The organism is Caballeronia sp. GAFFF1, from assembly GCF_023630705.1.
GTDB lineage: Bacteria > Pseudomonadota > Gammaproteobacteria > Burkholderiales > Burkholderiaceae > Caballeronia.
The window spans coordinates 229,297-285,552 of sequence record NZ_JALQEM010000005.1 but is presented as its reverse complement, the minus strand read 5'-3'; the positions used below and the strand labels follow the sequence as shown (position 1 = coordinate 285,552).

At 64.6% G+C, this 56,256-nt stretch carries 52 protein-coding genes and 5 tRNA genes (2 of these 57 cut by a window edge); 31 read left to right on the top strand and 26 right to left on the bottom strand.

Features of this window, described 5'->3' with window-relative positions:
- From pepN to NCR37_RS03630, 5 genes are all read left to right on the top strand, one after another.
- Positions 1-1,507 carry the 3' portion of an aminopeptidase N gene (gene pepN, locus NCR37_RS03650; RefSeq protein ID WP_250471737.1) on the top strand. It extends 1,220 nt beyond the left edge of the window, so the window shows 1,507 of its 2,727 coding nt (coding positions 1,221-2,727); its start codon lies beyond the left edge, outside the window; it ends in the stop codon at positions 1,505-1,507.
- A gap of 150 nt (positions 1,508-1,657) precedes the next feature.
- Complete coding sequence (locus NCR37_RS03645) at positions 1,658-2,677, top strand: class 1 fructose-bisphosphatase (RefSeq protein WP_250471728.1); 1,020 nt, start codon at positions 1,658-1,660, stop codon at positions 2,675-2,677.
- Positions 2,678-2,730: 53 nt separating this feature from the next.
- Positions 2,731-2,806: transfer RNA gene (locus tag NCR37_RS03640), tRNA-Thr, on the top strand.
- A gap of 610 nt (positions 2,807-3,416) precedes the next feature.
- Positions 3,417-3,566 carry a hypothetical protein gene (locus NCR37_RS03635; protein ID WP_175939762.1) on the top strand — a complete coding sequence of 50 codons (150 nt, stop codon included), beginning with the start codon at positions 3,417-3,419 and terminating at the stop codon, positions 3,564-3,566.
- Between the two features lie 220 nt (positions 3,567-3,786).
- Entirely contained in the window at positions 3,787-4,389 is a 603-nt protein-coding gene (locus NCR37_RS03630) for a chorismate mutase (protein ID WP_250471726.1), read from the top strand.
- A gap of 2 nt (positions 4,390-4,391) precedes the next feature.
- On the opposite strand, the gene NCR37_RS03625 is transcribed toward NCR37_RS03630, so the two are convergent.
- Positions 4,392-5,540, bottom strand: a complete 1,149-nt coding sequence (locus tag NCR37_RS03625) for an exonuclease domain-containing protein (RefSeq protein ID WP_250471853.1) — start codon at positions 5,538-5,540, stop codon at positions 4,392-4,394.
- A 666-nt stretch (positions 5,541-6,206) separates the two neighbouring features.
- Here NCR37_RS03625 and NCR37_RS03620 point away from each other — a divergent pair.
- Both NCR37_RS03620 and NCR37_RS03615 read left to right on the top strand, forming a co-directional pair.
- Positions 6,207-6,446: a hypothetical protein gene (locus tag NCR37_RS03620; protein WP_250471718.1), complete on the top strand. Its 240-nt coding sequence runs from the start codon at positions 6,207-6,209 to the stop codon at positions 6,444-6,446.
- 528 nt (positions 6,447-6,974) lie between these two features.
- Positions 6,975-8,126, top strand: coding sequence for a porin (locus NCR37_RS03615; protein WP_250471716.1), 1,152 nt, complete (start codon positions 6,975-6,977; stop codon positions 8,124-8,126).
- A gap of 81 nt (positions 8,127-8,207) precedes the next feature.
- Here NCR37_RS03615 and greB read toward each other — a convergent pair whose 3' ends face one another.
- Positions 8,208-8,759, bottom strand: coding sequence for a transcription elongation factor GreB (greB, locus tag NCR37_RS03610; RefSeq protein ID WP_250471715.1), 552 nt, complete (start codon positions 8,757-8,759; stop codon positions 8,208-8,210).
- Between the two features lie 154 nt (positions 8,760-8,913).
- On the opposite strand from greB, the gene NCR37_RS03605 reads away from it, so the two are divergent.
- Together NCR37_RS03605 and NCR37_RS03600 are read left to right on the top strand one after the other, a co-directional pair.
- Positions 8,914-8,990: transfer RNA gene (locus NCR37_RS03605), tRNA-Arg, on the top strand.
- A gap of 87 nt (positions 8,991-9,077) precedes the next feature.
- Positions 9,078-9,154, top strand: a tRNA-Arg gene (locus NCR37_RS03600).
- A gap of 65 nt (positions 9,155-9,219) precedes the next feature.
- Here NCR37_RS03600 and NCR37_RS03595 read toward each other — a convergent pair.
- From NCR37_RS03595 to NCR37_RS03575, 5 genes are all read right to left on the bottom strand, one after another.
- Positions 9,220-9,711, bottom strand: a complete 492-nt coding sequence (locus tag NCR37_RS03595; protein WP_250471701.1) for a phage protein NinX family protein — start codon at positions 9,709-9,711, stop codon at positions 9,220-9,222.
- A gap of 63 nt (positions 9,712-9,774) precedes the next feature.
- Positions 9,775-12,171: a RelA/SpoT family protein gene (locus NCR37_RS03590; RefSeq protein WP_250471700.1), complete on the bottom strand. Its 2,397-nt coding sequence runs from the start codon at positions 12,169-12,171 to the stop codon at positions 9,775-9,777.
- 103 nt (positions 12,172-12,274) lie between these two features.
- On the bottom strand, positions 12,275-12,478 hold the full coding sequence (gene rpoZ / locus NCR37_RS03585) for a DNA-directed RNA polymerase subunit omega (protein ID WP_006025620.1): 204 nt from the start codon (positions 12,476-12,478) through the stop codon (positions 12,275-12,277).
- A gap of 69 nt (positions 12,479-12,547) precedes the next feature.
- Positions 12,548-13,222 (bottom strand): guanylate kinase, encoded by a 675-nt coding sequence (gene gmk, locus NCR37_RS03580; protein WP_175939755.1) that lies wholly within the window; start codon positions 13,220-13,222, stop codon positions 12,548-12,550.
- Between the two features lie 9 nt (positions 13,223-13,231).
- Complete coding sequence (locus tag NCR37_RS03575; protein ID WP_250471699.1) at positions 13,232-14,161, bottom strand: YicC/YloC family endoribonuclease; 930 nt, start codon at positions 14,159-14,161, stop codon at positions 13,232-13,234.
- A 265-nt stretch (positions 14,162-14,426) separates the two neighbouring features.
- Between NCR37_RS03575 and rph the strand changes: the two genes are divergently transcribed.
- The 6 genes from rph (at position 14,427) to NCR37_RS03545 (ending at position 18,958) form a co-directional block, all read left to right on the top strand.
- Positions 14,427-15,185, top strand: coding sequence for a ribonuclease PH (gene rph, locus NCR37_RS03570; protein WP_250471698.1), 759 nt, complete (start codon positions 14,427-14,429; stop codon positions 15,183-15,185).
- The gene (rdgB, locus tag NCR37_RS03565; protein WP_250471697.1) at positions 15,178-15,807 is read left to right on the top strand and encodes an RdgB/HAM1 family non-canonical purine NTP pyrophosphatase; all 630 of its coding nucleotides are present in this window, start codon (positions 15,178-15,180) and stop codon (positions 15,805-15,807) included. The genes rph and rdgB overlap by 8 nt, the downstream gene beginning before the upstream one ends.
- Positions 15,804-17,027 carry a radical SAM family heme chaperone HemW gene (gene hemW / locus NCR37_RS03560; RefSeq protein ID WP_250471692.1) on the top strand — a complete coding sequence of 408 codons (1,224 nt, stop codon included), beginning with the start codon at positions 15,804-15,806 and terminating at the stop codon, positions 17,025-17,027. The genes rdgB and hemW overlap by 4 nt, the downstream gene beginning before the upstream one ends.
- 11 nt (positions 17,028-17,038) lie before the next feature.
- Complete coding sequence (locus NCR37_RS03555; protein ID WP_250471852.1) at positions 17,039-18,247, top strand: MFS transporter; 1,209 nt, start codon at positions 17,039-17,041, stop codon at positions 18,245-18,247.
- A 44-nt stretch (positions 18,248-18,291) separates the two neighbouring features.
- Positions 18,292-18,381 (top strand) — tRNA-Ser (locus NCR37_RS03550).
- 163 nt (positions 18,382-18,544) lie between these two features.
- Entirely contained in the window at positions 18,545-18,958 is a 414-nt protein-coding gene (locus tag NCR37_RS03545; RefSeq protein WP_250471682.1) for a hypothetical protein, read from the top strand.
- A gap of 198 nt (positions 18,959-19,156) precedes the next feature.
- Here the strand turns inward: NCR37_RS03545 and NCR37_RS03540 are convergent, their stop codons facing one another.
- Together NCR37_RS03540 and NCR37_RS03535 are read right to left on the bottom strand one after the other, a co-directional pair.
- Complete coding sequence (locus tag NCR37_RS03540) at positions 19,157-19,573, bottom strand: DUF4279 domain-containing protein (protein WP_250471681.1); 417 nt, start codon at positions 19,571-19,573, stop codon at positions 19,157-19,159.
- Between the two features lie 9 nt (positions 19,574-19,582).
- Positions 19,583-20,356 carry a hypothetical protein gene (locus NCR37_RS03535; protein WP_250471679.1) on the bottom strand — a complete coding sequence of 258 codons (774 nt, stop codon included), beginning with the start codon at positions 20,354-20,356 and terminating at the stop codon, positions 19,583-19,585.
- 913 nt (positions 20,357-21,269) lie between these two features.
- Here NCR37_RS03535 and NCR37_RS03530 point away from each other — a divergent pair.
- Entirely contained in the window at positions 21,270-21,581 is a 312-nt protein-coding gene (locus NCR37_RS03530; RefSeq protein WP_250471677.1) for a hypothetical protein, read from the top strand.
- Positions 21,582-21,599: 18 nt separating this feature from the next.
- Here NCR37_RS03530 and NCR37_RS03525 read toward each other — a convergent pair whose 3' ends face one another.
- Entirely contained in the window at positions 21,600-21,758 is a 159-nt protein-coding gene (locus NCR37_RS03525; RefSeq protein ID WP_175939749.1) for a hypothetical protein, read from the bottom strand.
- Positions 21,759-21,891: 133 nt separating this feature from the next.
- Here NCR37_RS03525 and NCR37_RS03520 point away from each other — a divergent pair, with 133 nt between their 5' ends.
- The gene (locus tag NCR37_RS03520; RefSeq protein ID WP_250471675.1) at positions 21,892-22,389 is read left to right on the top strand and encodes a TonB family protein; all 498 of its coding nucleotides are present in this window, start codon (positions 21,892-21,894) and stop codon (positions 22,387-22,389) included.
- A gap of 289 nt (positions 22,390-22,678) precedes the next feature.
- A complete protein-coding gene (locus tag NCR37_RS03515) occupies positions 22,679-23,983 on the top strand; it encodes an MFS transporter (RefSeq protein ID WP_248321584.1) in 1,305 nt (434 codons plus the stop codon).
- Between the two features lie 227 nt (positions 23,984-24,210).
- Here NCR37_RS03515 and opgC read toward each other — a convergent pair whose 3' ends face one another.
- A complete protein-coding gene (gene opgC / locus NCR37_RS03510) occupies positions 24,211-25,398 on the bottom strand; it encodes an OpgC domain-containing protein (RefSeq protein ID WP_250471673.1) in 1,188 nt (395 codons plus the stop codon).
- A gap of 234 nt (positions 25,399-25,632) precedes the next feature.
- Here opgC and NCR37_RS03505 point away from each other — a divergent pair, with 234 nt between their 5' ends.
- Together NCR37_RS03505 and NCR37_RS03500 are read left to right on the top strand one after the other, a co-directional pair.
- Positions 25,633-25,812: a hypothetical protein gene (locus NCR37_RS03505; RefSeq protein ID WP_250471671.1), complete on the top strand. Its 180-nt coding sequence runs from the start codon at positions 25,633-25,635 to the stop codon at positions 25,810-25,812.
- Between the two features lie 262 nt (positions 25,813-26,074).
- Entirely contained in the window at positions 26,075-27,454 is a 1,380-nt protein-coding gene (locus NCR37_RS03500; protein ID WP_250471669.1) for a chloride channel protein, read from the top strand.
- Positions 27,455-27,560: 106 nt separating this feature from the next.
- Here the strand turns inward: NCR37_RS03500 and minE are convergent, their stop codons facing one another.
- The 5 genes from minE to map all read right to left on the bottom strand — a co-directional run bounded on the left by minE (position 27,561) and on the right by map (position 31,116).
- Positions 27,561-27,815, bottom strand: a complete 255-nt coding sequence (minE, locus tag NCR37_RS03495; RefSeq protein ID WP_106855712.1) for a cell division topological specificity factor MinE — start codon at positions 27,813-27,815, stop codon at positions 27,561-27,563.
- Between the two features lie 9 nt (positions 27,816-27,824).
- Positions 27,825-28,640 carry a septum site-determining protein MinD gene (gene minD, locus NCR37_RS03490; RefSeq protein ID WP_250471667.1) on the bottom strand — a complete coding sequence of 272 codons (816 nt, stop codon included), beginning with the start codon at positions 28,638-28,640 and terminating at the stop codon, positions 27,825-27,827.
- A 78-nt stretch (positions 28,641-28,718) separates the two neighbouring features.
- On the bottom strand, positions 28,719-29,501 hold the full coding sequence (minC, locus tag NCR37_RS03485) for a septum site-determining protein MinC (protein ID WP_250471665.1): 783 nt from the start codon (positions 29,499-29,501) through the stop codon (positions 28,719-28,721).
- A gap of 117 nt (positions 29,502-29,618) precedes the next feature.
- On the bottom strand, positions 29,619-30,143 hold the full coding sequence (locus NCR37_RS03480) for a GNAT family N-acetyltransferase (protein ID WP_250471663.1): 525 nt from the start codon (positions 30,141-30,143) through the stop codon (positions 29,619-29,621).
- A gap of 190 nt (positions 30,144-30,333) precedes the next feature.
- Positions 30,334-31,116: a type I methionyl aminopeptidase gene (gene map, locus NCR37_RS03475; RefSeq protein ID WP_250471661.1), complete on the bottom strand. Its 783-nt coding sequence runs from the start codon at positions 31,114-31,116 to the stop codon at positions 30,334-30,336.
- A gap of 220 nt (positions 31,117-31,336) precedes the next feature.
- Here map and NCR37_RS03470 point away from each other — a divergent pair, with 220 nt between their 5' ends.
- Complete coding sequence (locus NCR37_RS03470; RefSeq protein ID WP_250471659.1) at positions 31,337-31,687, top strand: hypothetical protein; 351 nt, start codon at positions 31,337-31,339, stop codon at positions 31,685-31,687.
- A gap of 123 nt (positions 31,688-31,810) precedes the next feature.
- Here NCR37_RS03470 and NCR37_RS03465 read toward each other — a convergent pair.
- The 3 genes from NCR37_RS03465 to NCR37_RS03455 all read right to left on the bottom strand — a co-directional run bounded on the left by NCR37_RS03465 (position 31,811) and on the right by NCR37_RS03455 (position 34,741).
- Positions 31,811-31,901, bottom strand: a tRNA-Ser gene (locus NCR37_RS03465).
- 109 nt (positions 31,902-32,010) lie between these two features.
- Entirely contained in the window at positions 32,011-33,306 is a 1,296-nt protein-coding gene (gene serS, locus NCR37_RS03460; protein WP_250471657.1) for a serine--tRNA ligase, read from the bottom strand.
- Between the two features lie 118 nt (positions 33,307-33,424).
- Positions 33,425-34,741, bottom strand: a complete 1,317-nt coding sequence (locus tag NCR37_RS03455; protein ID WP_250471655.1) for a replication-associated recombination protein A — start codon at positions 34,739-34,741, stop codon at positions 33,425-33,427.
- A 240-nt stretch (positions 34,742-34,981) separates the two neighbouring features.
- Here NCR37_RS03455 and cytX point away from each other — a divergent pair, with 240 nt between their 5' ends.
- Positions 34,982-36,286 (top strand): putative hydroxymethylpyrimidine transporter CytX, encoded by a 1,305-nt coding sequence (cytX, locus tag NCR37_RS03450; RefSeq protein WP_250471653.1) that lies wholly within the window; start codon positions 34,982-34,984, stop codon positions 36,284-36,286.
- Positions 36,287-36,570: 284 nt separating this feature from the next.
- Here cytX and NCR37_RS03445 read toward each other — a convergent pair whose 3' ends face one another.
- The 3 genes from NCR37_RS03445 to NCR37_RS03435 are packed head-to-tail and all read right to left on the bottom strand — an operon-like array spanning position 36,571 to position 40,237.
- The gene (locus tag NCR37_RS03445; protein ID WP_250471651.1) at positions 36,571-37,149 is read right to left on the bottom strand and encodes a hypothetical protein; all 579 of its coding nucleotides are present in this window, start codon (positions 37,147-37,149) and stop codon (positions 36,571-36,573) included.
- 58 nt (positions 37,150-37,207) lie between these two features.
- The gene (lolA, locus tag NCR37_RS03440; RefSeq protein WP_250471649.1) at positions 37,208-37,879 is read right to left on the bottom strand and encodes an outer membrane lipoprotein chaperone LolA; all 672 of its coding nucleotides are present in this window, start codon (positions 37,877-37,879) and stop codon (positions 37,208-37,210) included.
- A 30-nt stretch (positions 37,880-37,909) separates the two neighbouring features.
- Positions 37,910-40,237 carry a DNA translocase FtsK gene (locus tag NCR37_RS03435; RefSeq protein WP_250471648.1) on the bottom strand — a complete coding sequence of 776 codons (2,328 nt, stop codon included), beginning with the start codon at positions 40,235-40,237 and terminating at the stop codon, positions 37,910-37,912.
- 344 nt (positions 40,238-40,581) lie between these two features.
- On the opposite strand from NCR37_RS03435, the gene trxB reads away from it, so the two are divergent.
- The 5 genes from trxB (at position 40,582) to NCR37_RS03410 (ending at position 44,410) form a co-directional block, all read left to right on the top strand.
- Positions 40,582-41,589: a thioredoxin-disulfide reductase gene (gene trxB / locus NCR37_RS03430; protein WP_175939732.1), complete on the top strand. Its 1,008-nt coding sequence runs from the start codon at positions 40,582-40,584 to the stop codon at positions 41,587-41,589.
- Positions 41,590-41,812: 223 nt separating this feature from the next.
- Positions 41,813-42,604 carry a Smr/MutS family protein gene (locus NCR37_RS03425; protein WP_250471637.1) on the top strand — a complete coding sequence of 264 codons (792 nt, stop codon included), beginning with the start codon at positions 41,813-41,815 and terminating at the stop codon, positions 42,602-42,604.
- A 10-nt stretch (positions 42,605-42,614) separates the two neighbouring features.
- Positions 42,615-43,235 (top strand): trimeric intracellular cation channel family protein, encoded by a 621-nt coding sequence (locus tag NCR37_RS03420; RefSeq protein ID WP_175939730.1) that lies wholly within the window; start codon positions 42,615-42,617, stop codon positions 43,233-43,235.
- A 115-nt stretch (positions 43,236-43,350) separates the two neighbouring features.
- A complete protein-coding gene (locus NCR37_RS03415; RefSeq protein ID WP_175939729.1) occupies positions 43,351-44,004 on the top strand; it encodes a protein-L-isoaspartate O-methyltransferase family protein in 654 nt (217 codons plus the stop codon).
- An 82-nt stretch (positions 44,005-44,086) separates the two neighbouring features.
- Entirely contained in the window at positions 44,087-44,410 is a 324-nt protein-coding gene (locus NCR37_RS03410) for a rhodanese-like domain-containing protein (RefSeq protein ID WP_175939728.1), read from the top strand.
- Between the two features lie 109 nt (positions 44,411-44,519).
- On the opposite strand, the gene NCR37_RS03405 is transcribed toward NCR37_RS03410, so the two are convergent.
- The 3 genes from NCR37_RS03405 to hemC are packed head-to-tail and all read right to left on the bottom strand — an operon-like array spanning position 44,520 to position 48,819.
- On the bottom strand, positions 44,520-45,713 hold the full coding sequence (locus NCR37_RS03405; RefSeq protein ID WP_250471851.1) for a heme biosynthesis protein HemY: 1,194 nt from the start codon (positions 45,711-45,713) through the stop codon (positions 44,520-44,522).
- Positions 45,713-47,773 carry a fused uroporphyrinogen-III synthase HemD/membrane protein HemX gene (gene hemDX, locus NCR37_RS03400; protein ID WP_250471635.1) on the bottom strand — a complete coding sequence of 687 codons (2,061 nt, stop codon included), beginning with the start codon at positions 47,771-47,773 and terminating at the stop codon, positions 45,713-45,715. Before hemDX ends, NCR37_RS03405 begins: the two co-directional genes overlap by 1 nt.
- Positions 47,773-48,819 (bottom strand): hydroxymethylbilane synthase, encoded by a 1,047-nt coding sequence (gene hemC / locus NCR37_RS03395; protein ID WP_250471633.1) that lies wholly within the window; start codon positions 48,817-48,819, stop codon positions 47,773-47,775. The genes hemDX and hemC overlap by 1 nt, the downstream gene beginning before the upstream one ends.
- Positions 48,820-49,100: 281 nt before the next feature.
- Here hemC and ppc point away from each other — a divergent pair, with 281 nt between their 5' ends.
- Positions 49,101-52,214, top strand: a complete 3,114-nt coding sequence (gene ppc / locus NCR37_RS03390; RefSeq protein WP_250471624.1) for a phosphoenolpyruvate carboxylase — start codon at positions 49,101-49,103, stop codon at positions 52,212-52,214.
- Positions 52,215-52,238: 24 nt separating this feature from the next.
- On the opposite strand, the gene NCR37_RS03385 is transcribed toward ppc, so the two are convergent.
- Positions 52,239-53,003 (bottom strand): class I SAM-dependent methyltransferase, encoded by a 765-nt coding sequence (locus NCR37_RS03385; protein ID WP_250471622.1) that lies wholly within the window; start codon positions 53,001-53,003, stop codon positions 52,239-52,241.
- A gap of 158 nt (positions 53,004-53,161) precedes the next feature.
- On the opposite strand from NCR37_RS03385, the gene NCR37_RS03380 reads away from it, so the two are divergent.
- The 3 genes from NCR37_RS03380 to NCR37_RS03370 all read left to right on the top strand — a co-directional run.
- On the top strand, positions 53,162-53,974 hold the full coding sequence (locus NCR37_RS03380; RefSeq protein WP_250471620.1) for a helix-turn-helix transcriptional regulator: 813 nt from the start codon (positions 53,162-53,164) through the stop codon (positions 53,972-53,974).
- 54 nt (positions 53,975-54,028) lie between these two features.
- On the top strand, positions 54,029-55,432 hold the full coding sequence (argH, locus tag NCR37_RS03375) for an argininosuccinate lyase (RefSeq protein ID WP_250471619.1): 1,404 nt from the start codon (positions 54,029-54,031) through the stop codon (positions 55,430-55,432).
- A gap of 97 nt (positions 55,433-55,529) precedes the next feature.
- Positions 55,530-56,256, top strand: partial view of a bestrophin family protein gene (locus NCR37_RS03370; RefSeq protein ID WP_250471617.1) — the 5' portion only. It continues 206 nt past the right edge of the window; only the first 727 of its 933 coding nucleotides appear in the window; the start codon lies at positions 55,530-55,532; the stop codon falls past the right edge of the window.

The window sequence follows — 56,256 nt, the reverse complement described above, 5'->3', positions numbered from 1 at the left end:
CGTGCGGATGTATCAGACGCTGTTCGGCCGCGACGGCTTCCGGCGCGGCATGGACCTCTACTTCCAGCGCCACGACGGCCAGGCCGTGACCTGCGACGACTTCCGTCAGGCGATGGCCGACGCGAATCATCGCGACCTCGCGCAATACGAGCGCTGGTACAGCCAGGCGGGCACGCCGCGCGTCACCGTTCGCGCGTCCTACGACGCCGCGAACAAGAAGTACACGCTGACGCTCGCGCAAGGCTACGGCGAGACATCGGAAGCCGCTCGCGCGACGCAGAAGGGACCGCTTCTGATTCCGTTCGCGGTCGGTCTGATCGGCGCGAACGGGGCGGATCTGCCGCTGCGTCTGGAAGGAGAAAAAGAGCCGAGCGGCACGACACGCGTGCTCGAATTCACGGAGCGCGAGCAGTCGTTCACCTTCGTCGATGTCGGCGAGGCGCCCCTGCCCTCGCTCTTGCGCAATTTCTCGGCGCCCGTGATCGTCGAATTCGACTACACGAACGAACAGCTCGCGTTCCTGCTCGCGCACGACAGCGATCCGTTCAACCGCTGGGAAGCCGGCCAGCGCCTCGCCACGCGCGAGTTGCTCGCGCTCGCCGGGCGCGCGGCGAAGGGCGAGACGCTTTCGATCGGCGACGAAGTCATCGCGGCGTTCGCGCAGGTGCTCGACGACACCACGCTCACGCCCGCCTTCCGCGAACTCGCGCTCATGCTGCCGTCCGAAAGCTATCTCGCCGAGCAGATGAGTGTGTCGGACCCGGCCGCCGTCCACGCGGCGCGCGTGTTCATGAGCCGCCGGCTCGCGTCGCAGTTGCGCGACAAGTGGCTCGCCGTCTACGAGGCGAACCAGACGCCGGGCGAGTACCGGCCGACGCCCGAAGACGCCGGCAAGCGCGCGCTCAAGAATCTGGCGCTCGCCTATCTGAGCCAGCTCGACGATCCGAGCGACGCCGTGCGTCTCGCGCAAAAGCAGTACGACGACGCGAACAACATGACGGACCGCTCCGCCGCGCTTTCCGCGTTGTTGCTTGCCAGCGCAACCGCTGGCGCGGACCCGACCGTCGCCGATGCGGCGCTCGCGGACTTCTATCGCCGCTTCGAGAAGGAGGCGCTGGTGGTCGACAAGTGGTTCGCGCTTCAGGCGACGCAGCGCGGCGGTGCGCAGCGCAAGGTGATCGACATCGTGCGCCAGCTCATGCAGCATCCCGCATTCACGCTCAAGAACCCGAACCGGGCGCGCTCGCTCATTTTCAGCTTCTGTAGCGGCAATCCCGCGCAGTTCCATGCGGTCGACGGCTCGGGCTACGCGTTTTGGGCCGAACAGGTCATTGCGCTGGACGCGCTGAATCCGCAAGTGGCGGCGCGGCTCGCGCGCGGTCTCGAAATGTGGCGGCGCTTCACCCCGGCGTTGCGCGAAAAGATGCACGCCGCGTTGAGCGAAGTCGCGTCGAAGGCGAAGTCGCGCGACGTGCGCGAAGTGGTCGAGAAGGCATTGGCGGCGTAAACGCGCTTGACCCGCTCAGTGGCCGTCGCCCGATGTTTCGCGCGACGGCCATTCTTGTTTATGGCGGCCACGGCCGGTGCTGTCACACGGGCGAGCAGGATCGAGCGGTTAGAATCGTGAATATTCGTCTAACGCTCACCGGAGCCCAGCATGTCCTCCATTTCCAGCCGTACCACGCTCACGAAGTATCTGATCGAGCAGCAGCGCGAACACCAGAATCTGCCGGCCGACCTGCGTCTTCTGATCGAAGTCGTCGCGCGTGCCTGCAAGCAAATTGGCTATCAGGTGAGCAAAGGCGCGCTCGGCGATGCGCTCGGCTCCGCCGGCAGCGAAAACGTGCAGGGCGAAGTGCAGAAGAAGCTCGACGTGCTCTCGAACGAAATTCTGCTCGAAGCCAACGAATGGGGCGGCAACCTGGCCGCGATGGCATCGGAAGAAATGGAAAAGATCTTCCCGATTCCCAACCGCTATCCGAAGGGCAACTATCTGCTGACGTTCGATCCGCTCGACGGCTCGTCGAACATCGACGTCAACGTGTCGATCGGCACCATCTTCTCGGTGTTGCGCTGCCCCGACGGCGCGGAGCCGACGGAAGCGGCGTTCATGCAGCCGGGCACGGCGCAAGTCGCCGCTGGCTATGCGGTGTACGGGCCGCAAACGGTGCTCGTCCTGACCGTCGGCCACGGCGTCAACTGCTTCACGCTCGACCGCGAACTCGGCTCGTGGGTGCTGACGCAGCGCGACATGCAGGTGCCGACCGAAACGCGCGAATACGCGATCAACGCGTCGAACAGCCGCCACTGGTACGAGCCGGTGCAGCGCTACGTGAACGAACTGAACGAGGGGAAGGACGGTCCGCGCAAGGACGACTTCAATATGCGCTGGATTGCGTCGATGGTCGCGGACGTGCATCGCATCCTGAATCGCGGGGGCATCTTCATGTATCCGGCCGACAAGCGCACGCCGGATCGCCCCGGCAAGCTGCGCCTCATGTACGAAGCGAACCCGATGGCGTTCATCGTCGAGCAGGCGGGCGGCGCCGCGACCGACGGCGAGCGGCGCATTCTCGATATCGTCCCGACGAGCCTGCATCAGCGCGTGCCGGTGTTCCTCGGCTCGAAGAACGAAGTGGACCGCGTCACCCGCTACCATCTGACAAAGAAAATTTGATTCAGGCTATTGCCAAATCGAGAATGTGGTCGCTATAATCTTGTTTCTCTGATGCCGGAATAGCTCAGACGGTAGAGCAGCGCATTCGTAATGCGAAGGTCGGGGGTTCGATTCCTCTTTCCGGCACCACAAGATTCAAGCAGCAAACCAGAACCCGCGTTCATGCAAATGACGCGGGTTTTTGCTATTGGTGGTCTCGAACGCGCGCGAGACGGCCCTCCCCCAATGCGCGGTTGCCTCCTTCCGCTTCTCGACTGCCTCGAATTTCGGTTCGCGGCGCAAATACGCAAGAGCATTTCGCATTTGCGCTGCCTGCTTCTCGAAATCGCGCGATATGTGCGCTTTCGTACAACGACGACCCATTTTCCGCTTTGCACCACAGCGTCAACGAAGGTTTCCCGGTATCGTTATATCCATAGAGGAAAGGCAACGATCCAGCGCGGGCGCGGCGCAGCGCCCCGGGCGACGGGGCTCGGCGCTGTCCCGCCGGCTTGGTCCACTGCGGTTCTTTTTGCTAAAACATTAGTAAGCGGGCTCACCCGCCAGCGAAAATTACCGACCGCCGTGCGAACGGTCATATGCCTGATCGGTTGCCGCAGTTTCGCGCTCAAGCCGAAGCCGCGCCGAACCGATAACGCTTAAACAGAGGATCAGTTAATCGGCCATTGCGGCAGCGCACGAACCTGCAGCAGTCGCAATAGCCAGCAATCGAATGTCGATGTCACCCGAGGAGAGAACCATGGACGCCAAACCGACGAAAATCCCGACGCCCGACAAGGTGCATTGTCCGGACCCGGAGCCGGTAGCCGTCGAGTTTCTCGCGACCGAACTGCCCGAGCACGTGCGCGCGTTCTTCGACGAACAGCGCAAGCTGGCTTCGGTCAAGTAGGCGGCCGCGCTGAACCATCACGCCGCCGTCGTGAATACGACGCCCGGTGCGCGCGGCGCGCACGGACTTCGCAGTCCGCATATGGCGCTCGCCAGGAAGCGTCACGCCCTCTCCTTCTGAAACGAGTCGGGCTGACGCCTGGCTTCGCTCGTCCGATCTTCGAGCCCGCACGACTCCGCGCCTGCGCTATGCTGGCGCTTTTGCGCGAACCGCCCAGACGATGCGCCACCGATCGGCCCTCTCGCTTCTTTCTCGCCTGACCTTCGCCTGCACGCTGCTGCTCGCGGCCGCCGCGCCCGCGCAAGCAGACGGCGACGACACGGCGTTCACCAATCTCATCGCGCTCGTTTCGCAACGCCTCGCGCTGGCGGAACCGGTTGCCCGCTACAAGTGGGCGCGCCACGAGCCGGTCACCGACGCGCCGCGTGAAGCCGCGCTGCTCCGGCACGTGGACGAGAGAGCGCGCGCCGCGGACATCGATCCGGATTTCGCGCAACAGTTCTTTCGCGATCAGATCGACGCGAGCAAGGACGTGCAGAACGCGCTGTTCGCGAACTGGCGCGCGCTGAGGGCCGCGCCTGAAGGTTCGCCGCCCGATCTCGCCACTGAGACGCGACCGAAGCTGGATCGGCTGACCAGCGCGCTGTTGACCGCACTCTCGCGTATCGAGCCGATGCGCCACGCCGACGACTGTCCGCTGCGCCTCGCCGACAGTCTTGCGCGCTGGAAGCACGTCACGCGTTATGACTCGTCGCTGAACGCGCCGCTCGGGCGCGCGTTGTCCCACGTGTGCGCGGCCGGAGGCGTCGGCGCGGTCGGCTGACGTTACGAAACCGCGCTCGCCAGCACGTCCTGCCGCAACGGCACGAACGCGAGACCGCGAGCCAGACGTTCGGCGAGAATGCGGTAAATCGCCAGGTCGAAACGCGCGGGTTCGCCCGTCACCCGCAACTCGCGCGCTTGCTCGAGCGTCCCTGCGGTGCCGAAGTACTGCCAGTTGTCGATCACATGCCAAGCGCGGTGCCCGGTTGCCGCGTCGCGCTCCTCGATGGCGACGGCGCCTGCGTGCGGCCACGGCATGCCGCGCGCATCACCGGCACGGGACTTCGGCGCGCGGTTGAGCGAAGGACGCAGCGTCGCGATCATCTGCGCCTCGGCAAGCATCGCGCCGATTTCGCCGCCCGTCGCCTTCCATTCCACGCGCCGCACGAGGGCGGCCAGGCGCAGGTCCTTCGCTGATCGGCGCGGTCCGGTCAAGTGCGAGCGCACGCGCTGGCGCAAGCGCACGCTGCGGCCGACATAGAGCGGTGCGTCGTCGTCGCCAAAAAACACGTACGCGCCGCAGCCGGCCGGAATGCGCTCGATAGTGTCTTCGTCGATCTGCGCCGCGAGCCGAAAGCGGCGCGTTACCCGGCCCACGTGTTCCGCCAGTGTCTCGGGCGCGTGCGCTCGATGCAGATGCTGCCAGAACTGCCACAGGAGATCCGCATCGGCGAGCGCGCGATGCCGGGCGGCAGGCACGAGCGCGTGACGTTCGACGAGCGCGTCCAGACCGTGCCGCGTTTCCGCTGGATACACCGCCCGCGACAGTTGAACCGTGCACAGCACGTCCGGCACGAAGCGCATGCCGATGCGCCTGAACTCGCTCTTCAGGAAACTGTGGTCGAAGTGCGCGTTGTGCGCGACGAAGAGCCGCCCGTCCATCCGGTCGAGCAAGCCGGCTGCGAGTTCGGCGAATGTGGGGGCATCTCGGACCATCGCGTCGTCGATGCCGGTCAACTGCTGAACGAATGCAGGAATCGGCCGCTCCGGATTCACGAGCGAGGTCCACTGCGACACGCCTTGCGGCCCGGCCTCGACGATGCCGATTTCAGTAATGCGATCGACGCCGAACGTGCCGCCCGTGGTTTCGAGATCGACGAAAACGAGAGGGGTGGAAGGCAGTGCCAGCGCGGGAGGGAAATGAAGGTGCATCGTGATGTAAGGCAATGCGGCGGCTTCGGCCGTGCAACCGGGGGGTCTGAATTGCCCATTCTAACAAACCGGTATGTCCGAGGCGTCGGTCGATCGGGCGTCTTCGGCACTTCATCAAATATCTTGAGGGCGTCCGCGTAGGTATTTTCACCGATTTACCGGGCTATTATGGAGTCGCTGTTTCGACAACACCCGCCAAACAGACCCTGCAAGATACCGCATATTTTTGGTTTGCAATCTCGTATAAACCCCGAGTGACCAAACTCATGCGCGAATATTGTTCGGAAATTCGGCGTGGTAGGACTTGCCGCACCTCCGCCACGCGGGCAGCCGTTCCCCGCGGCGGCCGCGCCGTGCGGGACAGGTCGGGCGGCCTCGCTAGGCCGCGTAGAGGGAGCCACGACAGATTAACTCGCGGATTAATGGCTCGCAGAGTTACGCGATTTTAATCCACCACGCTTGCGAAATCAGCCGTAGTTCAGATTATGCGACGGCTTTACGCAGCGCATATAGGTTCTAATAAACAGAGGATCCTGCGAAGCCGATTAACCCGCATAGACTGTAAATCTCATTGCCTTGGAGTAAGTGTTAACTCGCCTTGCCCGATTCTCCGCCCAAGAGGATCATGAAAATGAGATCGTGATGCAATGAATAGGAGGTTCGACGATGAATCACTTGACGCGCTTTGCGCAATGGCTGAAATCACTCGTCGGTTCGTTTATTTCACCAGCCGCGCCGTCGATATCGCCGCTTTCGCTTGAACCGGCATGGCATGGCGATCACTGGCAGAACCTGCTTGCATCGCCGATGGACGCCCGCCGCTACGTCATGGAGGACTGGGCCACGCCGCTGGACGACGACCTGGTGCCGAAGCGGGAGGAAGCCGTTGACCTGGAGCCGCGCTGAAGTCCCGACCACGCTGTGACAAGCAAAAAAAAAGCGCGACCGAAAGGCCGCGCTGACAAAGTTTGGAGATCTTTTCCGTCAACGAAAAAGTCTGCTCCGAAAAGCAGAAATGACAGTATAGCCACCGCCATCGCAATAATTACCCTCAGGCGCGGCAATCTTCTGTTGCTGTTTTCTCAACAATCCATTTTCTGGACTTGTCCGATTCCCTTACGGCCTAAATCGTGTCGCACATCTGCAACGCAGATTGGTTGACAGTTAAGCGCCGCGGACTTTATTCGCCAATAAACCTCTGAATTTAAAGCGGAAAAACGCCTCTTTCGATCATTGCTAATCGGAGAATGATTTATTGCGCGAACTGGAACGTGCGGGCTGTAACACCGTCTTTACACTTCGTCTGGTCCGGAAACAAATGCGTCGCTCTTCGCGGCACGTTGCTCCTCCGACCGCGCCTCTCGCAGCCGGTCGCAGCGAGGTTTCCTCAAAGCCTGGGTTCCTTAGGCCCAATCTGCTCTCGGAGTTACAAAGATGAAAAAGACTCTCATGGTCGCAGCCCTCACGGGCGTCTTCGCTACCGCCGCTCACGCGCAAAGCAGCGTCACGCTCTACGGCCTGATCGATGCGGGCATCACCTACACGAACAATCAGAACGGCCACAGCAACTGGAAGGCGACGAGCGGCGCGGTCAACGGCAGCCGTTGGGGCCTGCGTGGTTCGGAAGACCTGGGCGGCGGCCTGAAGGCGATCTTCACGTTGGAGAACGGCTTCAACATCATGAACGGCACGAACGGCCAAGGTGGCCGTGAGTTCGGCCGTCAGGCATATGTCGGTCTGTCGAGCAACCAGTTCGGCGCCGTTACCCTCGGCCGTCAATATGACTCCGTGGTCGACTTCCTCGGGCCCCTGGCTCTGACGGGCACGCAATACGGCGGCACGCAGTTCGCCCACCCGTTCGATAACGACAACCTGACCAACACGTTCCGCGTCGACAACTCGGTCAAGTACACCAGCGCGAACTACGCTGGCCTGAAGTTCGGCGCAATGTACGGTTTCTCCAATCAGGCTGGCGGTTTCGCGAACAACCGTGCTTACAGCGCGGGCGTGTCGTATAACTACGGTCCGTTGAACGTGGCGGGTGCGTACTTCCAGACGAACAACGGCGCGCCGGTGAATGCAGCGGGCGCGGCAATCGCGGGCGGCGCGGTCACGGCTGACCAGGCTCCGTTCTCGGCAGGCCGTCAGCGCATCTTCGGTGGTGGCCTGAACTACGCGTTCGGTCCGGCGACGGTCGGTTTCGTCTTCACGCAGACCATGCTCGACAGCGGCGTCGGTCTGACGAACGTCGGCTCGCAAGGTCTCGGCAACATCGCGCTGGGCAACAGCGTGCGCTTCCAGAACTACGAAGTGAACGGCCGCTACAACCTGACGCCGGCTCTGTCGCTGGCGGCGAACTACACGTTCACCGATGCGCGCATCGAAGGCGTGAAGCCGAAGTTCCACCAGGTCGACCTGCAAACGGCATACGCGCTGTCGAAGCGCACCGACGTGTACCTGCAGGGCGAGTACCAGCACGTGACGAACACGGACGGCACGAACATCGGCGCGACCATCAACGGCGTTGGCATCTCGTCGACCTCGAACCAAGTCTCGGCAACGGTTGGCGTTCGTCACCGCTTCTGAGCCTCGACTGCAGTTCTGCTTGTCAAAAAGCCGCTCTTCGGAGCGGCTTTTTTTCGTCTGTGCGCCGACGTGACGTGTGAACTAGCGCGGATACCGCACGTCGAGAATATCGATCTGCTGCACGCCCGCCGGCGTGTGCAGCGGCACCGTATCGCCGATACGCGCCTTCAGGAGCGCCCGCGCGACCGGCGAGACCCAGCTCACGTGGCCGCGCTCCAGATCCACCTCGTCGACGCCGACAATCGTCACCGTATGCACGATGCCGTCGTCGCCCGCGTAGTCCACCGTCGCGCCGAAGAAGACCTGATCGACGTTCTCCTGCTTGCGCGCATCCACGACCTCGGCGAGATCGAGCCGCTTCGTCAGAAAGCGAATGCGCCGGTCGATCTCTCGCAGGCGCCGCTTGCCGTAGATGTAGTCGCCGTTCTCCGAGCGATCACCGTTCGACGCCGCCCACGACACGAGCTTGACCACTTCCGGGCGCTCGTTGTCGAGCAGTTGCAGCAGCTCGTCGCGCAGCCGCTGATGGCCCGCAGGCGTGATGTAGTTCTTCGCGCCGGCCGGCACATCCGGCTGGCCGAGTTCGAGATCGTCGTCGCTCTCGTCGGATTCTTTGACAAATGCCTTGTTCATGGTGCGAACCGATTCCAGAATTCCGCGCATCGCGCGCTGAGTGTGTAGAGGCGTGTAATCGTCAACTTACCACGACGCTAGCCGGTCTTAGCCACTTTTCGGTCAACGCCTCTTCCCTTTTCAAACGGGCTTGGCTATAATTCCGCTTCTGCGTGCGGCTGTAGCTCAGTTGGATAGAGTACTTGGCTACGAACCAAGGGGTCGTGGGTTCGAATCCTGCCAGCCGCGCCACTTATTCCGGTGTTTTCACTTTCAAGCGAAAGCATCGAGCGCTTAACCACAAGCGCATTGAAGTCACATAGCAGTACCGTTTTGCGTGCGGCTGTAGCTCAGTTGGATAGAGTACTTGGCTACGAACCAAGGGGTCGTGGGTTCGAATCCTGCCAGCCGCGCCACTTTCAAAGGGCCTTCCATTCGGAAGGCCCTTTTTGTTTTGGCCGCGCTATCGCGACGCTGATCGTCAGGGCCGTGGCGGCGACTTGATATCGCCGATGCGCGCATTCGGCGCGGGCACGTCTTCAGCCGATGAAAACGCTGTCGGCTCACTGATCGCTTCGGCACGCGTGCCGAGCAAGGTCTGCGGATGCCGCAAGTAGACATCCTCGACGCTCTCGCCGAACGAATGCCGCACAAACGCGCGCAGCAGCGCGACACGTAGCGACGGCCCCCGCGCGTGCACCGGCTCGCCGTCCTTGCCGAACGTCGCCGTGCATTCCACTTCCCCGCGCCCCACGTCGTTCATTTCCAGCCGGCAGGCGCGCTCCAGCACGACAGACGCGGCCTCCCACGACGTCGACGGCAGAAACCGCCCGTCCCACGCCTTGCCGCGGTCGTTACCGCGGATCGAGAGCGTGGTGCCGCTGTCGGTGAAGTGGATTTCCCTGATGAAGTCGTGAAGGCCGCGCGCTACCCAGTAATCGAGCGTGGGGCCTTCGAGGTCGGATGTATTCATATCGGCGCTCTCCATGCTTTCGGTCGACTGACGACCGCATGCACGCCGCGTTCCCGCGCCGGATCAGTAGTCGGCGCGTTCCCGGTCGATGCGCATGCCGCCGTCCTGATTGCGATGATGCGGCTCGTCGCTCGGACGCTCGCGCGCAATGCGCATCACGTCCAGATTCGTGCGCACGCGACGCATCACATTCGCGAGATGCACGCGATCGCTCACCTGGATGACGAAGCGCAGAAGCTTCGCCTCCTGCGAGACGTCCTCATCCATCGCGATGTGAACGATGTTCGCGTCCGCCGATGTGATATCCGCCGCCACGCGCGCGAACACGCCCTTCGTGTTCTTTACGAGCACCTTCACGGCGACGTCGAAGAGACGCCCCGGCTGCGGCGCCCACGCGACGTCGATCCAGCGCCCCGGATCGCGCCGGTGGATGCGCTGCGCGACGCGGCATTCCGTCGTGTGGATCGCCATGCCGAGCCCGATGCCGATATAGCCCATGATGTCGTCGCCGGGAATCGGGCGGCAGCACGGCGACAGTTGCACCGACATGCCTTCCGTACCCGTGATGACCACGGGCGGCGCGGTATTGGTGTTGTGGTGCTCGCGATGCGGGTGATCCTCGTCGTCCGCAATGCCGTTCATCAACACTTCGATGCGCTTGGCCATCACGGCCGCCACGCGCCGGCCGAGGCCGATATCCGCAAAGATTTCCTGACGCGTCTTGTTGCCGGTCCACAGCACGAGCTTGTCCCACACTTCCGGCGTGACGTCCGACAGCGCGAGGCCATAGCCCTTGAGACTTTGATCGACGAGCCGCTCGCCTAGCTGCACGGATTCGTTCAGGCGCATCGTCTTCAGATAGTGACGGATGGCCGAGCGCGCCTTGCCGGTACGCACGAATCCGAGCCACGCGGGATTCGGCTTCGAGTACGGCGCGGTGATCACTTCGACGATATCGCCGCTCTTCAACTCCGTGCGCAGCGGCAGCAGTTCGTTGTTGATCTTGACCGCGACGCACTGATTGCCGAGGTCGCTGTGAATGGAATACGCGAAGTCGAGCGCCGTCGCGCCACGCGGCAGCGGCATGATCTTCGACTTCGGCGTGAACACGTAGACCGCGTCCGGGAACAGGTCGATCTTGACGTGTTCGAGGAATTCGCTCGAATCGCCTGCTTCGCTCTGGATGTCGAGCAGCGACTTGAGCCATTGATGCGCGCGCTTCTGCACGTCGTTCAGATCCGCGCCGCCGTTCTTGTACAGCCAGTGCGCCGCGACGCCCGCCTCGGCGATCTCGTGCATCTTGCGCGTGCGAATCTGGAATTCGATGGGCGCGCCGAACGGCCCGACGAGCGTGGTATGCAACGACTGATAGCCGTTCACCTTCGGAATCGCGATGTAATCCTTGAACTTGCCCGGCACGGGCTTGTAGAGCGCATGCAGCGCGCCGATGCACGTATAGCACTCGAGCGCGCTCTCCACGACCACGCGAAAGCCGTACACATCCAGCACCTGCGAGAACGACAACTGCTTGTCGCGCATCTTCTTGTAGATGCTGTAGATGGTCTTTTCGCGGCCGGTGACTTCGGCGCTGATCTTCGCGTCCGCAATCGTGCGCTGCACCGCTTCGAGAATCTTGCCGACCACTTCGCGCCGGTTGCCGCGCGCCGCCTTCACCGCTTTTTCGAGCGTGGCGTAGCGGTTTGGATTGAAGTTCGCGAAGCTCAGGTCCTGCAACTCGCGATACGTGTTGTTGAGGCCGAGCCGATGCGCAATAGGCGCGTAGATATCCAGCGTTTCGCGCGCGACACGCCGACGCTTCTCCGGCGGCACGGCGCCCAGCGTGCGCATGTTGTGCAGGCGGTCGGCGAGCTTCACCAGAATGACGCGCACGTCGCGCGCCATCGCGAGCAGCATCTTGCGGAAGTTCTCTGCCTGCGCTTCCTCGCGGTTGCGGAACTCCATCTTGTCCAGCTTTGACAAGCCGTCGACCAGTTCCGCGACCTTCGCGCCGAACCGCTCGGCGATTTCCGTCTTGGTCACGCCCTGATCTTCGATCACGTCGTGCAGGAGCGCCGCCATGATGGACTGCGCGTCCAGCTTCCAGCCTGCGCAGATTTCCGCGACAGCGACCGGATGCGTGATGTACGGCTCGCCGCTCTGGCGATACTGCCCGAGATGCGCTTCGTCGCTGAAATGGAAAGCCGCCTTGACTTCCTTGATCTCGTCGGCGGAGATGTAGCTTGCCAGCGCGTTCGTCAGATTCGCGATGGAAACGACGTCGTGCCTGCGTGGCTGCTCCGGCGTGGCGGTCGGCCCGAACAGGTGGCGAAACGACTGTTCGAGGACCGCGTCGATGTACTTGCGCGCCGCGTGCGGCTTGTCGGCATCGAGAAGCGAATCCTGATCGATCTCGATGTCCGGGTCCACTGAAGCGGAGACGGGCAGCGGTGTCTGACTCATGTTCGCCTCCGTGTTCGTCTGACGCGCCGCTTATCCATCAGTTGCGCCGGTTGCAAGAAGTGAAACGGGTGAAACGGGTAGAAGACTTCGAAAAAGCCGCCGGTCAGACCGGCACTTTCTTCAGCATTTCTACGCCCACCTGCCCCGCTGCGATTTCGCGCAGCGCGACGACGGTCGGCTTGTCGCGGCTTTCGATCTTCGGGGTGTGACCTTGCGCGAGCTGACGCGCGCGATACGTTGCCGCGAGCGCCAGCTCGAAGCGGTTCGGAATTTGTTTCAGGCAGTCTTCGACAGTGATGCGGGCCATGTTTGTATCCTTCTCGATGTGGGTTTTATTCTACCTTATGTGACCGATGCGACTCGGCCACCGCTCGCGTCATTGCGGGTGCGTGGGATGAATGCCGAGCTCGACGAAAAGCTGCGTGTGACGCGCGTATTGCGACGTGAAGCGCAGGCGCGTGGCGGCCACGAGGCAGCGCAGTTCGTTGAGCGCGCGATCGAAATTCTCGTTGATGACGACATACTCCGCTTCCGACGCATGCGCCATCTCGCTGCCGGCCGCGAGCAGCCGCCGCACGATCACGTTGGGCGCGTCCTGGCCGCGCTTCTTCAAGCGGTCTTCGAGCGCATCCAGCGAAGGCGGCAGAATGAAAATCTCCACCGCATTGCGAAAGCGTTTCTTGACCTGCTGCGCGCCCTGCCAGTCGATTTCGAGCAGCACGTCGTGGCCCATTTTCATCTGGTCCTCGATCCACAGGCGCGAAGTCGCGTAGTAATTGCCGTGCACTTCCGCGCTTTCGAGAAACTCGCCCTTGTCGTGCCGCTCCATGAATTCGTCGACGGACACGAAGTGATACTGCACGCCGTTGGTCTCGGCCGGGCGCGGGTCGCGCGTGGTGTAGGAAACCGACAGGCGAATGGCCGGGTCCTGCGCGAGCAGCGCGTTCACGAGCGTGGACTTGCCCGCTCCCGACGGCGCGACGACCATGAACAGGTTGCCGGGATAGATACCCGTGTACGTGCTATGCGAGCGGTGCGTGGTGTTCGGCATGATCGAGCGTTACTCCAGATTCTGTACTTGTTCGCGCATCTGTTCGATGAGCAGCTTCAGCGTCATCGACGCATCCGCGAGTTCCTTGGCGGCCGCCTTCGAGCCGAGCGTGTTCGCTTCGCGATTGAGCTCCTGCATCATGAAGTCGAGCCGCTTGCCGACCTTGCCGCCCTTTTGCAGCACGTGGCGCGTTTCCGTGAGATGCGCGCTTAAGCGCTGCAACTCTTCCGCGATGTCGATGCGAATGCCGTACATCGTCACTTCCTGACGGATGCGCTCGGCAATCTCATCGCGCGGCACGCTCGTCGTCGTGGCGTTGTCCGACGTCGCGATGCCGAGCGCGTCTTGCAGGCGCTCGACGATCTTCTGCTGATGCTTCGTGATCAGTTCGGGCACGAGCGGCGTGATGCGCGCGACGATCGCTTCCATCTCCGTCACGTTGTTGATGAGCACGCCCGCCAGCGCCGCGCCTTCGCGCGCGCGGACTTCGATGAGATCCGCGATCGCCTGCTTGGCGCACGCGAGCACCGCTTCGCGCAGCGTGTCCTGCGAGACCGAGCTTTCCGCGAGCACGCCCGGCCAGCGCAGAATTTCGCCGGTGCGCATGCGTTCGGCATCCGGAAAGACGTCGAGCACCGCGCGCTCCAGCGTGGCGAGTTGCGTGAGCGCGTCGCGATTGAGCGCGCCCGCATTGGCCGTCTGCTCGACGCGATTCAAGTTGATGCGGATATCGACCTTGCCGCGCGAGAGCTTGGTCATCAGCATTTCGCGCATTTGCGGCTCGGTGGCGCGCACGTCTTCGGGCATGCGGAAATTCAGGTCGAGAAAGCGCGAATTCACCGTGCGCAATTCCACCGATACCCCGACGCCTGCGCCGCCCGCGCCGTCCGCGACGACTTCGCGCGTCGCGCTGGCATAGCCTGTCATGCTGTAGATCATGGTACGTCTCGCGATGTGCGCCTTCGCTTGCCGAAGGCCGGTTCAACGAAACGCCCGGCGCGAATGAAGGTGCGCTGGGATTGGCACGCGTTGGCCGCCGGGCGATGAACCCGCATTATCCCATTTTTACCTCACGGCCCGTCCGCCCGGACGCGCGCCGCGCATTCCGCGGCCGGCAACGCCGCCCGGTGATTGACGATAAAATCGCACCACCTGGCGCACCGAACATTCGAATCGCGCCCGACTCTTTCTTCCCTCGCTCACCATGACCGACTCTCCCCTGCTCAAGCCTTCCATTGCCCGCCCGAGCGGCCGCCGCGCGAGCCAGTTACGCGACGTGCGCATCACGCGGCATTACACGAAGCACGCGGAAGGATCGGTGCTCGTCGAGTTCGGCGATACGAAAGTGATCTGCACGGCGAGCATCGCCGAACGCGTGCCGGCGTTTCTCACCGGACGCGAGCAAGGCTGGCTCACCGCCGAATACGGCATGCTGCCGCGCGCCACGCACACGCGCAGCGACCGCGAAGCCGCGCGCGGCAAGCAGACCGGGCGCACGCAGGAGATTCAACGGCTGATCGGTCGGGCGCTGCGCTCCGTATTCGATCTGAACGTGCTCGGCCCGCGCACGCTGCATCTCGACTGCGACGTGATCCAGGCCGACGGCGGCACGCGCACCGCGAGCATCACGGGCGCATTCGTCGCCGCGCACGATGCCGTGACGGAGCTGCTTGCGAGCGGACGCATCGCGCAATCGCCGGTGAAGGATTTCGTCGCGGCCATTTCGGTCGGCATCTTCGAAGGCTCGCCCGTGCTCGACCTCGACTACGAGGAAGACTCGCAGTGCGATACCGACATGAACGTCGTGATGACGGGCGCGGGCGGCTTCGTCGAAGTGCAGGGCACGGCGGAAGGCGCGCCGTTCTCGCGCGACGAGATGAACGCGCTGCTCGATCTCGCCGACAGCGGCATCAAGGCGCTGATCGCGAAGCAAAAAGCCGCGCTGGAGATCGAAGGTGTCTGATACACATGGCATCGGGCATGGCATCGGTCGCGTGGTGCTCGCGTCGAATAACGCAGGAAAGCTGCGCGAGTTCGCGTCGCTCCTGAACGCCGCGGGCATCGAACTGATCGCGCAGGGCGAACTCGGCGTGCCGGAAGCGGAAGAGCCGCATCCGACGTTCGTCGAAAACGCGCTCGCGAAGGCGCGCCACGCGTCGGCGTTGACCGGCCTGCCCGCCCTCGCCGACGACTCGGGCCTTTGTGTCCGCGCGCTGAACGGCGCGCCCGGCGTGCATTCGGCGCGCTACGCGATGAAGCACGGCGGCGAAAAGAGCGATGCCGCCAACAACGCTCGACTCGTCGCGGACTTGGCGAACGAAGCGGACCGCCGTGCGTATTACTTCTGCGTGCTCGTGCTCGTGCGTCACGCAGACGATCCCGAGCCGCTCATCGCGGAAGGCCGCTGGCACGGCGAAGTGATCGACACGCCGCGCGGCGGGCACGGCTTCGGCTACGACCCGTACTTCTTTCTGCCGGCGCTCGGCGCGACCGCCGCCGAACTCGATCCGGCGCGCAAGAACGCGGTGAGTCATCGCGCGCTCGCGCTGCGTGATCTGCTGCAACGACTCAAGGAACTCGCGTGAGCAGCGGACCGAAGACGATCAACATCGTGCAGGCGTTCACGTCGCCCGGAAGCATCCGGCTGACGTCGCTGCCGCCGCTTTCGCTGTACGTGCATTTTCCGTGGTGTGTGCGCAAGTGCCCGTATTGCGACTTCAACTCGCACGAGTGGAAGGACGATACGTTCCCCGAAGAACGTTATCTCGACGCATTGCGCGCCGACCTCGAACGCGCGTTGCCGCTCGTCTGGGGACGGCAGGTGCATACCATTTTCATCGGCGGGGGCACGCCGTCGCTGTTGTCGGCCAAGGGCCTCGACAGGCTGCTTTCCGACGCGCGCGCGCTTTTGCCCATCGACGCCGACGCCGAAATCACGCTCGAAGCGAATCCCGGCACGTTCGAAGCGGCGAAGTTCGCGTCGTTCCGCGCGAGCGGCGTGAACCGGCTGTCGATCGGCATTCAGAGCTTCAACGAGGCGCATCTGAAGGCGCTCGGCCGTATCCATGATGCGACGCAGGCTCGGCGCGCCGTCGAGATCGCGGCGAAGCACTTCGACAACTTCAACCTCGACCTGATGTTCGCGCTGCCGCAGCAGTCGCTCGACGAATGCCGGCGCGATATCGAGACTGCGATCGCCTTCGCGCCGCCGCATCTGTCGCTGTATCACCTGACGATGGAGCCGAACACGCTCTTCGCCAAATATCCGCCCGCCCTGCCCGACGACGACGCCGCCGCCGACATGCAGGACTGGATTCACGAGCGCACGCGCGATGCCGGCTACGAGCGCTACGAAGTGTCGGCGTATGCGAAGCCGCATCGGCAGAGCCGCCACAACCTGAATTACTGGCGCTTCGGCGATTACCTCGGCATCGGCGCGGGCGCGCACACGAAGCTGTCGTTTCCGTCGAAGATCGTGCGGCAGGCGCGCTTCAAGCATCCGGCGACGTACATGGATCACGCGCTGTCGCCCACGGAAAGCGCGATTCAGGAAGAGCGCGAAGTCGGGCCGCGTGATCTGCCGTTCGAGTTCATGCTGAACACGCTGCGGCTCGTCGAAGGCTTTCCGGTGCATGCGTTCGTCGAGCGCACGGGACTGGCGCTCTCGGCCATCGAGCCGGCGCTCGTCGAAGCGGAGAAGCGCGGCCTCATCACGCGCGATTTCGAGCGCATTGCGCCGACCGAGCGCGGCCAACGCTTCCTCAACGATTTGCAGGAGCTGTTCTTGCAGGATCCCGCACGGTGAGCGCCCCGACGATGGCGCCGGACTCGGTCATGCGGCATCGTCCGTTCGCGCTCTTCTGGACGGCGCGCGTGATGTCTTCCGTCGCGTTTCAGATGATGTCGGTCGCAATCGGCTGGCAGGTCTATTCGATCACGCACAGCGCGTTCGCGCTCGGTCTCGTCGGCCTCGCGCAGTTTCTGCCGATGTTCGTGCTGACGCTCGTCGTCGGGCACGTCGCGGATCGCTACGACCGCCGCACGATTGCGTATGTCTGTCAGACGGTCGAGAGCGTCGCGGCGCTCATGCTGTGTGTCGGCGCATGGCGCGGCTGGAATCACGCCGGCCCGATCTACGCGATTGCCGCGATCACGGGCGCGGCGCGCGCGTTCGAATCGCCGTCGATGGCCGCGCTCCTGCCGAACCTCGTCGCGCGAAACCAGTTGCAGCACGCGAGCGCCTGGTCGACGTCCGCGAACCAGACGGCGCAGATTCTCGGCCCCGCGATGGGCGGCCTGCTCTACGGCCTCGGCGCGTCTACCGTGTACGGCGCGGTTTGCGTGGCGTTTCTCGTTGCCGCGTGCGCGGTCGCCGCGATCAAGATCGAGAATGCCGTGCGCATGCGCGCGCCGTTGTCGTTCGAGGCGCTGTTCTCGGGCATCGGCTTCATTCGCAGCAAGCCGGTGATTCTCGGTGCGCTGTCGCTCGATCTGTTCGCCGTGCTGCTCGGCGGCGCGACGGCGCTGTTGCCGGTTTTCGCGCGCGACATCCTGCACACGGGGCCGTGGGGACTCGGCATTCTGCGCGCGGCGCCGGCCGTGGGCGCGCTCGCCGGGTCCATCTGGCTCGCGCATTTTCCGCTGCGACGGCGCGCGGGCACGGCGCTCTTTGCTGGCGTGATCGCGTTCGGGATCGCGACGATCGTGTTCGGGCTCTCGCGCAACGTTTATCTTTCGCTGATTGCGCTGGCGGCGCTCGGCGCATCCGATGTGATCAGCGTGGTCGTGCGCATGTCGCTCGTGCAGTTGCAGACGCCGGACGAGATGCGCGGTCGCGTCGGCGCGATCAATTCGCTCTTTATCGGCACGTCGAATCAGCTCGGCGAATTCGAATCGGGCATGACGGCGGGACTGTTCGGCGCGGTGCCGGCGGTGCTGATCGGCGGATTGGGGACGATCATCGTCGCGCTGTTGTGGATGCGGCTTTTCCCCGCGCTCAGGGCGACGCGCACACTCGAAGGCTGAGGTCGCTCGACGCCGACGAGTTGCGCTACAATACGCGCCTTGCTGGAGGTGTGGCCGAGCGGTTTAAGGCACCGGTCTTGAAAACCGGCGAAGGAGCGATCCTTCCGTGAGTTCGAATCTCACCGCCTCCGCCAATCTCCTGTCCGCGCTGGTCCCCTTCCGTTTGAATCGATCCCCGAAACGCCCGTCAGATAAGGCTTTTAGCCCGAAGCGCGTTTGAAGCCGCCGCCGATTTCGAGCGCTTCGCTGGACACGCACACGCCGATCCGTTGCTTACATTCGACAACGGGAACTCGCATGTCCTTCGGCAATACCGCGCGCCGGCATGGTGAGCGGCCGCGCTTGCCTCCCCTGACCGAGGTTCACGCGCCGGGGCGCCGGCGGACGGAACTACCGCAGGCGTCGACCGACCCTGTCACCGATATTCGTCAATATCAATATCGAATTCGCTCTGCGTCAGCCATCCTTCGAATATCCGGCGGCACGTCGGGCACTCGGTTTCCGTCCGCGCTGTTCCAATCGCAGGAAGAACCGAACCTTCGCGTGTTGCCGCTCAATCTGTGCGCGCAGATCGGCACGAGGAAGAGCGAGAAGGCTGACGAGACAGCGCAGGTGCGGCGAGAGGTAGTCGCTAGACACCATGCCGTTGCTGGAAATGCTTCAGATTCCTTGGCGCCACGAGAAGGCGCTCTTGCGGGCCAATTGGGTTGAACGGGGCTGTCCCTTTGCTCCGGTCGTCGAAGGCGACACTCCGAAAAGGCGGCTTTACGTCTTGATGAATTTTTGAAACGACGCATAGGCCAAACGGCGCGCGTTCATGCTCTGGCCCGCCTCACGATCAGATTCGCGACGGCCATACAGGCGTCGCGTGCCGCGGACGACTCCACCGCAGGCAGCGGCGAGAATCTTTCACTGGTACTCATCGATCTCAATGGTTCCGCCGAGTGCATCCATCATCGATTGAATATCGGGCGGCACGTCCGGAATTCGGTCGCCGGAATCATTCACCCAGAAGCAGAAGAACCGCATTTTCGCGCCCGCCTGCTCGACGAGCGCGCGAAGGTCTGCACGCGGAAGGCCAAGACTGCTTTTCAGATATCTTAGATGCGGCGAAAGTTGGTCGCTAGCGACTGCCGATTCACTGCTGACGCCCCAAACGCCGGTTCGGCGCTGCGCCGTTACCGTCCCGCGCGCCCTTCGAATCGGATCACCTTTTCTCACCGCAATAGCGGGCTGCACGCCGAAATAGCTCGTCCAGAAATCGGGCACGACACCATCGCCCGTTATGATGAAGCTGGCATGGGCCAGCCGAGGACTCTTATTCATGCCTCTCGCTCAGTTCTGGTAATCGTGAAAGTTGTCGATGTAATCGCCGTCAAGATAAACATCACCGTTGTCGTGCCAAAGCAAATCATCGTCCGCGCCAATTCCGTTCGTGGATTTGAAGCGGTGAACCATCTCGCGGAACTTCTGGCTTGAGTACCCAAGCATTTTTGCCGCAAAGCGCGGATTGTTCGTGCTGGCCGCGAGTTCGTCGATATCGCCGCTAAGGTCATCGGCGACATACTCGAATGGCTGTACGTCTGCGAACAAGGACTTCGGGACCGGCGCTGCTATAGATCCGTCCGGCAGGATGTCGCCCGGAGTGGCCAACCATATGGCGGGGCCATCGGCAGCGGTTAGCTGCCGCATCGCTGGCGTAACGAACGACGTGACGGCGGGCAATGCGCTTGCCGCGCGGTTGAAAAGCTGCGACGGCGTGAACGTCGGCCCTGATGCGAGAGAACGGGGCGCGCCGTCGGATTGACCGCCCCCGCGCGGGCGATCCGGGGCCGGCTTGATCGGTGCGTCTAGAACGGTCACCAGCTCACCCGTTTCAATGGCGCGCTCGATCTTCCATCGCAGGTTCGCCGCGTCAGGTTCGCTAATGTCAAGAAGACCGCGCGCCCCTTCCAGAAATTGCTCGTCGCCGCTCCAGTCGAGTTTGTTCGAGAGGAAGGCCCGCGCGGCATGCTTCGCCTGCTGCCTTTCGTCAGCGGTCCGGTATTCGACGTCCTGACGGCGTAACACCGTCAAAGCTCCCCTTCGTGGTCTGATGCCGTTTCGCATTGTCTCGTCCTCCTAACCGAGCCGCGCGTGAAAAACACGGCGCGACGCGCGAGAGTTTAACCGCTTGCGGGTCGGTCCCACCCGGGAAACGACATGTCTCCTCATTCTTCTGAAACACGAGTGCTTTCCCTAGCGGACAGTGGTCCACGGTTCTTGCAAGTGCGGTGACACGCCGCTTCGACTTTTTCGCCCGACAAAGGCTAGGGTTCACGTCAGATGCTCTTTTCAACTGCTGGATCCACCGCGGAGATGGGCGACTCAGCGACGCCTCAGCGTATCGCTTCTTGCTTCGACGTGACAAAGCAATGACGCGAGAATCATCCCGTGATCAGATCTGTCCGCATGACGACCGAAAGAGACACGTCTTCTCTAGTTTCCGCTCTTTTCAGTCGATCCTTGGGCGCGGAGCATGGACCCTGGCAGCGCGATACGGTCTGCCTCTTTCGCTTTGGTCTGACCGGCGCGACCTTATGGATCAAGCAAGCCCTTTGAGCTGCGGCCGCGTTCCCTCTTTGATGATTGCCGGTGCGGCAGGCATCTGGCAACCGATACAGAAGCGCCTCGAGCGTCAGAGATTGCGCATGCCGCGAAGCCGCGAAACTGTGTCACTAGAATTGACGAGCAAGCGCGCCGCTTTGCTTGCGTTGCTCCGCGAATGTCGACCGCATCAAGAGCTACCTCAACATTCAGACAAACCGCATTGCGCCGCAATCGCCTGCCAAGTATCGTCGCAAAGCTTCTTCACGCGTTCCCCCGTATCCGCGTGACGGGAGCCTTCAATGGTAGGTTGGCTTGGGCCTCGCCGAGCGCGAGGCTTTTTTTTCGCCGCCACGGTCTGTTCGCAGCACCAATTGAACGCCGCGCCCGCTACCGCATCTAACCGCGCTCACGACTCAGCGCGGAGACCCTCCCGATGCACCGCACTCGCAGCATCCCCCTTCTGTTGGCGCTTGCCTGCTGCGGCGAAGCGTCGGCGCAGGCGGACGCATTGCCTAACGCCCAATGGCGCCGCGCCGACGCCACACTTTTCGATCTCGTCCAAAACGGCTACGCCATCGTCGCGATGACGAGCGCGAGCGCGCCCGCGCCCAGCCCGGCGTCGCCCGAGAACACGTACATCCTGCAGAAGACGAACAGCGTTTACCGCTGCGTCGAAACGCGCGCAGCAACGCGTCCGACGTCGCCGCCGCATTGCGCCGAGCTCGTCAAGCCCTACTCCGACTAGCCCGGCGCGCGACCGCGCTCAACCCACGGGGGGCTCGCCCTCGCCGGGCTGCTGGCCCGGGTTGTCGTGCGGCGCCTGCTTGCGCCCCTGATCGTCACGCTCGGGCAGCTTGCTTTTCTCGTTATCGCTGTGTTCGGCAGGCTGCGCGTCGTCGGGACGATTCGTTTCACCAGTCATGGCTCCCTCCTTGTACGTTCGAAGTATCTGAGTGGCGGAGCAAGACGCGCACCCGGAAAGCGCTAATACCGGGCGGCTCCAGCAGCGGCTACTATTTGAGTATCGCCCCGCGCGCCACTCGTCCTCACGAATCATGATCGCGACGTTTGCATCGCCCGTTCGGATCGCCGCCGCCTGGCTCGGCATCGCGCTGATCCTCGCGACGACCGCCTGCACGTTCACGCCGCCGCCGAGCGTCGTTCAGGCGCGCGCCGCCGCGCCGTCGCCGGCGCCCGGGCTGACGCTCGATCAGTACAAGGCGCGCATCGCGGAGAGAATCTTCGAGCGCAATCCGTCGCTCGTGCTGCATGGCACGCCCCAGGCGATGCTGCGGTCCTTCGTGCTCGTCGCGTTCACGGTAGACCGTAGCGGGCGTCTCGTGCAATCGTCGGTGTATCGGACCAACGGCGACGACGAAGCCGAAGCCACCGCGCTCGCCTCCCTGCGCCGTTCCGCCCCGCTGCCTGCGCCACCCGCCCGCCTTCTGAACGGCAAAGGCCAGGTCGAGTTGTTCGAAGGATGGATGTTCAACGACAACGGACAGTTCCAGCTCCAGACGTCGCACTCGCCGCAAGCGACGAGCATCGACTAGCGCGGACCGGCGTACGTTGGTGCAGATTGGCGCTCGCCGGACACGATCGTTATAATTTTTGGCATCCCTTGCCGGTTCCACACCGGCCCGGCCTTCGCCACGCGCTTACCCCGCGCGCCGTGCGAAGCGCCTCCAAGCATGGCCGCCCGCGCCTGCCTCGCGCACCACGCCTCGCGCGAGCCCGAGCCATCGCGCCCGATTTCCCACACGCGCGACGCAGCGCCCATCGGGCACGTCCCGCGAGTGCGAGCGCAGCAAAAGACACTACAACGCTATAAACGGAGACAGCATGTCATCACCCTCGCTTTCCGCCGCCAAGCCCGGCGACAAAGCCCAAAGCACGTCGCGCGTGATCTTCGCGAGTTTCATCGGCACCGCGATCGAGTTCTACGACTTCTACGTCTACGCGACCGCCGCCGCGCTCGTCATCGGGCCGGTGTTCTTTCCGCACGGGTCGCCCGCCGCACAGGCGTTGTCCGCGTTCGTGACCTTCGGCATCGCTTTTCTCGCGCGGCCGGTCGGCTCGTTCCTGTTCGGGCATTTCGGCGACCGCGTCGGCCGCAAATCGACGCTCGTCGCGTCGTTGCTGGTGATGGGTCTCTCAACGACGCTCATCGGCTTCGTTCCCGGCTACGCGTCGATTGGCAGCCTAGCGCCCGTGCTGCTGTGCATCCTGCGCTTCGGGCAGGGCATCGGGCTCGGCGGCGAATGGGGCGGCGCGGCGCTGCTCGCCACCGAATACGCGCCGCAAGGCAAGCGCGGCCTGTTCGGGATGTTCCCGCAACTCGGGCCGTCGGTCGGATTTCTGGCGTCGAACGGTCTCTTCTTCGGCCTCGCGCTCTCGCTGTCGGACGAGCAGTTTCGCAGCTGGGGCTGGCGCGTGCCGTTTCTCGTCAGCGCGGTGCTGGTGGCGCTCGGCCTCTACGTGCGACTGAAAATTGCCGAGACGCCCGCGTTTCGCGCCGCGCTGGAGCGTCACGAGCGCGTGAAGGTGCCGATTGCGACGCTGTTCAGCCGCTATCTCGCGCCGACGCTGCTGGGCGCGCTCGCGATGGTCGTCTGCTACACGCTCTTTTACATCTCGACGGTGTTTTCGTTGTCGTATGGCGTCGCAACGCTGCACTTTTCGCGCGAGAAGTTCCTCGGCCTGCTCTGCTTCGCGGTGCTGTTCATGGCGATCGCCACGCCGATCTCGGCCATCGCCAGCGACCGGTTCGGCCGCAAGCCGGTGCTGATCGTGAGTTGCATCGCGGCGATTCTGTCCGGTTTCGCGATGTCTCCGCTGCTCGGCAGCGGCAATACGGCTTACGTGGCGCTCTTTCTCACAATCGAGCTGTTCCTGATGGGCGCGACGTTCGCACCGATGGGCGCGCTCCTTCCCGAGCTTTTCCCGACGAACGTGCGCTACACCGGGGCGGGCGTCGCCTACAACCTCGGCGGGATTCTGGGCGCGTCGGTCGCGCCGTATATCGCGCAATTGCTCGCCAATCGCGGCGGGCTGGCGTGGGTCGGCGGGTACGTGTCGGCGGCAGCGGCGGTCAGCCTGCTTGCGGTGCTCGCCATGCGGGAGACGCGCGACATCGTGATGGAATGAGGGCGCCGCAGGCGCGCGCGTGCGTGCGATGACGCGCTGAATCGCGAACGGCCGGCCTGCCCAGCAATCATTGAGAAGCGTTCGGGTACCGTCGCGGTGTCTTAGGTGGCGCGCTCGTCAGCGCAAAGACGTACCCGAATGAAAACGGCTCGGTCGCTCGTAGTCGCCGTATCGGGGACATCCCGCCAGTCCCCGCGACGACGACGAGCGGCCACGCACGGCCGCGCTCACCGATCGCACCGTTTGACCGCATGCGCGGGAACGGGCCGTCGATTCATGGCGGCACGAGGCTGCGCTGTCGCGTGCCCGACGCGCGCCGCCTTGGCTGCTCTCGCCGCTTTGCGCTCCGCCCAGAACCGCGCGAGCCACAGCAGAAAGCCGACGGCGATCGCATCCGCGACGATCCCCGCCAGCCAGTGCGACGGATACCGCCCGAGGTTCTCGACGCCCATCGCGCGCAACGCCGAATCCAGCAGGAGCGAAACCGCCGCGCCCGCGATGAAGCATACGAGTCCCTGCTGCCCGACCGTCACGATGCCCGGAAACCGACGAGCGAGCGTGCCGATCCAGCCCGCGTAGACCGCGCGCGCGATGATCCAGGCCACTGCGCCGAAGCTCACGATGCGCAGCGTCGCAAGGTTCTGCTTCATGTATCCGGGCGGCGCCTGCGTTTCGAGAAAGAGCTTCGCGAAAGCAAAAGTCAGCGCGAACGCAACCGCCAGGCAAGTCAGCGCCCGGGCGACGCGGCCCGCGTGAAAGTCGTCGCTGATCGGCTGCACACGCGCGAGCACGCCGGTCACGAACATCAACTGCCACGCGAACGGATTGAAGGACCACGCCTGCGCATAGGAAGCCGGAAGCGCGTTCGCAAGCGGCGTGGCCGCGAGCCAAAGGAGAAGGCTGCCGAACATGGCGACGACGGGCCTGCGCGCGGCGAGCGGCACCACGACCGGCACGGCGAGCGCGAAAAGCGAATACATCGGCAGGACCGACGACAGATACGGCTGCTGCCGCAGCAGCGCGACATCGAAGAGCAGGCTGAACGGACGGGCGAGAAACGCCGGCCATTCGGTGTACTGGAGCATCGGCGAATCGATGCGGAGCAGCATCAGCAGGGCCCCGCCGATGAGCATCAAGACCGCCGTCAGCAGATACGCGCGGTAGATTTCCCAGCTTCGCCGGAAAAAGCGACGGCGAGCGGCTGAATCACTCCGGCGCGTCGCAAGCGCCGTGTAAGCCGCCGCCGACGCGTAACCGCCCAGAAAGACGAACACTTCCGCAGAATCGCAAAAGGCGTACTGATGCAGCGTGAAGCGCGACAGCACGCTTCCCGATATGTGGTCCACCGCGATGATCAGAAGCACGATTCCCCGAAAGAAATCGACTTCGAGCGAACGTGCCGGCGGGGAAGTCATCTGTCGAATGCTCCTCGGACTGCGGTCGGGCGCGCCTGTCGGAAGCGATCGCGCGCATACGGGGTTTGTACCTAGCGTCGAAACAAAATTCCCGTGGCAACGTAATCAGGTACGTACTTTCAAGGTAACACCGGCAGAGGGTCGGCAAGCTGGCGGCGACATGGCTTTTTCGCCGGTTTCGCCGCGCCCGGTTCGACCGATCCTGGACAACAACGGACTTGCATCGAGAACATCATGTCCCTCCACCTGACCAGCTCCCATCTCGTCGCGATGATCGCCATCGCGCTCTCGGTCGCGTTGCTGCTCGCGATCAGGTTTCGGCCCGCGACGTGGCGCGGCGTCGTATGCGAGGCGCTCCTCGCCAACCTGGGCGCGATCGCGGCGGTCGTCGCTTTCGAAATGCTGACAGCCTGATTTTTTGTGGACTACTTTCGATTTCTCTGAACTCTGGCGAGCGGGCGCGGTCCGAGGTTGTAATTGCCGTTCGCGTCGCTCATTGTGGCGCGCCCGGCTCTCTTCTCCTCTCCGCTCCTGATTGATAGGAGCGTTTCCTGGGCGCCTGGCGAAAGCCTCGCGCCTGTTCTTTTTTCCGCGCCTGCTTTCTGTCATCGGTCCGGGGACGCGAAATGCGTTTTGGGATCGTCGTTATAATCGGCGCTTTGCCGACGGCCTTCGCATGCTCCGCGCGCTTCGTTCCCTCTCAACGCTCACTACGCGCCGAACGCGCAGCCTCTGGCGCCGCTACGGCATCTTCTGGCTGGGCGCGATTCTCGTCGGTCTCGTCGCCGTGTATTACGCGCGGCTCATCGACTGGGGATACGGTCTCTTCATGGGCTTTCGCGCGGAACATGCGTGGCTGCCGCTCATCGTGACGCCCGCGGTCGCCGCGCTCTGCGTGCTTCTAACGCGCGCGTTCTTCCGCGGCTCGGAAGGCAGCGGCATTCCGCAGGTCATCGCCGTCCTGCATAGCCCGACGTCGGCGGCGGGCGGGCGGCTGCTCACGCTCAAGATTCTCGCCAGCAAGATCGCCGTTTCGTTTCTCGCGATTCTCGGCGGCTTCACCATCGGTCGCGAAGGGCCGACGGTGCAGGTCGGCGCGGCGCTCATGTTCAACATGCGGCGCTTCTATCCCCGCTCGAATTCGCTGATCGAACGCCAGCTCGTGCTCGCCGGCGCGGCGGCCGGATTGTCCGCGGCGTTCAACACGCCGCTCGCGGGCATCGTGTTCGCCATCGAGGAACTCACGCGCAGCTTCGAAGTGCGCGCGAGCGGCGTGCTCATTACCGGCATCATCATCGCGGGTATCGTCGCGCTCGGGCTCAACGGCAACTACACCTACTTCGGCACCATCGACGTCGGCGCGCATTTTCCGAAGGTGCTGGCCGTGGCCGTCGTCGTCACGGCGATCGTCACCGGCATCGCGGGCGGCGTGTTCTGCTGGCTGCTGCTCAACACGAGCAAGTGGATTCCAGCGCCGTTGCGCAAGCTCCATGCGTCGCAGCCGGTCGCGTTCGCCGCGCTATGCGGGCTCGTGATCGCGGCGGTCGGCATCGTGTCGGGCGGCAACACCTTCGGCAGCGGCTACGCGGAAGCGCGCGGCCTGCTGGAAGGACGCGAGCATCTGTCGGCGTTCTATCCGCTCCTGAAGATGGTTTCGATGATCGGCTCGTATCTGCCCGGCATTCCGGGCGGGATTTTCGCGCCGTCGCTGTCCATCGGCGCGGGCTTCGGCAACGTTCTGCACATGGTGTTCTCGGACATGCAGTTGCCCATGCTGATCGCGCTCGCGATGGTCGGCTATCTCGCCGCCGTCACGCAATCGCCGATCACCGCGTTCGTGATCGTGATGGAGATGATCAACGGGCACGCGCTCGTCATCTCGCTGATGGCGACCGCGCTTATTTCGAGCCGCGTGTCGCGCGTGTTCGCCCCGCCGCTCTACGAGGCGCTGTCGGAGCGTTACATGACGCCGCTCGCGCATCCCGCCGCGCCTTCGCCCGAAGTGCCGGACCCGGAAACAGAGGCCGCCACAGAGGCCGCCGCTTCGCAGAAATAGCGCGCGCAAACGATAGCGCGCCAAAACAAAAAGCCAGGATCGCTCGATCCTGGCTTTTTCGTTTGCGAGTCCGCGACAGCCAGCGCCGCGCGGACCGACGGCGGCACTAGGCCTGTGGGATCTCGATCTTGACTTCCAGCACTTCGAGATCGTCCTGACGTTCGAGGCTCACCCGAATATCGTCATCGGAAATCTTCACGTATTTCGAAATCACGGCAACGAGTTCTCGTTGCAACGCCGGCAGGTAATCGGCGGCGGCTTTGCCACCCGCGCGCTCGTGCGCAATGATCAACTGCAAGCGTTCCTTCGCGACCGAAGCGGACTTCTTCTTCTCGCCCAGCAAAAACGAAAGAATCGACATTGCGTCCCCTTACTTGGTGCCGAAGATGCGTTGCAGCAGACCAGGCTTCTGATAGTCGGTGAAGCGCAGCGCCTTGTCCTCGCCGAGGAAACGCGACACCACGTCCTTGTAGGCTTCCGCGACATCCGTGCCGTCCAGATGCACCGCCGGCAAACCCTGGTTCGATGCATGCAGCACCGCTTCCGATTCCGGGATCACGCCGATCAGCTCGATGCGCAGAATCTCCTGAATGTCGTTGAGCGACAGCATCTCGCCTTCGGACACGCGCTTCGGGTTGTAGCGCGTGATGAGCAAATGCTCCTTCACGGGCTCCTTGCCTTCCATCGCGCGCTTCGTCTTCGACGCGAGAATGCCGAGAATGCGGTCCGAGTCGCGCACGGACGAGACTTCCGGATTCGTCACGATGAGCGCCTCGTCGGCGAAGTGCATGGCCATCAGCGCGCCCGACTCGATACCGGCCGGCGAATCGCACACGATGTACTCGAAGTCCATCTTGATCAGTTCGTTGATGACCTTCTCGACGCCTTCCAGCGTGAGCGCGTCCTTGTCACGAGTCTGAGACGCCGGAAGGATGTAGAGGTTCTCGCACTTCTTGTCCTTGATGAGCGCCTGACGCAGGTTCGCCTCGCCCTGAATCACGTTGATGAGGTCGTACACCACGCGGCGTTCGCAGCCCATGATGAGGTCGAGGTTGCGCAGACCGACGTCGAAGTCGATCACGGCCGTCTTGTGGCCGCGAATCGCGAGCGCCGATGCGAAGCTCGCGCTCGTGGTCGTCTTGCCGACGCCGCCCTTCCCCGAAGTCACCACAATGATTTTTGCCATACAAGTACCTTGTGTTCGTCAAATGGGTCCGCCTGCGCTTCCTGCATGAGCGCGCGCCAACGCATCGGGCGCGCGGCTTCAGGTCAGCCGCAGCGGTTCGATCATGAGTTTTTCTTCGTCCAGCCAGATTTGCACGGGCTTGCTCGCCACGTCGGCGGGCAGCGGGTTCTCGGTCGTCCGGTAGATCCCCGCGATAGAGATCAGTTCCGGTTCGAGACAGGTGCAGAAGATGCGCGCGTCGAGATTGCCGTGCACGCCGGCGAGCGCGCGGCCCCGCAGCGGCGCATAGACGTGGATGTTGCCTTCCGCGATGACTTCGGCTCCGTACGAGACAAGCCCGAGCACGATGAGATCGCCCTTCGCGTAGACCTGCTGCCCGGAGCGCAGCGGCCGTTCGATGATGGTCGCCGGTTGTGGAACGGCCGGAGGCGGTTCCTTGGCGACAGCCGCTTCGATGACGGCTGCGGCTTCGGTGTTGGGCTTGGCTTCGTCCACCGATGGCTTCGGCGCGCCGCGGCGGTCGCGTGCTTCGAGAATCGGCAGGCCGCCCGAGTTCGCCCATTGAATCGCCCACGTCTGCGCGGGCAGCGCGACGACGCCGACCGGCCGCATGCGCACGCTCTTGAGCAGCGTCTCCAGTTCCGCCAGAGAAATGCGTTCGCCTTCGCCGCCATTGTCCGAAGCCGCGAGACGCCGCACGTCGATGGCGACGACATCGTTAGCAAAGAATTCGGGAGTCGCCTCGAAGCGCCGCGTGAGTTCGGTGCGCAGGGCATCGAGGTCTGGAGTCTTGACGACGAAGAGAAGCGTGTCGACGGAGCCGCTGCGCAGTTCGAAGAAGGGCGTTTTGTTGAGCGACATAGGAACGGCCAAAAATTTTGCGTATTTTACAGGCGTACACGCTCGCGGCCATATTTTTTAGGACCGATTTGCAGCCGCTGGAAAGGAAGAACGCGCGACGAGATGCGCCCGAAAGTCTCAGGCGTCGTGCCCGGGCTTCACGTGACGCACATAGAGCGATTCGGCTTCCTGCTCGCTCGGAGGCATGGCGCGGCGATCGCCCGTGGGACCGAAGCCGAGCCGTTCGTAGAAGCGCATCGCGGTGCGGTTCTCATCGGCGATCCACGCATGCACTTCGGCTACGCCCTGCTCGGCGAGCCATTGCGACGCGACGTTCACGAGCAGTTCACCGCCGCGCAGATGACGCACGGCCGGCGCGACCCACAGCGCGCTCACGAACGCGCGCTTGTCGCCGCTCTCCTCGATGTACGCATGCACGAGCCCCGCGGGATGACCTTCGGTGTACAGCAGAAACGTCGCGAGCCGCGGCGAGCTGGCGTGCAGCGCGGCGGTCTGATCGAACGATGCGGGATCGACGAGCAGTGCATCTTCGAGCGTCTCGCCGAACGCGTAGGGCGCTTCGCGCAGCGACGCCGTGCGAAGCTCGCGCAGAACCGAACCTTGTTGCGCGGCAATGCGGCTGACGGTCAGTGAGGGACTCATGCGGGCAATTATCTCTCTGGCTTGCTGGCTGTGCTTCGAACGCTTGCAGCGGCTCGGACACATGGCCCATTGGCGTAGCTTCAACCGAACGGGCGAACCCGTCAATTCCTAATTCGTCGGAAAGTGCCTTACAGCGCACATCGTTCGCGTGGCGCGCGAGGCCGGCAGAGGTTGCGGCTAAAGGCGCCGCTCACGGCGTCTCATAAGCGCCGGTGCCGTCCGGCCACGGCGTGAGCACCTCGTAGCCGTCGTCGGTGACAACGACCATGTGCTCCCACTGCGCGGACAACGACCGGTCCTTGGTGGTCACCGTCCAGCCATCGCGCGATTGCTGCGTGGCCGCGCGGCCCGCGTTGATCATCGGCTCGATGGTGAAGACGAGGCCCGGCTTCAGTCGCAGACCGGCGCCCTTCTGGCCGTAGTGCAGCACTTGCGGGTCTTCGTGATACACGCGCCCGATGCCGTGGCCGCAGTACTCCCGCACTACCGAGAAGCCTTCGCGGTGCGCGACCGACTGAATCGCGAAGCCGATATCGCCGAGCGTCGCGCCCGGACGCACCTCGCGGATGCCTGCGAGCATGGCTTCGTAGGTCGTCTCGGTGAGGCGGCGCGCTTCCTTGCCGGGCGTGCCCGCGTAATACATGCGGCTCGTGTCGCCGAAGTAGCCGTCCTTGATGATGGCGACGTCGATGTTGATGATGTCGCCGTCTTTCAGTTCCTTCGGTCCCGGAATGCCGTGGCACACCACATGGTTCACCGAGGTGCAGACGGTCTTCGGAAAGCCCATGTAGCCCACATTCGCCGGCACGGCCTTGAGTTCGTTGACGATGAACCGGTTGCAGATGGCGTCGAGTTCGTCCGTGGTGACGCCGGGGCGGACGTGTTCGGCGATCATCGCGAGAACTTCGGCGGCCATGCGGCCAGAGATGCGCAACTTTTCGATGTCGGCGGGGGTCTTGAGCGTGATGGCCATTGAGCGATGCGGATGGATTCGTGCCGCCTGCATGCGGGCGCCGGGCCGCCGTTCGCGAACGTTCGACGCGCGCCGCGCACGAGGACAATCAGGCCGATGATAGCATTCCCGCTTTCGTCGCCGGCTGCTTTCGGGCTGCATCTCTTGCCCGATCGCTGCCCTTGCGATGCGTCTTCGTCTGTGTTCAAGTGCGACGAATCGACTTTTTGTACGGAGCGTTATGAGCTTGTATCGCTTGAGTTTGGCTTGTGTGCTGGCGTCGGCTGCGGCGGCGCTCGCCGCGTGTGGATCGACGAGTGGCCCGGAACTGCGGGCATCGAAACCCGTGATCTATGTGTCCTCGGCGCGCACGGCGTCGGATGTATCCAGTTGCCTTCAGCGCATGCTGCCGTCGGCGCAGATGACGCGCAATCAAGGCTCGACAGAGCTTCTCGTCGGCTCGAACGCGTGGCTCGTGACGCTGACGCCGTCGGGCTATGGCTCCATCGTCAAGGTGCAGCATGCCGCGTCGGACGACGGTGGCGTGCCCGAGCCCGAACTGCGCTTCGATGTGGCGCGCTGCGCGGTTTGAGGGCGCTTCAAACGATACGCGCGCCCGCCTGTTGAACGATGAACGCATGGCATTCATGCGTTTCAACGGCTGCGCCAAAAGGAAAAACCCCGCAAGCCTGACGACTTGCGGGGTTTTGAATTTTGGCGGAAAGGGTGGGATTCGAACCCACGGTACGGGGAAACCGTACGCCTGATTTCGAGTCAGGTACATTCGACCACTCTGCCACCTTTCCGTCTACCAGCTTGCTGCTGCCGGCCTCGCTGAACGGGTCGTTGCTCAACGAAGAATCGAAGTATATCGAAGTCGCCAAAGGTTTCCAAGCACCTTTTTGCAAATAAACATCACGCAGCCGGCGCTTCAATGCGCTCCGCCCCGCCCATGTAGGGACGCAGCGCGGCCGGAATGGTCACGGAGCCATTCGCGTTCTGGAAGTTCTCCAGCACCGCGACGAGCGTACGGCCGACCGCGAGCCCCGAGCCGTTGAGCGTGTGCACGAACTCCGGCTTGTTCTGCGCGTTGCGAAAGCGCGCCTGCATGCGCCGCGCCTGAAACGCCTCGGTGTTGGAGCAGCTCGAGATCTCGCGATACGTATTCTGCGCCGGCAGCCACACTTCCAGATCGAACGTCTTCGCTGCCGAGAAACCCATGTCGCCCGTGCAGAGCGTGATCACGCGATACGGCAGTTCCAGTTTCTGCAAAATGGCTTCGGCCTGGCCGACCATCTCGTCGAGCGCCGCGTACGAGTGTTCGGGCGCGACGACCTGCACCATCTCCACCTTGTCGAACTGATGCTGGCGAATGAGACCGCGCGTATCGCGACCATACGAACCCGCCTCCGAGCGGAAGCACGGCGAATGCGCCGTCAGCTTCACCGGCAGCGCGCTCGCTTCGAGAATGCTGTCGCGCACCGTATTCGTCAGCGAAATCTCGGACGTCGAAATGAGGTACTGCGTGACCGTGTTCTCGTCGCCGCCCTTCTCCACGCGGAACATGTCGTCGGCGAATTTCGGCAACTGGCCCGTGCCGTACAGAATCTCCGGATTCACGATGTACGGCGTGTAAGCCTCGGTGTAGCCGTGCTGTTCCGTATGCGTGTCGATCATGAACTGCGCGAGCGCGCGATGCAGCCGTGCAATCGGCCCGCGCAACAGCGTGAAGCGCGCGCCAGAGAGCTTTGCGCCGGTCTCGAAGTCGAGTCCGAGCGGCGCGCCGACGTCCACGTGGTCCTTGACCTCGAAGTCGAACGCGCGCGGCGCGCCCCAGCGCCGCACTTCGACGTTCTGCGTCTCGTCCTGGCCGACGGGCACGCTTTCGTGCGGCAGGTTCGGCACCGTCAGCATGAGGTCCGACAGGCGCTTCTGGATGTCTTCGAGCTTCGCCGCCGATTCCTTCATCGTGTCGCCGATGCCGCCGACTTCCGCCATCACCGCCGACGTGTCCTCGCCGCGGCCCTTCATCGCGCCGATCTGCTTCGACAGGCTGTTGCGGCGCGCCTGCAGTTCTTCGGTGCGCGTCTGAATCTCGCGGCGCTCGGCTTCGAGCGCGGCGAAGGCGGCGACGTCGAGCGTGTAGCCTCGATCGGCGAGGCGCTTCGCGACGCCGTCCAGGTCTTTGCGGAGGAGTTGAATGTCGAGCATGGCGGGGCTGCGTTTGTTAAGTATTCGGAAACGCCGATTCTAGCGCACGGGCTCGGGCGTTCGCGGGCATCGCGGGATCGCTTCGCGAAACGCGCCCCATGCCGCAGCGAAACGACGCTCAACGCTTCTTAGGGTCCGGATGCTCACGGCGCCAGGCTTCGTCGAGCTCGGAAAGCCGCGCGAGCTTTTCGCCGATCTTGCCTTCGAGGCCGCGCTGCGTCGGCTGATACCAGTGCGGTTCGCGCATGCCGTCCGGCAGATACGTTTCGCCGGCGGCGTACGCGTCCGGCTCGTCGTGCGCGTAGCGGTACTCGTGACCGTAGCCGAGTTCTTTCATCAGCTTGGTCGGCGCGTTGCGCAGATGCACCGGCACGCCACGCGACTGGTCCCGGCTGACGAAACGCCGCGCCTCGTTGTACGCGTTGTAGCCCGCATTCGACTTCGGCGCGACGGCGAGATAAATGAGCGCCTGCGCAATCGCGAGTTCGCCCTCCGGCGTGCCGAGACGCTCGTACGTTTCGGCGGCGTCGAGCGCGATGCGCGCGCCGCGCGGGTCGGCGAGCCCGATGTCCTCCCACGCCATGCGCACGATGCGCCGCACGAGATAACGCGGGTCCGCGCCGCCGTCGAGCATGCGGCAGAACCAATAAAGCGCGGCGTCCGGATTGCTGCCGCGCACCGACTTGTGCAGCGCGCTGATCTGGTCATAAAACGCGTCGCCGCCCTTGTCGAAACGGCGCAAATTTTCGGCGAGCGCGCTGCCGAGCAGCGCGCCGTCCACCTCGGTTTTCTTCTGCTGCGCCGCCGCCCGGGCGACGATCTCCAGATTGTTCAGCAGTTTGCGGCCGTCGCCGTCGGCCGAACCGACGAGCGCCTCGCGCGCTTCGTCCGTGAACGTCAGTCCGCCGAGTTCGGCCGTCGCCCGGTCGAGCAGTTCCTTGAGCTCGTCGGCGTCGAGACTCTTCAGCACATACACGGCCGCGCGCGACAACAACGCGCTGTTCACTTCGAACGACGGATTTTCCGTCGTCGCGCCGACGAACACGAAAAGCCCGGACTCGACGTGAGGCAAGAACGCATCCTGCTGGCTTTTGTTGAAGCGATGCACCTCGTCGACGAACACGAGCGTCTGCCGCCCGTTCGCGCGATGAATCTGCGCGGTCTCGACCGCCTCGCGAATGTCCTTCACGCCGGAGAGCACCGCCGACAGCGAGATGAACTCGGCGTCGAAGGCCGCTGCCATGAGGCGCGCGAGCGTGGTCTTGCCGACGCCGGGCGGGCCCCACAGAATCATCGAGTGCGCCTCGCCCGACTCGAACGCGACGCGCAGCGGCTTGCTCGGCCCGAGCAGATGCTTCTGCCCGATGACTTCGTCGATGGTGCGGGGACGCAGGCGCTCCGCGAGCGGAACGGTGCCACGGTTTTCTTCGAACATGTGCTGTGGACGCAATTTCAGGCGATTGAAGCAATGGAGGCGGGCTCTCGCGCAGAATCCGCAGGCGGCGATAATCTTGCGCTTTCTACCGTGCGCTGGGCATCGGCCGTTCGGCCTGGTTTTCAAGCCCGGCGACGGCAGGCACAATCGCGCACGATTCGGGTGATTATGACAGCCGCGCGCGGTGCGCGAACGGCGCCGCGCCAACCGACCCCTTCGACCTCTTTGGAAACTTCCTCGATGCAGCAAGAGAACACCTCCACCTACGCGCCGCTCGTGCCTGTGCCCTCCGAGCGCCGCGCCTTCGGCATGAGCGACGCCTTCGCGCTGTGGTTCTCGCTCGGCATCGGCTTGCTCGTCGCGCAGGCGGGCGCGTTGCTCGTGCCGGGCCTTTCGCTTCCGCACGCGCTCGCGGCGATCGCCATCGGCACGGTAATCGGCGTCGTGCTGCTGGCGCTCGCGGGCGTGGTCGGCACGGATACCGGGCTCGCGGCCATGTCCTCGCTGCGCCCGACGCTCGGCGTGCGGGGCGCCTCCGTGCCCGCCGTGCTCAATGCCGTGCAACTGGTCGGTTGGGGATCGTTCGAGATCATCGTGATGCGCGACTCCGCCGACGCGCTCGCGAAGCAATCCTTCCATCTCTCGATGCCGACCGTCTGGACACTCCTTTTCGGCGCGCTCGCGACGCTGCTCGCGGTGAGCGGGCCGCTTTCGTTCGTGCGGCGCTTTTTGCGCACATGGGGCATCTGGCTCCTGCTCGGCGGGGCCGGCTGGCTGACGTGGAATCTGCTGTCGAAGCACGATCTCGCCGCGCTGATGGCGCGCCCCGGCACCGGCGAAATGGCGTTCGGCGCCGGCATCGACCTCGTGGTGGCGATGCCGCTGTCGTGGCTGCCGCTCATCGCCGATTACACGCGCTTCGGCCGCAGCGCGAGCGGCACGTTTCGCGGCACGCTGCTCGGCTACGGCATCGCGAATCTCTGGTTCTATGCGCTCGGCGCGGTGTATGGGCTGGCTGCGGGCGGCGGCGACACGCTGCTCACGGTCGCGCTCGCGCAGGCGGGCGGCGGCATGGCGCTGCTGCTGATTCTGATCGATGAAATCGACAACGCCTTCGCCGACATTCACTCGGCGGCCGTGTCCACCGGGACGTTCTGGTCGCGCGCGAGCGTGCCGATATTGTCGGCGGCGTTCGGCGCGCTGTGCACGCTGGTCGCGCTCGTCGTGGCGATGGGCAAGTATCAGAACTTCCTGCTCTTGATCGGCTCGGTGTTCGCGCCGCTTTTCGGCGTCGTGCTGGCGGATCACTTCATCGTGCGAAAGCGCCGGGTGGATGCTGCCGCGGTTGGCCGTCTCGACGGACGCTATGGCTACTCGGGCGGCTGGCACGTGAGCGCGTTCATCGCGTGGGCGGTCGGCATCGCAGCCTATCACGCCATCAACGCGTGGTTGCCGAACCTCGGCGCGACGCTGCCGGCGCTGGCGCTCGGCGCGGTGTGCTATCTGCTGCTCGTATCGACGCGGCGGGCGGCGGTCGCTTCGTGACCGCAACGCCAGCGAGCGCGGATTCGGCTCGCGAATCAAGGCGCTAGCCGACTTGTCAGGCGCTTTTCCACAGGGCGTTGCACAGAAGTTGTGGAAAACGTGCTCGGGGCGCGCTGCGTTTTGCGTTCGCGGCGCTGAACCCCAAGCGCTGTCGCGTCGCGTTTGACAAGCGTCGTCGACGCCTTCATCGCAAGTCCGGCGGCGACGCTTGCGTGTCACGATTGCAGCTTGTTAGCAGTCGAAACTATCCAACGCCTGCGCAGAAGACATGCATCGCGCTTTTTTCAACGACGCAAGCGAAAAGTCATTGTCGAATCGATCGGAGTCCTCTTATTATCGTCTGACGCATTGAAGGATCGAGTAAGACCGTATCCGCCGATGCGCGCGGCATCGAACCGCGACAACACAACCAATAAGGGGAACACGATGAACAACATGACGGTGCGCGGAGCGGGAAGCTGGCGAATCGCGATGGCAGGCGTGGCCGGCTGCTTCGCATTATCGGCGAACGCGTACACCATGCCGGGCGGCACGATCACGTTCCGAGGCGCGCTTGTGTCGCCGCCGTTCGCAATATCGGCGGCATCGGCCATGCACGCAGGCGCATCGACCACGCTGAGGCAACACGGACGAACAGCGACCGTCGCGTTCGACGCTTTTCCGAACAGCACCCCCAACGCCGCGGTTTCGCTGATGGTCGACAACCATCGTGCGAAACCGGATGCCTTGGTCGCGGACTTCGTGGACGGCAACGGCCATCGCATTGCGGCAGCGAGCGACGGTGCATTCCGCGTCGGCGCTGCGGGCGGAGTGTTGTCGATGCAAAACAGATCACCGTCAGCGATGCGCGTGACGCTCGTCACGGAATATCGCTAGACGCGCCGCAAACGATGCGCGGCTCCGAAGAGCCGCGCCGCGACATCATCCGTTGATGACGTCCGCGCCTTTCGGCACGTTGAACTTGAACGTATCGGCCTTCACCGGCGGATTCTTCTGGATGTTCGAGAACGTGAGCAGGGTCACGTTGCCGAATACGTCGTGCAGCTCCATCGCTTCGAGATTGCCGTCCTTGAAGCCGATGCCGACCGTCTGGAACTGGGTGTCCTTCGCCTTCGGCGTGAGTTCGAGCCAGTCGATGCCGCCCTTCACGCCCGCATCGCGCAACGTGAAGTTCTTCTCCAGATCGTTGCTGCCGAAGAGGATGGCGGCAGGGCTGGCGCCGAGCGCGCCGCCGAGGTTGCGCACCGTCACCTGGTTCAGGTCTTTGTCGTAGACGTAGAGCTTGTCGCCGTCGGCCTGCAACAACTGCGAATACGGCTTCTCGTACGACCAGATGAACTTGCCGGGCCGCGCGAACATGAACGTGCCGCTCGAGCTCGCGCCCTTGGTCGGCGTGGTAGTGCTGCTCGCGCCGTTGTTGACCTTGCCGGGCGCCTTGACTTCCTGCTGCGTGAAGTCGCCGCGCGCCGCGTGAACCTGCGACACGAACAGCTTCAACTGCTCGGTGCCGCTCGCGAATGCGTGCGACGCAAACAACATCGACGCCGACAGCAGCGCCGCGCCGAATGCCTTCTTCCCCGTGTACTGCTTCATGCTGTTGTTCTCCTTCCGTAACCGCCCGTGCTATTCCGACTCGCGCGCGGGCGTGAGGATCTCGCGGTTGCCGTTCGACGACATGGCGGACACGAGACCCGAATTCTCCATCTGTTCCAAAAGGCGCGCGGCGCGGTTATAGCCGATGCGCAAGTGCCGCTGCACGAGCGAAATCGACGCGCGCCGGTTCTTGATCACGACCTCGACCGCCTGATCGTACAAAGGATCGGACTCGCCATCGGTCGAGCCGGTTCCGCCCGCGCCCGCCGCGCCTTCGTCGCCCTCGCCCGCGAGCCCGCCTTCCAGAATGCCCTCGATGTAGTTCGGCTCGCCGTGCTCCTTCAGCTTGTCGACCACGCGATGCACTTCCTCGTCCGATACGAACGCCCCGTGCACGCGCACCGGCAGGCCCGACCCCGGCGGCAGATAAAGCATGTCGCCCATGCCGAGCAGCGATTCGGCGCCTTGCTGATCGAGAATCGTGCGCGAGTCGATCTTCGACGACACCTGGAACGCCATGCGCGTCGGCACGTTCGCCTTGATGAGGCCGGTGATCACGTCTACCGAAGGACGCTGCGTCGCGAGAATCAGATGGATGCCCGCCGCCCGCGCCTTTTGCGCGATACGCGCGATCAGTTCTTCCACCTTCTTGCCGACGACCATCATCAGATCGGCGAGTTCGTCGATCACCACGACGATATTCGGCAGGCGCGTAAGCGGCTCGGGATCGTCGGGCGTGAGGCTGAACGGGTTCGGGATCTTCTCGTCGCGCTTTTTCGCTTCGTCGATCTTCGAGTTGAAGCTCGCGAGATTGCGCACGCCCATCTTGCTCATGAGCTTGTAGCGGCGCTCCATCTCGGCGACGGCCCAGTTCAGCGCGTGACCGGCCTGCCGCATGTCGGTGACGACCGGGCACAGCAGATGAGGAATGCCCTCGTAGACGCTCATTTCGAGCATCTTAGGATCGATCAGGATGAGGCGCACCTGCTCCGCGCTCGCCTTGTAGAGCAGCGAGAGGATCATCGCGTTGATGCCGACCGACTTGCCCGAGCCCGTCGTGCCGGCAACGAGCAAGTGCGGCATTTTCGCGAGGTCGGCGCACACCGGATTGCCGCCGATGTCCTTGCCGAGGCCCATCGTGAGCGGCGAGGCCGCCGCCGCGTAGACTTCGGAACCGAGAATTTCGGAGAGCTTGACCGTCTGCCGGCGCTGATTCGGCAATTCGAGCGCCATGTAGTTCTTGCCGGGAATCGTCTCGACCACGCGAATCGACACCAGCGACAGCGAGCGCGCCAGATCCTTCGCGAGTCCAACGATCTGGCTGCCCTTCACGCCCGTCGCCGGCTCGATTTCATAGCGCGTCACGACCGGCCCCGGATACGCCGCCACCACGCTCACCTCCACGCCGAAGTCCTTCAGCTTCTTTTCGATGAGGCGCGACGTGTATTCGAGCGTGTCCGCGGCGATGGTTTCCTGCGTCTTCGGCGGCGGATCGAGCAACGCGATGGCCGGCAACGTGGAATCGCCCGGCAGATCGGCAAAAAGCGGCACCTGCTTTTCCTTCTCGACGCGCTCGGAGCGCGGCGGCGTGGCGACCGGCGGCACGATCACGACCGGTTCGTGATCCTCGTGCTTCACGCGCGAGCGCACGACCTTGCCTTCCCGCTTCGATGCAGCTTCCTCGCCGAGCTTGCGGTCGCGGCCCGCTTCGCGGCGCAGTTGCGCGCCGGTGATCGCATTAAGAATGCCCTCGCCGACCTTCTCGCACACCGAGAGCCACGAGAACCGGAAATACAGCGAGAGACCGATGGCGAGCGCAATCAGCAAGAAGAGCGTCGCGCCCGTGAAGCCGAGCGCATGCGAGACGTGACGCGCGATCATGTCGCCGACCACGCCGCCCGGCGCGCGCGGCAGCGGCACCTTGAGCGACCACATGCGCAGCGCCTCGATGCCGTCGCTCGCCAGCAGCACGAGCACGAACGCGAACGCTTGCGCAAGCCACGTGCGGTCGCGCGGCGCGTCTTCGTCGTCTGACGAAGCCTGCGCCGCCGGCTCGGCGATCCGCCGGTAATTCGCGACGATGCGCCGCCCGAGCAGCACGACGAGCCAGTACGACGACAGCCCGAACACGAGCAGCAGAATGTCCGACGTGTACGCGCCGACGCGCCCGGCCCAGTTGGAAATGCGATCGACGCTCACCGCGTGCGTCCAGCTCGGATCTTTCCGGCTGTACGAAATGAGCGCCATGACGAGGAAGAGCCCGAGGGCGACCTGGAGAATCCAGCGAATCTCGGTGAAGAGCCGCGACATGCGGTGCGGCAACGCCTGCGGGCTCGCGGAATAGGATGCTTTGGCCATTGATTCGGTGTCGCTTGTCGCGGCCTTCGTCGGTTCGATCGGGGCCGCATGAACGGTGACCTATTGTAAACGCTGCATTGCGGTGAAAGGCGCAAAAACGGCCGCGTTCTTGCAACCTGTAACACTCCTCACATGCCGCTCATCGCCCGTTTCTGCGTGGAATCTGCGACGCGCCTCTATCAAAGCGATTGAAAGGTTCACTCGGAACGCTTTCGCAGCGGCCTTTATAATCGAGGTTTCGCATCCAACTACGGGTCATCGGCGGCACGCATCGGGTGCCGAACTTGCTGCGCGAAGCAGAGCGCATGCACTGCCGATCCGACCATCCATAACGGACCACCATCATGTCATCACCGCAACCCGCGCCCAAACACGCCAAAGTGCTGATTCTCGGTTCCGGCCCCGCCGGCTATTCCGCCGCTGTTTACGCGGCCCGGGCGAATCTGGCGCCGCTGCTCGTCACCGGCCTCGCGCAAGGCGGCCAGTTGATGACCACGACCGACGTGGAAAACTGGCCGGGCGATCCCTCGGGCGTGCAGGGTCCGGAACTGATGCAGCGCATGGAAGAGCACGCGCGCCGGTTCAACACGGAAATCGTCTTCGATCACATCCACACCGCGAAACTCAACGAGCGGCCGCTGCGTCTGATCGGCGACGCCGGCGAATATACGTGCGATTCGCTCATCATCGCGACGGGCGCGTCGGCGCAATATCTCGGCAATCCGTCGGAACAGGCGTTCATGGGCAAAGGCGTGTCGGCCTGCGCGACCTGCGACGGCTTTTTCTATCGCAACGGCGAAGTCGCGGTGATCGGCGGCGGCAACACGGCCGTCGAAGAGGCGCTGTATCTGTCGGGCATCGCGAAGAAGGTGACGGTCATTCACCGCCGCGACAAGTTCCGCGCCGAGCCGATCCTGATTGACCGCCTGCTCGCGAAGGAGAAGGAAGGCGTCGTCGACATCAAGTGGAATCACGTGCTCGACGAAGTGACCGGCGACGAATCCGGCGTTACGGGCCTGCGCGTCAAGCACACGCAGACCGGCGAAACCACGGACATTCCGCTGCAAGGCGTGTTCGTCGCGATCGGCCACAAGCCGAACACCGAACTCTTCGCGGGTCAGGTGGAGATGAAGAACGGCTACATCATCACCAAGGGCGGCACGAGCGGCAACGCGACGGCCACGAGCATTCCCGGCGTGTTCGCCGCGGGCGACGTGCAGGACCACATCTACCGCCAGGCCATCACCAGCGCGGGAACCGGCTGCATGGCCGCGCTCGACGCGCAGCGTTATCTCGAAGCCATCGACGAGACGCCGACGCCGCACTCGATGAGCCACGAAAAGGATCGGTAAGCACGAGGGCGCGGCGCGCCTTCACCCTTGACGAACCATTTCGTCGAAAAACGGGCCCCGGTTCGCGCCGCCGGCCCGTTTTTTGTTTCCAGCATTGTCGAAGGCTGTTTCCCGCCGGCGCATTCGGCGACGACCGCGCCCGTGGCACAATCGGCGCGCTGCGTCGGATCTACGCCGTATCCAATCCGCCGCTGCACTCGCAGCCGACCTTTCTGGCCGAACGATGCCGAAAAATCATCCTCACCCGAACGAACCGAAGCCTCGCCGTCCGCAGACGCCGCGCCCGGCCGCTGTCGAAAAGCCGCCGGCCGCCGCTCCACGCGATGTATCGGATGCGGTGAAGCGCGACGGGCTCGCGGGCCTCGCCGGGCTGAAGGACGCGCTGAAGGCCGACGCCGACAAGCGCGCCGCCGAACGCGCCGCTGCGGCGCTCGCCGAACGGGAAGCAGCCGCGCACGCGGACGAGTTTCGCCGGTCCATCGGCCAGATCGAGCCGCTCAAGACGCCGCCGCGCATGACCGTGGCGCGCGTGCCCCCGCCGCCGCTTCCGCTGCAAAGCCGCCGCGACGAGGAAGCTGTGTTGCAGGAAGCGCTCTCCGACGAGTACGACCCGGAAAGCCTGCTCGATATCGACGAGACGCTCTCGTATTGCCGGCCGGGCATCAGCCAGGAAGTCGTGAAAAAGCTGCGGCGCGGCGCGTGGATCGTGCAGGCGCAGCTCGATCTGCACGGCATGCGGCGCGAAGAAGCGCGCGAGGCGCTGGCGGAATTCATCCGCGAATCGGTGAAGCGCGGCCTGCGCTGCCTGCGCGTGATTCACGGCAAGGGACTTGGCTCCATCGGCAAGGAACCCATTCTCAAAGGCAAAGTGCGCGCGTGGCTCACGCAAAAGGCGGAAGTGATTGCCTTTTGTCAGGCGCGTCCGCACGACGGCGGCGCGGGCGCCGTGCTCGTCCTGTTGCAGCCGGGCGGCACGCCGCGGCATCACAATCATCCCCAAGACAAGACCCGCTGACTGAACGACCGTGCATCCGAGACTCACCCTCGCCATTTCCATCATGGAGGCGTTCGCGATCTTCGCGTATGCGCTCTCCGGCCTCATCGAAGCAAGAAAGCGGCGGCTGGACGCCGTGGGCGCCTTTCTCGTCGCGCTCGCGACCGCGTTCGGCGGCGGCACGGTGCGCGACGTGCTGCTCTCGCGCCGCCCGTTCTACTGGGTCGAGCATCAGGATTACGTGCTCGCGATCTTCGCGATGGCGATCTTCGCGCCGCTTTTTCTGCGCCTGACTTCGCGCCTGTTCGACCAGCGCGCGCTCCTCGTTACCGATGCAATCGGGCTCGGCCTCTTCAGCGTGTCGGGCACGTCCATCGCGCTCGATGCGCAGATGCCCGCGTTCACCGCGACGATGATGGGCGTCACGACCGGCGTTTTCGGCGGCATCATGCGCGACGTGCTGTGCAACGAGATTCCGCTGATTCTGCGCGATTCGCGGCCGTACGCGGTGTGCGCGTTCGCGGGCTGCTGGATCTATCTCGGCCTCGCACAACTGGACGTCGACACCATCTACAACGTGCTGCTTTCGACGGCGTTCATCCTCGTCGCGCGGCTCGCCACGTTCAAGCTGGACATTCGCCTGCCGCATTAGGGCGGGTGGGAAAACCCGTCCGTTTGCTACAATCGCGAAGTCAAACCGCCCCGTCCGGCCGCTCGCGCCGGTGCTTCGGGGCACCGGTTTCCTGTCGTCTACACGCACACAGAACATGAACATCGAGCAAGCGCGTTTCAACATGATCGAGCAACAGATTCGTCCCTGGGATGTGCTGGACCTGGACGTGCTCAACCTGCTGTCGATCGTCAAGCGCGAGAACTACGTTCCCGCCGCCTATCGCAACATCGCTTTCGCGGACCTCGAAATTCCGCTGCCGGGCGGCGAACGCATGCTGGCCCCGAAGATCGAAGCGCGCATTCTGCAAGAACTGACGGTGCACAAGGGCGAGACGGTGCTCGAAATCGGCTCGGGCTCGGGCTACATGGCCGCGCTCCTCGCGCATCGCGGCCGCAGCGTGACGACCGTCGAGATCTCGCCGGAACTGGCCGAATTCGCGAAGCAGAATCTGGCGGCCAACGGCGTGACGAATGCGGAAGTGGTCGTCGGCGACGGCGCGCGCGGCTGGAGCCAGGGTGCGCCGTTCGACGTGATCTGCGTGTCGGGCGGCCTGCCCGTGATGCCGCAGGAGTTTCTGGAGCTGCTGAACATCGGCGGGCGCATCGCGGCCTTCGTCGGCACGGCTCCGGTGATGGAAGCGCAAATCATCACGCGCATCGACGAGAAGCAGTTTCGCGTGTCGGCCGTGTTCGAGACTTTCGTCGCGCCGCTGAAGAACGCGCTGCATCCGCCGGCGTTCAAGTTCTGAGCGTTCGACTCTCGCCGCCGGGCCGCCGGGCTTCCCCGCGCCCGGCGTCCGCTTCGCCCACATCTTCCGCGCCCGGTATTCCATGCAAAACCTGACCGCATCCGAACTCGCCGCGTGGCTCGCGGATTCTTCCCGCCCCGCTCCCGTTTTGCTCGACGTGCGCGAGCCGTGGGAACTGCAAACCGCGAAGATGGAGAACGTCGTGTCCATTCCGATGCGCGACATTCCCGCGCGCAGCGAGGAACTGGAAGACGACGCGCAGATCGTTTGTATCTGCCACCACGGCGCGCGCAGCGCCCAGGTCGGCATGTTCCTCGAATCGCGCGGCTTCACGAATATCTTCAATCTGTACGGCGGCATCGACGCGTGGTCGCGTCAGGTCGATCCTTCGGTTCCGACGTATTGAAGGTCGGCGGGCGCCCTCGCCCGCGTCTCGTTCTGCTATTCCGGCGCCGCACAAAACAAAGGCCGCATACGCTCTCGCGCATGCGGCCTTTTCACGCTGAACCGACGCCCTAGACGACGTTCATCGCCAGCGCGCTCGCCCGATAATGCTCGGCGGCCTTCTCGGCATCGCCCAGTTGCTCATGCAGGCGCGCCAGCGCGCGATGCGTCCGGATTTTGAGCGGCTCGTTGTCTGCCAGTTTGAGCGCCGATTCGAGGAACGCCTGCGCCTTGCCCCACAACTGCTGATGCAGGCACAAGCGCCCGAGCGTGAAAAGCAGGTCCGCGTCTTCCGTGCGCTCCTTTTGCCAGGCTTCGGCGCGCTGAATCAACGGGAACGCATCGCCGCCGACGACGCAATCCGGATAGCGGCGCAACAGCCGCGCGTCCCAGTTATGCGCGAGCGCCTCCTCGACGATCTTCCTCGCCTCCGCGCGGCGATCGAGCGCGATCAGCAATTCCGCCGCGAGATCGGCCAGACGCGGCGACTGGCGCTCCGTCGCGGAGAGCGACTGCCAGAATTCGAGCAGCGCGTCCGGATTGTGCCGCCGGTCGCGCAGCAGGTTTTCCGCCGCCACCTGCCGCAAACGCACGGCGACCGCCGGATGCAACGCCTCGCGCTTCTCCAGCATGCGCGCGAGCTTCAGCACTTCTGCCCAGTTCTTCAACTGCTGCTGGGCGCGCAGCGCGATCTGCTGCGCGTGAATGCGCCGCCCGCCTTGCGCCTGAATCTCCGTCAATGCGACGAGCGCGCCGTCCGCGTCGCGGCCATCGGCGCGCATGTCGGCGGTGGCCATCAGACGCGCGTCCTGCCAGTCCGCGCCGCTGATCTGCGCGAGCCATTCATCGCGACGCCCGTATTCATGCAGCCGATGCGCCGCATTCGCGCCGATCAGCCCCGCCGCGCCCCGGTTCTCCGCGACGGAAAGCGCATCGCGCGCGGCTTTCTCCGCCTTCGAGAAACGCCCGGCGTACAGGTGGCCGATGGCATCGCGCAACGAAGCGTTCGCCTTCGCGAGCCGGCTGCGGGCGCGGTAAGCGGCCACGCGCTGCGGCATTTTCCAGACGCCGCGCGCCGCCCGAATCAGCGCGTACAGCGCGATGAACAGCACGACGAGCGCCACCGCGAACAGATTCAGCGACACGTCGACGCGATACGGCGGAACGACGATCAATACCTGCCCGCCATTGAAGCCGCCGACCGTCGCGACGATCACCGCGACCGCGAAGAGCAGCGCGAGCCAGATGAGTCCTCGAATCGTCATCATCCGCCTCGCTTGAACTGATGAACGGCGGCAAGGCTCGCGTCCAGGTTCGGCACGGCGACCGCGAGCGACGCCTGATCGACCTGTTTCACGAGATCGCGCACGGCGGCGACCTTCTTGGACGACGGATCGAAGTAGCGGCCGAGCGCGGCATCCGCTGCCGCGAGATCCGACTTCAGCGTAGATTCGCTGCGCGAAAGCAGCGACAGACGCGCCGACAACAGGCGCAGCTTCACGTTCTCCCGCACGAAGTAGCCCTGATCGGGCGACGTGAGCATGGCGTCCGCATTGTCAATGCGCCGCACCGACACCAGACTCGACAACTGTTGTCCGATGCCGCTCGTGATCTGCCGCCACAGCACCTTCCAGCGCGGCTCGCCGGTGGCCGCGGCGATCGACGCGCTGTCGCCCGGCGCGGCGGCCTGTGCCCGCGCGCGCTCGATCGGCGCCTCGCCCGCGAGCGGCAAGCCGTCGATCTGCTCGATGGCCGTGTCGAGCTTGATGGCGAGACCGGTGAGGTCGGTGGTTTGCGTCGACTTGAGCTTGTCGATGTCCTGCGTGATGGCCTTGCGGATCGCCACGACTTGCGGGCCGGTCGTCGCGGCGAGGCGCGTGTCGGCGCTTTGCAGCGCGAAGAGCGCGAGCTGGACGTTTCCGGTCAACTGCAACTGCTGGCTTGCGCTGGAGAGAATCTGCTTGACTTCCGCGATCGTCCAGTCGTCGCGGTTGCTCGCGAGATCCTGATACTGCTGCTGCAACGCCTGACTGTGCGCTTCGGCATCGGCGAGCTTGCCCTGCAACTGGATCAACTGCGTGTTGAGCGCGGAGGTCGCGCTCGCCGCCTGATCGGCCTTGGCGCGCAGAGCGGCGTTCTGCGCATCGGCTTCTTCGACGCGCTGCGCCATCTCCTGTTCCTTGCGGTCCACTTTGCGGTTCAGCGCGTAGCCGCCCGCGCCCGCCGCCACCGCCAGAATGGCGACGACGAACCACAACAACACAGTGCCCGCGCCGCCGCGCCGCTTCTGTTGTTCATACGGCGTGAAGGGCGTGTTCGGCGGCAAGGGCGGTGTCACGTTCGGCTGAGGTGAAGCTTTCTTGGAATCGTTCGAGTCAGTCATGCGTGATTGAGCCGTTTGGTGGGCCGGCGGCGTGGCCGGCGATGTGTCGGTCGCTCGAGATGGCGCGTGGTTCGGCGTCTCTTCATGGCGCTTCGGCTCCGCTGCGGCGGATGCGCCGGCGTCAGGCGGAAAGAGCGTCAGGAGCGTATGCACGATGCGTTCGTCGCCGGCGCCGGACACCGTAATCCTATCAAAACCCGTTTGGCGCGCGGCTTCGGCAATGCGCGGGTGCGGGCAGACGAGCGGCGCGTGCTTGAGCCGAGCGATTTCGTCGGCGGTGAGATGCTCGCGGGCGAGCTCATCCAGATTACGCACGCCTTCGGAACTGGTGAGCAGCCACGCATGATCGCCGCCCAGCAGCGCGTGGATGCGCTCCCACTTTCGCATGGACGGCTCGGGCAGCAGACGCCGGTATGCCGCGACCTTCGTCACCCGGGCGCCAGCCTGTTCGAGCCGTTCGGCGAGCCACTCGCGCCCGCCGTCGCCGCGCACGATCAGCACGCGCCGGCCGTCGAGCCCGTTCGCGCCGAAGTGCGACTCGATGGCGGCGTAGAGCGCCTCGGAATCGAAGCGCGGATCGTTCGCCTCTTCCGAGGGGCTGATCACGCGATGCGTCGGCGCATGCACGCCTTGTCGCGCGAGCGCCGCGACGCTGCCCGGCCCGACGACCGCTACCGGCACGTCTGCCGGCCACGGCGCGAAGAGGCGGCCGAACGCGTGATCGACCGCGTTCGGCGACACGAACACGACGAGCGCGTAGCGCTCGGGCGCGTACAGCTCGTCGAGGGCGGCGCGAAGGAGCGCGTCGTCGGCGACCGGGGCGATGTCGATCAGCGGAAAGTCGAACGCGTCGAAGCCCGCGCGAGCGAGCCGCTCGACGAGCGCGGCCGACTGCCCGCCCGGACGCGTAATGACGACGGTGGCGCGGACCGTGCTCGCCATCAGGATGCGTTCGCCGCGGGCGGCGGCGCTGGATTGTCCGGCGAACCGCTCGCGGACGGCGGCTCGTTGGGCGCGTCGGCGCGGCTCATCGTCGAGAGCGCATTGACGATCTCGGCTGCGCCTTGCGCTTCGAGATCGGCCGACACCCGCTGACCGAGCGCGAGCGCGCCGGCCAGATCGGGCGCGTGCACCGCTTCTTCGGCGCGCAGCATGCGTTTGCCGTCAGGCATCGACACCGCGCCGCGCAAATAGAGGGCGCCGTCGCTCCATTGCGCGAACGCGGCGAGCGGCACTTCGCAGCTTCCGCCGAGCGCGCGCGACACCGCGCGTTCGGCTTCGACGGCGAACGCGGTGGCTTCGTCATGCAGCGGCGCGAGCCACGCCGCGAGTTCCGGGCGATCCGCGCGAATCTCGATGCCGAGCGCGCCCTGTCCCGCCGCCGGCAAGCTCTCGGACGCATCGAGGCATGCGCGGATGCGCGATTCGAGACCAAGCCGCTTCAGACCCGCCGCCGCGAGAATGATCGCCGCGTAGTCACCGCGGTCGAGCTTGGCCAAGCGCGTGTCGAGATTGCCCCGCAGCGGCCGCACGTCGAGATGCGCAAAGCGCGCGCGAATCATTGCTTCGCGGCGCAAGCTGGACGTGCCGACCACGGCGCCCGCCGGCAGCGCCTCGAGCGATTCGAAGTGCGGCGACACAAAGGCATCGCGCGGGTCTTCGCGTTCGAGAATGGCGCCGAGCGTGAAGCCTTCGGGCAACTGCATCGGCACGTCCTTCAGCGAATGCACCGCGAGATCGGCGCGGCCTTCCGCGAGCGCGGCTTCCAGTTCCTTCACGAAGAGACCCTTGCCGCCGACCTTGGACAGCGTGCGGTCCAGAATCTGATCGCCGCGTGTCGTCATTCCGAGAATTTTGACGTCGCAAGATGGATATAATTTGTGCAGCGCACACCGCACATGCTCGGCTTGCCACATCGCGAGCCGGCTTTCCCGCGAAGCGATGACAAGCGTGGCGGGCGGTGTCGTTGAATGCGTCTCGGAATTCATTGATGCTCGATCGAATGACGGGATGAAATAACGAACAATGGTAGCACGCACGCCACGGTCCATTCGGGCATGGGCGGCGCGCGAGAGCCTTGTCCGGCGCGCCTTTCCGAGCGCCGCGAAGCGGGCTTGGCGCATGGGGAGACACATGCGCCAGGCGCGGACGCCTCGCACACGTTCATCTTGCTGGTCCGCATGACTTGCTTCGCGCGGCGCCGCACAGGCCGCCGTTTCGCCGATGGTCCCTGGCTTCGCCTATCAGAGAGCAGAGAGAGGAACTCAACGTGACGTCTTCCGCATCGGCCCGCCCGGCGCGCCGCAACGCCGCATCGCCCGACTCATCCTCCGACACGTCCATCGCGGCGCCGTCGCCTTCCATTCCGAAGACGCGGGCCGCAGGCGCCGCGAAAGCGTCCACGGCGGCGGTCGCCGTCAAGGAGAAGCCGGGCGTCGAAGTGATGGTGAAAGCGCCCAAAGCCGAGAAGCCGTCGAAGAAGGCCAAGGCTGCTTCGGTCGCGGAAGCGCACGTCGCCACCGAATCTTCGGATGCCGATTCCGCTGACCGCGCGAAGCCCGCGAGCCGCGCCCGCGACGACAAAGACCGCCCGCTCTTCGAAGACATCCGCTTCCTCGGCCGCGTGCTGGGCGAAGTGCTGCGCGAGCAGGAAGGCGACGCCGTGTTCGACATGGTCGAGGCGATTCGTCAGACCGCCGTCAAGTTCCGCCGCGAGGACGACGTGGACGCCTCGCAGACGCTGGAAAAGCGCCTGCGTGCGTTGTCGCCGGAGCAGACAGTGTCCGTCGTGCGCGCGTTCAGCTATTTCTCGCATCTGGCGAACATCGCGGAAGACCGCCACCACAACCGCCGCCGCCGCATTCACGCGCTTGCGGGCTCGGCGCCGCAGCCGGGCACCATCGCCTATGCCATCGAGCGCATGCGCGAACAGAAGAACGTCAGCGCCACGCGCAAAATGCTGCAGAAGTTTTTCGACGACGCGCTCATCGTTCCGGTGCTGACTGCGCACCCGACCGAAGTGCAGCGCAAGAGTATCCTCGACGCGCAGCACGACATCGCGCGACTGCTGGCCGAGCGCGATCAGGAACTGACCGCCCGCGAACGCTCGCAGAACGAGGCGGTGCTGCGCGCACGCGTGACGTCGCTCTGGCAGACGCGCATGCTGCGCGACGCGCGCCTGACCGTCGCCGATGAAATCGAGAACGCGCTCTCCTATTACCGCGCGACCTTCCTCGCTGAGATTCCCGCGCTTTATGCCGACATCGAAGCCGCGCTCGCCGAGCACGGCCTGCCCACGCGGCTGCCGCCGTTCTTCCAGATGGGAAGCTGGATCGGGGGCGACCGCGACGGCAACCCGAACGTCACGGCGGAAACGCTCGACGCCGCCACCACGCGGCAGGCGACCGTCATCTTCGAACACTATCTGGAAGAGGTGCACAAGCTCGGCGCCGAACTGTCGGTGTCCAATCTGCTCGCGGGCGCGAGCGATGCGCTGCTCGCGCTCGCCGATGCGTCGCCTGACCACTCGCCGCATCGCACGGACGAGCCGTATCGGCGCGCGCTGATCGGCATCTACACGCGGCTCGCGGCGAGCGCGCGCGTGCGGCTCGGCGAAGGCGTGGTGGCCGTGCGCAGCGCCGGGCGCGGCGCTGCGCCGATCCGCGCGACGCCGTACGCCGACGCCGCCGAGTTCACGCGCGATCTGAACGTGCTGATCGAATCGCTTGCGCAGAACCACGGCGCGTCGCTGGCGGCGCAGCGCCTGTCGCCGCTCGCGCGGGCGTCCGAAGTGTTCGGCTTCCATCTGGCGAGCATCGACTTGCGGCAAAGCTCGGATATCCACGAGGCGGTCGTGGCGGAACTGCTCGCGCGCGGCGGCGTCGTGGCCGATTACGCGTCGCTCGACGAAGCGCAGAAACGCGATGTGCTGCTGAAGGAGCTCGGACAGCCGCGGCCGCTGCGCCTGCCCTACACGCAATATTCCGATCTCGCGAAAAGCGAACTCGGCGTGCTCGAAGCGGCGCGGGAAATCCGCGAGAAGTTCGGCGCGCGGGCGGTGCGCAACTACATCATTTCGCACACGGAAACCGTCAGCGATCTGCTGGAAGTCATGCTGCTGCAAAAGGAAACCGGCGTGCTACAAGGCTGTCTCGGCAGCAAGGACGACGCCGCGCGCGACGGTCTGATGGTGATTCCGCTTTTCGAAACCATCGCGGACTTGCGCAATGCGCCCGTCATCATGGGCGAGTTCTTCGCGCTGCCGGGCATCGACAAGCTGATCGAAAATCAGGGCAACGAGCAGGAAGTCATGCTCGGGTATTCGGACAGCAACAAGGACGGCGGCTTTCTCACGTCGAACTGGGAGTTGTATCGCGCGGAACTGGCGCTCGTCGCGCTGTTCAAGGAACGCAGGACGACGCTCAGGCTCTTTCACGGGCGCGGCGGCACGGTCGGGCGCGGAGGCGGTCCGACGTATCAGGCGATTCTTTCGCAGCCGCCCGGCACCGTCGACGGCCAGATTCGGCTGACCGAGCAAGGCGAAGTGATCGCGAGCAAATTTGCGAACGCGGAAATTGGACGTCGCAATCTGGAGACGGTCGTGGCCGCGACGCTCGAAGCAACGCTCCTGCCGCACGAGAACGCGCCCGCACAGCTGCCGCAGTTCGAAGCGACGATGCAGACGCTTTCGGATGCCGCGATGTCCGCGTATCGCGCGCTCGTCTACGAGACGCCCGGCTTCACCGATTACTTCTTCTCCTCGACGCCGATTGCGGAAATCGCGGAGCTGAACATCGGCAGCCGGCCGGCGTCGCGCAAGCTGCAAGACCCGAAGCATCGGAAGATCGAGGATTTGCGCGCGATTCCCTGGGGCTTCTCGTGGGGCCAGTGCCGGCTGCTTCTGACCGGCTGGTACGGCTTCGGCAGCGCGGTGACCGCTTATCTCGATGAAGCCGGATCGGATGCCGAGCGCACCCGGCGTCTTGCCGCGCTTCGCAAGATGCACAAGACCTGGCCGTTCTTCAAGAATCTGCTGTCGAACATGGACATGGTGCTCGCGAAGACCGACCTCGCGGTGGCGTCGCGTTACGCGCAGCTCGTCAGCGACAAGAAGCTGCGCAAGCTAGTGTTCGACAAGATCGTGGCCGAGCACGAGCGCACCTGTCACGTGCTCACCGAGATCACCGGCCGAAGCGAGCGGCTCTCCGACAACCCGCTGCTCGCGCGTTCGATCAAAAACCGCTTTCCGTATCTCGATCCGCTGAATCACTTGCAGGTGGAACTGCTCAAGCGCCACCGCGCGGGCGATCAGAACGTGCGGCTGCGGCGCGGGATTCACTTGACGATCAACGGGATCGCGGCGGGATTGCGGAATACCGGCTGACGCTTTTCGCGAGGCGAAGCGGCTTTAGTCGCGCCGCTTTGCCTCGATCATCAACGCGTCCAGCTCGAACGAGAAGTCGTCCTTCACGCCGAAATACTGGCGCACTTCCTCGGGCGCGTTCTCCCACATCGATTGAATCGCCGTCACGCGCTCGGCGGGCGTGCGCATTCTCGTCACCCACGCTTCGAATTCCAGCGGAAGGCGCCAGCGTTCGGTGACGCGCGCGTCGAAGCCGGCGGCGTCGAGCATCGCGATCCATTCGTCCGCGCGATAGTCGCGGATATGCGACGCGTCGCGCAGCACTTCGATCGCCTGAATATGCGTGTCGAAAAGCGGATCGTCGATGCCCGCGATGTCGATGAACTTGAGCCGCCCGCCCGGCTTCAGCACGCGATGCACTTCGGCGAGCGCCTTCGGCACGTCGCGCCAGTGATGCGCGCTCATGCGGCTGATCGCCCAGTCGAACGAGGCGTCGTCGAAAGGCAGCGTTTCAGCCGCGCCCTGCTGCGTGCGGATGGTCGTCAGCCCGCGCTCCTTCGCGGCGGCTTCGACGGTGGCGAGCATCTGCGGCGCGATGTCGTAGGCCACGACTTGCTTCACATGCGGCGCGACCGCGAAGCTCGCGTGACCCGCGCCGCAGCCCATGTCCAGCACCGTCGCGTTGCCGCACGTCGCGGCGAAGGTCGCGGCAAGGTTCTGCAAATCGGTGCCGGTCGCGTGAACGTGACTCGTGAGATACGCGGCGGCAGTGCTGCCGAACGCGTCGGCGACCTGTTCATGGTGTTTCATCGTGACTCCGCATGGTGGACGTGTTGTGCATCGGATACCGGTCGTCGCAGCACCGGCCTGCCGATACAATAGAGCCCGCCCTGTACCGGTACAAGTTGACTAGTTATCCTGGTATCTGAACCACCCGTCGCGCGCCGACGTTTGCGTCCGAAGTCCGCATGAACCGAACCGAAAACAAGCCCGCCGAACCGCTCGCCGATACGCCCGCGCGCGCGCTCGGCGAATTCATCCGCACGCATCGCGAGCGTCTGTCGCCGCTCGCGGTCGGCTTGCCGCCCGGCCCGCGCCGCCGCACGCCGGGCCTGCGTCGCGAGGAAGTCGCTCAACTGTGCGGCGTGAGCCCGACGTGGTACACGTGGATCGAGCAGGGCCGGCCGGTATCCGCTTCCGCCGACGCGCTCGCGCGCATCGCCGTCGCGCTGCAACTGTCGCGCGCCGAGCGCGCGTATCTTTTCGAACTCGCCGCACAACGCGATCCCGCCGAGCCCGATCCCGCCGCGCAGGACGTCCCCGCCGCGCTGTTGCAGACGGTTGGGCTGATCGGCGCGCCCGCCTATGTGCTCGACCGTCAGTGGAATGCGCTGCGCTGGAACGCGCCGGCGGCGGACCTGTTCGTCGGCTGGCTGGACAGCGAGCACGACCGCAATCTCTTGACCTACACGTTCACGTCGCCGGCGGCGCGAACGCTCATCGTCGACTGGGAAACGCGCGCGCGCCGGCTGGCCGCCGAGTTTCGCGCCGATTCCATCCGCCATCTGAACGATCCGCCCACGCGCGCGCTGATCGACGCGTTGAGCGCCGCAAGCGATGCCTTCGCGCGCTACTGGGCCTCGCAAGACGTGTTCGAGCGCGAAGGCGGCGAGCGCGCGTTCGATCATCCGTCGCGCGGACGCGTGGTGTTCAATCAGATCACGTTCAAGCCGGCGCATCGCGAAGACCTGAAGCTCGTGATTCTGGTCGGGGACGCGTAGCCCCGAATGTTAAAATTCTCGTCTTTCTGACGCCTCGAACGCCGAAAACACACCATGACGTCCCAACTTCACAAAAAAGGCGAAGCCTGGTCGGCTCGCTTCTCCGAGCCGATGTCGGAGCTCGTCAAACGCTATACGTCGTCGGTGTTCTTCGACAAGCGGCTCGCGCTCGTCGACATTCAAGGCTCGCTCGCGCATGCGTCCATGCTCGCGGCGCAGAAAATCATCGGCGCGGACGACCTTGCGGCCATCGAGCGCGGCATGGCGCAGATCAAGGGCGAGATCGAGCGCGGCGAGTTCGAATGGAAGCTGGATCTCGAAGACGTGCACCTGAACATCGAGGCGCGGCTCACCGCGCTGATCGGCGATGCCGGCAAGCGGCTGCACACCGGCCGTTCGCGCAACGATCAGGTCGCGACCGACATCCGCCTGTGGCTGCGCGGCGAGATCGACCGCATCGGCGACCTGCTGAAGGACCTGCGACTTGCGCTCATCGACATGGCGGAGAAGCACGCGGACACCATCATGCCGGGCTTCACGCATCTGCAAGTGGCGCAGCCGGTGACGTTCGGGCATCACCTGCTCGCCTACGTCGAGATGTTCACGCGCGATGCCGAGCGCATGCGCGATTGCCGCCGTCGCGTGAACCGGCTGCCGCTCGGCGCGGCGGCGCTGGCGGGCACGAGCTATCCGATCGACCGTCACGCGGTGGCGGCCTCGCTCGGCTTCGACGGCATCTGCGCCAATTCGCTCGATGCGGTGTCCGACCGCGATTTCGCGATCGAATTCACAGCGGCGGCCGCGCTCATCATGACGCACGTCTCGCGCTTCTCCGAGGAACTCGTGCTGTGGATGAGCCCGCGCATCGGCTTCATCGATCTGGCGGACCGCTTCTGCACGGGTTCGTCGATCATGCCGCAGAAGAAGAACCCCGACGTGCCGGAACTGGCGCGCGGCAAGACGGGCCGCGTGAACGGGCATCTGATGGCGCTGCTCACGCTGATGAAGGGCCAGCCGCTCGCGTACAACAAGGACAATCAGGAAGACAAGGAACCGCTCTTCGACACGGTCGATACGGTCGCCGACACGCTGCGCATCTTCGCGGAAATGGCGGCGGGCATCACCGTGAAGCCGCAGGCCATGCGCGCCGCGGCCCTGCAAGGCTTCGCAACCGCCACCGATCTCGCGGACTATCTCGTGAAGCGCGGCCTGCCCTTTCGCGACGCGCACGAAGCCGTGGCGCACGCGGTGCGCATTTGCGACGAGCGCGGCTGCGATATTGCGGATCTCTCGCTGGACGCGATGCGCATCGAACTGCCGAACGTCGCGCATCTGATCGGCGAGGATGTGTTCGGCTATCTGACGCTCGAAGGGTCGGTGGCGAGCCGCAATCATCCGGGCGGCACCGCGCCGGATCAGGTGCGCGCGGCGGCGAAGGCAGCGCGCGAGGCGCTTTGAACGCGCGCTGGAGCCGTCGGCTGCATGAAGGGCTGTCCGCTGGGACGGCCTTTTTTGTCGCCGCAATGTCGAGACAGTCGCACGTTTCTTCCCTGACATGATTATTCGCCCCAAGCTGCACTGGTTCCGCATGCTGTTCGTCTGGCGCGGCTCCGTGCTGCCGCAACTGCTGCCGCGGCTCGGGCTGATCTTCGCGCTGTCGGTCGCGGCGATCTTCATGCACGACCACATGCGGCACTATCCGATCGGGCTCGGCACGCCGCCGTTCGCGCTCGTCGGCATTGCGCTCGCGGTGTTCTTAGGGTTTCGCAACAGCGCGAGCTACGACCGCTGGTGGGAAGGACGCAAGCTCTGGGGCTCGCTCGTCATCACGGCGCGGTCGCTCGCGCGTCAGGCGTTGTCGATGCCGCATCCGCGCGATGCGGCCGACACGCGGCGCTTTCTCGCGGCGATCGGCGGACTGGCGCATGCGTTGCGGCATCAGTTGCGTGGCACCGACGCGACAAGCGATCTCGCGCCGCGCCTGCCGCCGGAACTGCACGCGCGCGTCGCCGCGGCGCAGTACAGGCCCGCGCTGATCTTGCTGTGGCTCGGCGAATGGGTCGCGGCAAGAAAACGCGAAGGCGCGCTCGACGGCTACGCGATGCTCGCCGTCGACGCTAACCTGAACGCGCTGTCGGCCGTGATCGGCGGCTGCGAGCGGCTCACCTCGACGCCGCTGCCCTTCTCGTACTCGGTGATGATTCACCGCACGATTTATCTGTTCTGCGTGATGCTGCCGTTCGGACTCGTCGATGGCGCGGGCCTGTTGACGCCGCTCTTCG

Coding starts and splice junctions, on each gene's coding strand:
- lolA (WP_250471649.1), bottom strand. CDS start 37,879: ATGAAGCAGTACACGGGGAAGAAGGCATTCGGCGCGGCGCTGCTGTCG.
- minE (WP_106855712.1), bottom strand. CDS start 27,815: ATGTCGATTCTTTCGTTTTTGCTGGGCGAGAAGAAGAAGTCCGCTTCG.
- gmk (WP_175939755.1), bottom strand. CDS start 13,222: ATGCCGAACACCACGCACCGCTCGCATAGCACGTACACGGGTATCTAT.
- NCR37_RS03525 (WP_175939749.1), bottom strand. CDS start 21,758: ATGACTGGTGAAACGAATCGTCCCGACGACGCGCAGCCTGCCGAACAC.
- NCR37_RS03410 (WP_175939728.1), top strand. CDS start 44,087: ATGCAAAACCTGACCGCATCCGAACTCGCCGCGTGGCTCGCGGATTCT.
- NCR37_RS03625 (WP_250471853.1), bottom strand. CDS start 5,540: ATGCACCTTCATTTCCCTCCCGCGCTGGCACTGCCTTCCACCCCTCTC.
- minD (WP_250471667.1), bottom strand. CDS start 28,640: ATGGCAAAAATCATTGTGGTGACTTCGGGGAAGGGCGGCGTCGGCAAG.
- map (WP_250471661.1), bottom strand. CDS start 31,116: ATGGCCATCACGCTCAAGACCCCCGCCGACATCGAAAAGTTGCGCATC.
- rpoZ (WP_006025620.1), bottom strand. CDS start 12,478: ATGGCCCGCATCACTGTCGAAGACTGCCTGAAACAAATTCCGAACCGC.
- NCR37_RS03500 (WP_250471669.1), top strand. CDS start 26,075: ATGCTCCGCGCGCTTCGTTCCCTCTCAACGCTCACTACGCGCCGAACG.
- argH (WP_250471619.1), top strand. CDS start 54,029: ATGACGTCCCAACTTCACAAAAAAGGCGAAGCCTGGTCGGCTCGCTTC.
- NCR37_RS03415 (WP_175939729.1), top strand. CDS start 43,351: ATGAACATCGAGCAAGCGCGTTTCAACATGATCGAGCAACAGATTCGT.
- NCR37_RS03520 (WP_250471675.1), top strand. CDS start 21,892: ATGATCGCGACGTTTGCATCGCCCGTTCGGATCGCCGCCGCCTGGCTC.
- minC (WP_250471665.1), bottom strand. CDS start 29,501: ATGTCGCTCAACAAAACGCCCTTCTTCGAACTGCGCAGCGGCTCCGTC.
- hemC (WP_250471633.1), bottom strand. CDS start 48,819: ATGAATTCCGAGACGCATTCAACGACACCGCCCGCCACGCTTGTCATC.
- NCR37_RS03380 (WP_250471620.1), top strand. CDS start 53,162: ATGAACCGAACCGAAAACAAGCCCGCCGAACCGCTCGCCGATACGCCC.
- NCR37_RS03630 (WP_250471726.1), top strand. CDS start 3,787: ATGCGCCACCGATCGGCCCTCTCGCTTCTTTCTCGCCTGACCTTCGCC.
- NCR37_RS03615 (WP_250471716.1), top strand. CDS start 6,975: ATGAAAAAGACTCTCATGGTCGCAGCCCTCACGGGCGTCTTCGCTACC.
- NCR37_RS03635 (WP_175939762.1), top strand. CDS start 3,417: ATGGACGCCAAACCGACGAAAATCCCGACGCCCGACAAGGTGCATTGT.
- opgC (WP_250471673.1), bottom strand. CDS start 25,398: ATGACTTCCCCGCCGGCACGTTCGCTCGAAGTCGATTTCTTTCGGGGA.
- serS (WP_250471657.1), bottom strand. CDS start 33,306: ATGCTCGACATTCAACTCCTCCGCAAAGACCTGGACGGCGTCGCGAAG.
- hemDX (WP_250471635.1), bottom strand. CDS start 47,773: ATGGCGAGCACGGTCCGCGCCACCGTCGTCATTACGCGTCCGGGCGGG.
- greB (WP_250471715.1), bottom strand. CDS start 8,759: ATGAACAAGGCATTTGTCAAAGAATCCGACGAGAGCGACGACGATCTC.
- NCR37_RS03435 (WP_250471648.1), bottom strand. CDS start 40,237: ATGGCCAAAGCATCCTATTCCGCGAGCCCGCAGGCGTTGCCGCACCGC.
- rph (WP_250471698.1), top strand. CDS start 14,427: ATGACCGACTCTCCCCTGCTCAAGCCTTCCATTGCCCGCCCGAGCGGC.
- NCR37_RS03505 (WP_250471671.1), top strand. CDS start 25,633: ATGTCCCTCCACCTGACCAGCTCCCATCTCGTCGCGATGATCGCCATC.
- NCR37_RS03530 (WP_250471677.1), top strand. CDS start 21,270: ATGCACCGCACTCGCAGCATCCCCCTTCTGTTGGCGCTTGCCTGCTGC.
- NCR37_RS03515 (WP_248321584.1), top strand. CDS start 22,679: ATGTCATCACCCTCGCTTTCCGCCGCCAAGCCCGGCGACAAAGCCCAA.
- NCR37_RS03620 (WP_250471718.1), top strand. CDS start 6,207: ATGAATCACTTGACGCGCTTTGCGCAATGGCTGAAATCACTCGTCGGT.
- NCR37_RS03480 (WP_250471663.1), bottom strand. CDS start 30,143: ATGAGTCCCTCACTGACCGTCAGCCGCATTGCCGCGCAACAAGGTTCG.
- NCR37_RS03575 (WP_250471699.1), bottom strand. CDS start 14,161: ATGATCTACAGCATGACAGGCTATGCCAGCGCGACGCGCGAAGTCGTC.
- NCR37_RS03385 (WP_250471622.1), bottom strand. CDS start 53,003: ATGAAACACCATGAACAGGTCGCCGACGCGTTCGGCAGCACTGCCGCC.
- trxB (WP_175939732.1), top strand. CDS start 40,582: ATGTCATCACCGCAACCCGCGCCCAAACACGCCAAAGTGCTGATTCTC.
- NCR37_RS03645 (WP_250471728.1), top strand. CDS start 1,658: ATGTCCTCCATTTCCAGCCGTACCACGCTCACGAAGTATCTGATCGAG.
- NCR37_RS03590 (WP_250471700.1), bottom strand. CDS start 12,171: ATGAGTCAGACACCGCTGCCCGTCTCCGCTTCAGTGGACCCGGACATC.
- NCR37_RS03540 (WP_250471681.1), bottom strand. CDS start 19,573: ATGAATAAGAGTCCTCGGCTGGCCCATGCCAGCTTCATCATAACGGGC.
- NCR37_RS03455 (WP_250471655.1), bottom strand. CDS start 34,741: ATGTTCGAAGAAAACCGTGGCACCGTTCCGCTCGCGGAGCGCCTGCGT.
- NCR37_RS03425 (WP_250471637.1), top strand. CDS start 41,813: ATGCCGAAAAATCATCCTCACCCGAACGAACCGAAGCCTCGCCGTCCG.
- NCR37_RS03595 (WP_250471701.1), bottom strand. CDS start 9,711: ATGAATACATCCGACCTCGAAGGCCCCACGCTCGATTACTGGGTAGCG.
- cytX (WP_250471653.1), top strand. CDS start 34,982: ATGCAGCAAGAGAACACCTCCACCTACGCGCCGCTCGTGCCTGTGCCC.
- NCR37_RS03545 (WP_250471682.1), top strand. CDS start 18,545: ATGTCCTTCGGCAATACCGCGCGCCGGCATGGTGAGCGGCCGCGCTTG.
- NCR37_RS03405 (WP_250471851.1), bottom strand. CDS start 45,713: ATGACGATTCGAGGACTCATCTGGCTCGCGCTGCTCTTCGCGGTCGCG.
- NCR37_RS03555 (WP_250471852.1), top strand. CDS start 17,039: ATGGCGCCGGACTCGGTCATGCGGCATCGTCCGTTCGCGCTCTTCTGG.
- NCR37_RS03535 (WP_250471679.1), bottom strand. CDS start 20,356: ATGCGAAACGGCATCAGACCACGAAGGGGAGCTTTGACGGTGTTACGC.
- NCR37_RS03470 (WP_250471659.1), top strand. CDS start 31,337: ATGAGCTTGTATCGCTTGAGTTTGGCTTGTGTGCTGGCGTCGGCTGCG.